54 protein-coding genes (1 of these 54 running past the window's edge) are annotated in these 56,966 nt (G+C 70.5%); 22 read left to right on the forward strand and 32 right to left on the reverse strand.

Annotated elements, in window-relative coordinates; genetic code table 11:
• Positions 1-424: hypothetical protein (locus tag RL72_RS20165; protein WP_169748255.1), on the forward strand; the 424-nt coding region annotated here is incomplete at its 5' end.
• 55 nt (positions 425-479) lie between these two features.
• On the opposite strand, the gene trmD is transcribed toward RL72_RS20165, so the two are convergent.
• From trmD to rpsP, 4 genes are read right to left on the reverse strand one after another with little or no spacing between them, the layout of a single operon-like run.
• Positions 480-1,181: a tRNA (guanosine(37)-N1)-methyltransferase TrmD gene (gene trmD / locus RL72_RS17550; protein WP_045252184.1), complete on the reverse strand. Its 702-nt coding sequence runs from the start codon at positions 1,179-1,181 to the stop codon at positions 480-482.
• The gene (rimM, locus tag RL72_RS17555) at positions 1,171-1,785 is read right to left on the reverse strand and encodes a ribosome maturation factor RimM (protein WP_045252185.1); all 615 of its coding nucleotides are present in this window, start codon (positions 1,783-1,785) and stop codon (positions 1,171-1,173) included. Before rimM ends, trmD begins: the two co-directional genes overlap by 11 nt.
• 2 nt (positions 1,786-1,787) lie before the next feature.
• Entirely contained in the window at positions 1,788-2,018 is a 231-nt protein-coding gene (locus RL72_RS17560) for an RNA-binding protein (RefSeq protein ID WP_045252186.1), read from the reverse strand.
• A 6-nt stretch (positions 2,019-2,024) separates the two neighbouring features.
• Positions 2,025-2,459 carry a 30S ribosomal protein S16 gene (gene rpsP, locus RL72_RS17565; RefSeq protein WP_045252187.1) on the reverse strand — a complete coding sequence of 145 codons (435 nt, stop codon included), beginning with the start codon at positions 2,457-2,459 and terminating at the stop codon, positions 2,025-2,027.
• A gap of 259 nt (positions 2,460-2,718) precedes the next feature.
• On the opposite strand from rpsP, the gene RL72_RS17570 reads away from it, so the two are divergent.
• Positions 2,719-3,858 (forward strand): glutamate--cysteine ligase, encoded by a 1,140-nt coding sequence (locus RL72_RS17570; protein ID WP_045252188.1) that lies wholly within the window; start codon positions 2,719-2,721, stop codon positions 3,856-3,858.
• 42 nt (positions 3,859-3,900) lie between these two features.
• Here RL72_RS17570 and RL72_RS17575 read toward each other — a convergent pair whose 3' ends face one another.
• Complete coding sequence (locus RL72_RS17575) at positions 3,901-4,863, reverse strand: sugar-binding transcriptional regulator (RefSeq protein WP_045252189.1); 963 nt, start codon at positions 4,861-4,863, stop codon at positions 3,901-3,903.
• Positions 4,864-4,971: 108 nt separating this feature from the next.
• On the opposite strand from RL72_RS17575, the gene RL72_RS17580 reads away from it, so the two are divergent.
• The 3 genes from RL72_RS17580 (at position 4,972) to glpK (ending at position 9,068) form a co-directional block, all read left to right on the forward strand.
• The gene (locus RL72_RS17580) at positions 4,972-6,681 is read left to right on the forward strand and encodes a glycerol-3-phosphate dehydrogenase/oxidase (protein ID WP_045252190.1); all 1,710 of its coding nucleotides are present in this window, start codon (positions 4,972-4,974) and stop codon (positions 6,679-6,681) included.
• Between the two features lie 87 nt (positions 6,682-6,768).
• Complete coding sequence (locus RL72_RS17585; protein ID WP_045252191.1) at positions 6,769-7,524, forward strand: MIP/aquaporin family protein; 756 nt, start codon at positions 6,769-6,771, stop codon at positions 7,522-7,524.
• A gap of 29 nt (positions 7,525-7,553) precedes the next feature.
• Positions 7,554-9,068 carry a glycerol kinase GlpK gene (gene glpK / locus RL72_RS17590; RefSeq protein ID WP_045252192.1) on the forward strand — a complete coding sequence of 505 codons (1,515 nt, stop codon included), beginning with the start codon at positions 7,554-7,556 and terminating at the stop codon, positions 9,066-9,068.
• Between the two features lie 73 nt (positions 9,069-9,141).
• Here the strand turns inward: glpK and RL72_RS17595 are convergent, their stop codons facing one another.
• Positions 9,142-11,262 carry an endo-beta-N-acetylglucosaminidase gene (locus tag RL72_RS17595; RefSeq protein WP_045252193.1) on the reverse strand — a complete coding sequence of 707 codons (2,121 nt, stop codon included), beginning with the start codon at positions 11,260-11,262 and terminating at the stop codon, positions 9,142-9,144.
• Between the two features lie 194 nt (positions 11,263-11,456).
• On the opposite strand from RL72_RS17595, the gene RL72_RS17600 reads away from it, so the two are divergent.
• Positions 11,457-11,858: a hypothetical protein gene (locus tag RL72_RS17600; RefSeq protein ID WP_045252194.1), complete on the forward strand. Its 402-nt coding sequence runs from the start codon at positions 11,457-11,459 to the stop codon at positions 11,856-11,858.
• A gap of 53 nt (positions 11,859-11,911) precedes the next feature.
• Here the strand turns inward: RL72_RS17600 and ffh are convergent, their stop codons facing one another.
• The gene (gene ffh, locus RL72_RS17605) at positions 11,912-13,462 is read right to left on the reverse strand and encodes a signal recognition particle protein (RefSeq protein WP_045252195.1); all 1,551 of its coding nucleotides are present in this window, start codon (positions 13,460-13,462) and stop codon (positions 11,912-11,914) included.
• Between the two features lie 46 nt (positions 13,463-13,508).
• Entirely contained in the window at positions 13,509-14,096 is a 588-nt protein-coding gene (locus RL72_RS17610) for a TetR/AcrR family transcriptional regulator (RefSeq protein WP_045252196.1), read from the reverse strand.
• 85 nt (positions 14,097-14,181) lie between these two features.
• On the opposite strand from RL72_RS17610, the gene lipB reads away from it, so the two are divergent.
• Positions 14,182-14,820 carry a lipoyl(octanoyl) transferase LipB gene (lipB, locus tag RL72_RS17615; RefSeq protein WP_045252197.1) on the forward strand — a complete coding sequence of 213 codons (639 nt, stop codon included), beginning with the start codon at positions 14,182-14,184 and terminating at the stop codon, positions 14,818-14,820.
• The gene (gene lipA, locus RL72_RS17620) at positions 14,817-15,806 is read left to right on the forward strand and encodes a lipoyl synthase (RefSeq protein ID WP_045252198.1); all 990 of its coding nucleotides are present in this window, start codon (positions 14,817-14,819) and stop codon (positions 15,804-15,806) included. Before lipB ends, lipA begins: the two co-directional genes overlap by 4 nt.
• Before the next feature lie 76 nt (positions 15,807-15,882).
• Here the strand turns inward: lipA and RL72_RS17625 are convergent, their stop codons facing one another.
• From RL72_RS17625 to smc, 3 genes are all read right to left on the reverse strand, one after another.
• Positions 15,883-16,383, reverse strand: coding sequence for a DUF2004 domain-containing protein (locus RL72_RS17625; RefSeq protein WP_045252199.1), 501 nt, complete (start codon positions 16,381-16,383; stop codon positions 15,883-15,885).
• 68 nt (positions 16,384-16,451) lie between these two features.
• The gene (gene ftsY, locus RL72_RS17630; protein ID WP_045252200.1) at positions 16,452-17,327 is read right to left on the reverse strand and encodes a signal recognition particle-docking protein FtsY; all 876 of its coding nucleotides are present in this window, start codon (positions 17,325-17,327) and stop codon (positions 16,452-16,454) included.
• A gap of 60 nt (positions 17,328-17,387) precedes the next feature.
• The gene (smc, locus tag RL72_RS17635) at positions 17,388-20,966 is read right to left on the reverse strand and encodes a chromosome segregation protein SMC (protein ID WP_045252201.1); all 3,579 of its coding nucleotides are present in this window, start codon (positions 20,964-20,966) and stop codon (positions 17,388-17,390) included.
• A 512-nt stretch (positions 20,967-21,478) separates the two neighbouring features.
• On the opposite strand from smc, the gene RL72_RS17640 reads away from it, so the two are divergent.
• The 5 genes from RL72_RS17640 (at position 21,479) to RL72_RS17660 (ending at position 25,625) form a co-directional block, all read left to right on the forward strand.
• Entirely contained in the window at positions 21,479-21,757 is a 279-nt protein-coding gene (locus RL72_RS17640) for a hypothetical protein (RefSeq protein WP_045252202.1), read from the forward strand.
• A complete protein-coding gene (locus RL72_RS17645; protein ID WP_082072492.1) occupies positions 21,757-22,878 on the forward strand; it encodes a GNAT family N-acetyltransferase in 1,122 nt (373 codons plus the stop codon). Before RL72_RS17640 ends, RL72_RS17645 begins: the two co-directional genes overlap by 1 nt.
• Before the next feature lie 149 nt (positions 22,879-23,027).
• Positions 23,028-23,723 carry an ABC transporter ATP-binding protein gene (locus RL72_RS17650; RefSeq protein WP_045252203.1) on the forward strand — a complete coding sequence of 232 codons (696 nt, stop codon included), beginning with the start codon at positions 23,028-23,030 and terminating at the stop codon, positions 23,721-23,723.
• Positions 23,720-25,036 carry an ABC transporter permease family protein gene (locus RL72_RS17655; RefSeq protein WP_052674493.1) on the forward strand — a complete coding sequence of 439 codons (1,317 nt, stop codon included), beginning with the start codon at positions 23,720-23,722 and terminating at the stop codon, positions 25,034-25,036. The genes RL72_RS17650 and RL72_RS17655 overlap by 4 nt, the downstream gene beginning before the upstream one ends.
• 127 nt (positions 25,037-25,163) lie before the next feature.
• Entirely contained in the window at positions 25,164-25,625 is a 462-nt protein-coding gene (locus RL72_RS17660) for a hypothetical protein (protein WP_045252204.1), read from the forward strand.
• Positions 25,626-25,647: 22 nt separating this feature from the next.
• On the opposite strand, the gene mutM is transcribed toward RL72_RS17660, so the two are convergent.
• The 7 genes from mutM to RL72_RS17695 all read right to left on the reverse strand — a co-directional run bounded on the left by mutM (position 25,648) and on the right by RL72_RS17695 (position 31,724).
• Complete coding sequence (gene mutM, locus RL72_RS17665; protein WP_045252205.1) at positions 25,648-26,556, reverse strand: bifunctional DNA-formamidopyrimidine glycosylase/DNA-(apurinic or apyrimidinic site) lyase; 909 nt, start codon at positions 26,554-26,556, stop codon at positions 25,648-25,650.
• Positions 26,549-27,262 carry a ribonuclease III gene (rnc, locus tag RL72_RS17670; protein ID WP_045252206.1) on the reverse strand — a complete coding sequence of 238 codons (714 nt, stop codon included), beginning with the start codon at positions 27,260-27,262 and terminating at the stop codon, positions 26,549-26,551. The genes mutM and rnc overlap by 8 nt, the downstream gene beginning before the upstream one ends.
• A 14-nt stretch (positions 27,263-27,276) precedes the next feature.
• Positions 27,277-27,486, reverse strand: a complete 210-nt coding sequence (gene rpmF, locus RL72_RS17675) for a 50S ribosomal protein L32 (RefSeq protein WP_045248451.1) — start codon at positions 27,484-27,486, stop codon at positions 27,277-27,279.
• A 32-nt stretch (positions 27,487-27,518) separates the two neighbouring features.
• A complete protein-coding gene (locus RL72_RS17680; RefSeq protein ID WP_045252429.1) occupies positions 27,519-27,986 on the reverse strand; it encodes a YceD family protein in 468 nt (155 codons plus the stop codon).
• Positions 27,987-28,132: 146 nt separating this feature from the next.
• Positions 28,133-28,630, reverse strand: coding sequence for a pantetheine-phosphate adenylyltransferase (gene coaD, locus RL72_RS17685; protein WP_045252207.1), 498 nt, complete (start codon positions 28,628-28,630; stop codon positions 28,133-28,135).
• 90 nt (positions 28,631-28,720) lie between these two features.
• A complete protein-coding gene (locus RL72_RS17690) occupies positions 28,721-30,895 on the reverse strand; it encodes an ATP-dependent DNA helicase RecG (protein ID WP_045252208.1) in 2,175 nt (724 codons plus the stop codon).
• A 58-nt stretch (positions 30,896-30,953) separates the two neighbouring features.
• A complete protein-coding gene (locus tag RL72_RS17695) occupies positions 30,954-31,724 on the reverse strand; it encodes an alpha/beta fold hydrolase (protein ID WP_082072509.1) in 771 nt (256 codons plus the stop codon).
• 80 nt (positions 31,725-31,804) lie between these two features.
• Between RL72_RS17695 and rsmD the strand changes: the two genes are divergently transcribed.
• Positions 31,805-32,395 carry a 16S rRNA (guanine(966)-N(2))-methyltransferase RsmD gene (gene rsmD / locus RL72_RS17700; protein ID WP_045252210.1) on the forward strand — a complete coding sequence of 197 codons (591 nt, stop codon included), beginning with the start codon at positions 31,805-31,807 and terminating at the stop codon, positions 32,393-32,395.
• Positions 32,396-32,448: 53 nt separating this feature from the next.
• Here the strand turns inward: rsmD and thiL are convergent, their stop codons facing one another.
• Complete coding sequence (gene thiL, locus RL72_RS17705) at positions 32,449-33,483, reverse strand: thiamine-phosphate kinase (protein WP_045252211.1); 1,035 nt, start codon at positions 33,481-33,483, stop codon at positions 32,449-32,451.
• Between the two features lie 23 nt (positions 33,484-33,506).
• On the opposite strand from thiL, the gene RL72_RS17710 reads away from it, so the two are divergent.
• Positions 33,507-34,031, forward strand: coding sequence for a hypothetical protein (locus RL72_RS17710; RefSeq protein WP_045252212.1), 525 nt, complete (start codon positions 33,507-33,509; stop codon positions 34,029-34,031).
• Positions 34,032-34,059: 28 nt separating this feature from the next.
• Here RL72_RS17710 and RL72_RS17715 read toward each other — a convergent pair whose 3' ends face one another.
• The 8 genes from RL72_RS17715 to leuC form a co-directional block, all read right to left on the reverse strand.
• Positions 34,060-34,623: a hypothetical protein gene (locus RL72_RS17715; RefSeq protein ID WP_052674494.1), complete on the reverse strand. Its 564-nt coding sequence runs from the start codon at positions 34,621-34,623 to the stop codon at positions 34,060-34,062.
• Positions 34,624-34,752: 129 nt separating this feature from the next.
• On the reverse strand, positions 34,753-35,676 hold the full coding sequence (locus tag RL72_RS17720; protein ID WP_045252213.1) for a LysR family transcriptional regulator: 924 nt from the start codon (positions 35,674-35,676) through the stop codon (positions 34,753-34,755).
• Between the two features lie 73 nt (positions 35,677-35,749).
• Positions 35,750-36,832 carry a D-alanine--D-alanine ligase family protein gene (locus RL72_RS17725; protein ID WP_045252214.1) on the reverse strand — a complete coding sequence of 361 codons (1,083 nt, stop codon included), beginning with the start codon at positions 36,830-36,832 and terminating at the stop codon, positions 35,750-35,752.
• Positions 36,738-37,889 (reverse strand): NAD(P)H-dependent glycerol-3-phosphate dehydrogenase, encoded by a 1,152-nt coding sequence (locus RL72_RS17730; RefSeq protein WP_045252215.1) that lies wholly within the window; start codon positions 37,887-37,889, stop codon positions 36,738-36,740. The genes RL72_RS17725 and RL72_RS17730 overlap by 95 nt, the downstream gene beginning before the upstream one ends.
• On the reverse strand, positions 37,879-38,631 hold the full coding sequence (locus tag RL72_RS17735) for a lysophospholipid acyltransferase family protein (protein WP_045252216.1): 753 nt from the start codon (positions 38,629-38,631) through the stop codon (positions 37,879-37,881). Before RL72_RS17735 ends, RL72_RS17730 begins: the two co-directional genes overlap by 11 nt.
• A gap of 2 nt (positions 38,632-38,633) precedes the next feature.
• Positions 38,634-39,992 (reverse strand): UDP-N-acetylglucosamine 1-carboxyvinyltransferase, encoded by a 1,359-nt coding sequence (gene murA / locus RL72_RS17740; protein WP_045252217.1) that lies wholly within the window; start codon positions 39,990-39,992, stop codon positions 38,634-38,636.
• Positions 39,993-40,067: 75 nt separating this feature from the next.
• Positions 40,068-40,700 carry a 3-isopropylmalate dehydratase small subunit gene (gene leuD / locus RL72_RS17745; RefSeq protein ID WP_045252218.1) on the reverse strand — a complete coding sequence of 211 codons (633 nt, stop codon included), beginning with the start codon at positions 40,698-40,700 and terminating at the stop codon, positions 40,068-40,070.
• Positions 40,701-40,702: 2 nt separating this feature from the next.
• Positions 40,703-42,142 carry a 3-isopropylmalate dehydratase large subunit gene (gene leuC / locus RL72_RS17750; RefSeq protein ID WP_045252219.1) on the reverse strand — a complete coding sequence of 480 codons (1,440 nt, stop codon included), beginning with the start codon at positions 42,140-42,142 and terminating at the stop codon, positions 40,703-40,705.
• A gap of 270 nt (positions 42,143-42,412) precedes the next feature.
• Here leuC and RL72_RS17755 point away from each other — a divergent pair, with 270 nt between their 5' ends.
• The 3 genes from RL72_RS17755 to RL72_RS17765 all read left to right on the forward strand — a co-directional run bounded on the left by RL72_RS17755 (position 42,413) and on the right by RL72_RS17765 (position 45,942).
• Positions 42,413-43,708, forward strand: a complete 1,296-nt coding sequence (locus RL72_RS17755) for an O-acetylhomoserine aminocarboxypropyltransferase/cysteine synthase family protein (RefSeq protein WP_045252220.1) — start codon at positions 42,413-42,415, stop codon at positions 43,706-43,708.
• Positions 43,705-45,018, forward strand: a complete 1,314-nt coding sequence (locus RL72_RS17760) for an LLM class flavin-dependent oxidoreductase (RefSeq protein WP_045252221.1) — start codon at positions 43,705-43,707, stop codon at positions 45,016-45,018. Before RL72_RS17755 ends, RL72_RS17760 begins: the two co-directional genes overlap by 4 nt.
• Before the next feature lie 69 nt (positions 45,019-45,087).
• Positions 45,088-45,942 carry a hypothetical protein gene (locus RL72_RS17765; RefSeq protein WP_045252222.1) on the forward strand — a complete coding sequence of 285 codons (855 nt, stop codon included), beginning with the start codon at positions 45,088-45,090 and terminating at the stop codon, positions 45,940-45,942.
• Between the two features lie 34 nt (positions 45,943-45,976).
• Here the strand turns inward: RL72_RS17765 and RL72_RS17770 are convergent, their stop codons facing one another.
• On the reverse strand, positions 45,977-46,978 hold the full coding sequence (locus RL72_RS17770) for a TerC/Alx family metal homeostasis membrane protein (protein ID WP_045252223.1): 1,002 nt from the start codon (positions 46,976-46,978) through the stop codon (positions 45,977-45,979).
• A gap of 103 nt (positions 46,979-47,081) precedes the next feature.
• Here RL72_RS17770 and RL72_RS17775 point away from each other — a divergent pair, with 103 nt between their 5' ends.
• Positions 47,082-48,740, forward strand: a complete 1,659-nt coding sequence (locus tag RL72_RS17775; protein ID WP_248700520.1) for an HNH endonuclease signature motif containing protein — start codon at positions 47,082-47,084, stop codon at positions 48,738-48,740.
• Positions 48,741-48,830: 90 nt separating this feature from the next.
• Here the strand turns inward: RL72_RS17775 and RL72_RS17780 are convergent, their stop codons facing one another.
• Positions 48,831-49,640 carry an isoprenyl transferase gene (locus RL72_RS17780; RefSeq protein ID WP_045252224.1) on the reverse strand — a complete coding sequence of 270 codons (810 nt, stop codon included), beginning with the start codon at positions 49,638-49,640 and terminating at the stop codon, positions 48,831-48,833.
• On the reverse strand, positions 49,637-50,365 hold the full coding sequence (gene recO, locus RL72_RS17785) for a DNA repair protein RecO (RefSeq protein ID WP_045252225.1): 729 nt from the start codon (positions 50,363-50,365) through the stop codon (positions 49,637-49,639). Before recO ends, RL72_RS17780 begins: the two co-directional genes overlap by 4 nt.
• Before the next feature lie 35 nt (positions 50,366-50,400).
• Here recO and RL72_RS17790 point away from each other — a divergent pair, with 35 nt between their 5' ends.
• Entirely contained in the window at positions 50,401-51,087 is a 687-nt protein-coding gene (locus RL72_RS17790; RefSeq protein WP_045252226.1) for a trimeric intracellular cation channel family protein, read from the forward strand.
• Positions 51,088-51,256: 169 nt separating this feature from the next.
• Here the strand turns inward: RL72_RS17790 and leuA are convergent, their stop codons facing one another.
• Positions 51,257-53,011 (reverse strand): 2-isopropylmalate synthase, encoded by a 1,755-nt coding sequence (leuA, locus tag RL72_RS17795; RefSeq protein WP_045252227.1) that lies wholly within the window; start codon positions 53,009-53,011, stop codon positions 51,257-51,259.
• A gap of 263 nt (positions 53,012-53,274) precedes the next feature.
• On the opposite strand from leuA, the gene thrC reads away from it, so the two are divergent.
• Both thrC and RL72_RS17805 read left to right on the forward strand, forming a co-directional pair.
• A complete protein-coding gene (thrC, locus tag RL72_RS17800; protein WP_045252432.1) occupies positions 53,275-54,696 on the forward strand; it encodes a threonine synthase in 1,422 nt (473 codons plus the stop codon).
• Between the two features lie 44 nt (positions 54,697-54,740).
• Entirely contained in the window at positions 54,741-56,528 is a 1,788-nt protein-coding gene (locus RL72_RS17805; RefSeq protein WP_045252228.1) for a DUF2207 family protein, read from the forward strand.
• Between the two features lie 16 nt (positions 56,529-56,544).
• Here RL72_RS17805 and RL72_RS17810 read toward each other — a convergent pair whose 3' ends face one another.
• Positions 56,545-56,966, reverse strand: the end of a protein-coding gene (locus tag RL72_RS17810; RefSeq protein WP_045252229.1) for an NADP-dependent oxidoreductase. The gene runs 520 nt beyond the window's last position; only the last 422 of its 942 coding nucleotides appear in the window; its start codon lies beyond the right edge, outside the window — the gene reads right to left on this strand; the stop codon is at positions 56,545-56,547.

The raw sequence follows: 56,966 nt of genomic DNA on the forward strand, positions 1-56,966 counted from the left end.
CGCGTACTCCGCACCCGCGGCCGCTCCGGCCGCTCCGCAGGGCTACGGACCCCCAGGGCCGTCGCAGCCCGAGCCCTCTCCGTACGGATCGGCACAGGCTCCCGGAGCCCCGCAAGCCCCCGCCCCCTACGCCGTGCCCGCGCCGGTGCCGGGGAAGGGACTCGCGATCGCGGGTCTCATCCTGGCGTTCCTGTTCCCGCTGCTCGGCTTGATCCTGAGCATCGTCGCCGCCGTCAAGCTGCGCAAGGCGCACGCCTCGGCGGGGCTCGCCATCGCCGGCATCATCATCGCGGCGGTGATCCTCATCGTCGAGATCGTCGCGATCGTCATCGGCGTGATGGTGTTCAGCAACATCGTCCAAATGTGCCTCGAGCTCGGCCCCGGCACCTGGCAGGTGAACGGGAGCACCTACACCTGCGGCTGAGCGCACAGACCGGGCCGGGTGCGCTGTGCGTGCCCGGCCTTCGTCGTCGGCGGGTTCAGTCCTCGCCGGCGAGCAGGTCGGGACGACGCCGCCGCGTGCGTTCGACCTGCTGCTCGCGCCGCCAGGCCGCGATCGCGCCGTGGTTGCCGCTGAGCAGGATCGGCGGCACCTCCCGGTCGCGCCATACGGAGGGCTTGGTATAGGAGGGGTACTCCAGCAGCCCGTCCTCGTGGGACTCCTCGACGAGGCTCTCCGGGTTGCCGACCACGCCGGGGATCAGTCGGCCGATCGCCTCGACCATCGCCATGACGGCGACCTCTCCCCCGTTGAGCACGTAGTCGCCGAGGCTGATCAGCCGCACCTCGCCGAGCTCGGCCGCCTCCTCGAAGACCCGTTCGTCGATGCCCTCATAGCGTCCGCAGCCGAAGATCAGGTGCTCCCGATCCGCGAGCTCGCGCGCCGTGGACTGGTGGAAGACCTCTCCAGCGGGCGAGGGGAAGATGATGGTGGGACGCGGGCCGCCGTCCGCTCCGGCAGCGAGCTGGTCCAGTGCGAGCCCCCAGGGCTCGGGCTTCATGACCATGCCGGCGCCGCCCCCGTACGGGGTGTCGTCGACCGTGCGGTGGCGGTCGTGCGTCCAGTCACGCAGGTCGTGGATCCGCAGATCGAGGATCCCGGTGCTCTGCGCCTTGCCGAGCAGCGACAGCGTCAGCCCGTCGAAGTACGACGGGAAGATCGAGACGACGTCAATCCGCACCGGGCGCGTCCTGGTCGGCGACGTCGACGGGACCGTCCTCGTCGGCGAGCTCCTCGAAGAGCCCCGGAGGAGGCGTGACGACGATCCGGCCTGCGGCGACGTCCACGGTCGGCACGATCGCGGACACGAAAGGCACCATGATCTCGGAGGTGGCGCCGCCGGTCGAGGTCCGGACGATCAGCAGGTCCTGCGCGGGCAGATGGTCGACGCGGACCACGCGCCCGACGACGACGTCGTCGCGCACGACGTCGAGTCCGGTGAGCTGATGGTCGTACCAGGCGTCGTCCTCGGGCTCCTCGGTGTCGTCCTGGTCGATCCAGAGGATCGCCTTGACGAGGCCCTCGGCCGCGGTACGGTCCTCGACGCCGTCGAAGAAGACGACGGAGCTGCCGTTCATCACGCGGTGCTCGCGGACCGTGATGGTCTTGCCGTGCCACGGAGATGCCTCGGGCACCTGCAACGTGAACTCGGCGCCGGGCCTGAACCGTCCGGCGGGATCATCGGTGTACAGCTCCAGCTTGAGGGCGCCCTTGAGCCCGTGCGCCTTGACGAGGCGCCCCACCCGCAGCTGGTTGCGGCCGGATGCGCGGTCGGAGACGGCCACGCTCAGTCGTCCGCGACGTCGACGCGCACGCGACGTCCGTCCGCGAGCGCGGTGATCAGCGTGCGCAGGGCCTTGGCGGTGCGGCCGCCGCGCCCGATCACGCGTCCTCGGTCGTCGGGGTGCACGTGCACCTCGAGGACCTCGCCGCGAGGCGACGAGGAGGCGGTGATGGTGACATCCTCCGGGTGATCGACGATCCCCGAGACGATGTGCTCGAGCGCGGCAGCCAGCACGACGGATTACTCCGCGTCGGTCGCAGCCTCGGCTGCGTCCTCGGCGGCGGCCTCAGCGGCAGCCTCCTCGACGGGGGCCTCCGCCTTCTTCTCGGCCTTGGGCTTGATGACGGACTTCTTGGCGGTGTCCGCCTGGAAGTCGGCCTTGGCCTCGGCGACCTTGAGGGTGGACTTCGCGTCCTTGTCGCCCTTGAAGATGCCCCAGTCGCCCGTGATCTTGAGGATGGCGGCGACCTGCTCGGTCGGCTGAGCGCCGACCGACAGCCAGTACTGCGCCCGCTCGGAGTCGACCTCGATGAACGAGGGCTCCTCGGTGGGGTGGTACTTGCCGATCTCCTCGATCACACGACCATCGCGCTTGGTGCGCGAGTCGGCGACGACGATGCGGTAGTACGGCGCGCGGATCTTGCCCAGGCGCTTGAGACGGATCTTGACAGCCACGATTCTCCTGAATGGTGTGGAAGGAAGACGAACTGATCACCAGAAGCGTGGGGTGCACACCCGGTGGAAGCTCTGCGGGTGGATCGCGGCCGGATAGAGGGTCGAGCGGCGATCCAGCTGTCCATTCTGCCAGATCCGGCCCGAACCCGCGAAACGACACCGCGTCGTGTCGATCATGTCGCGCGGCGACACGGAATGAGGGCCCCGGAGCCGGTCATGCGATCATTGGCCGACGATCTCCGTCCCGAATCGAGGTCACATGCCGATCGAGTTCACCTCCTCGCGACGCTCCACCGTGGGTCTGGAGTGGGAGCTCATGCTCGCCGATCCCGAATCCGGAGATCTCGTCGGCCGCGCGCCCGAGCTGCTGCGCGACCTGGAGCACGCCAGTGCCGACGAGCGGCACACGGTCACGGGCGAGCTGCTGACCAACACGATCGAGGTCACCAGCGGAGTCGGAGCCACCGTCGCGGACGCCGTGGGCGACATCGCCGCCGCGATCGCCGCGGTGCGCGCGGCGACGGATCCGGCCGGCATCGAGCTGCTCTCCGCAGGCAGTCACCCGTTCGCGCAGTGGTACGACCAGCAGGTGACGGACAAGACGCGCTACCACTCGCTCATCGAGAAGACGCAGTGGTGGGGTCGCAACATGATGATCTGGGGCATCCACGTGCACGTCGGCGTGGAGGACAGGGACAAGGTGCTCCCGATCGTCGGCGCGCTGACCGCCTATCTCCCCCATCTCCAGGCGCTCGCGGCCTCGAGCCCGTTCTGGGCCGGCGAGCGCACCGGCTACGCGTCGAATCGCGCTCTCGTCTTCCAGCAGCTCCCGACCGCCGGCCTCCCGTGGCCCCTCGCCGACTGGGCGGCCTATGAGTCGTACCTCGACGACATGGTGCGCACGGGCGTGATGACCGACGCCACCGAGGTGCGCTGGGACATCCGGCCCGCCCCGCGCTGGGGCACGATCGAGGTGCGCGCGTGCGACGGCATGTCCACCCTGCGCGAGCTGGCGGCCGTGGCGGCGCTCACCCAGGTGCTGGTGGAGTCGTTCTCCCGCGACCTCGACGAGGGGCGCGCGCTGCCGACGCTGAGTCCGTGGTTCCATCGCGAGAACAAGTGGCGCGCCGCCCGCTACGGACTCGACGCCGAGGTGATCGTGGCCCCCGACGGCACGCAGCGCTCCGTGCGCGCGCATCTGGCGGAGGAGCTCGAGCGTCTCGCCCCCGTCGCCGCAGACCTGCAGTGCTCCACGCAGTTCCGCGGTGTGGCCGACATCCTCGACGGAGGCGCCAGCTACGAGCGCCAGGTCTCGGTCGCCGACGCGACAGGCGGAGATCTGCACGAGGTCGTGGGTCACCTCATCCGCGAGTTCCGCTCCGGGCCCGAGACGCTCTGAGGGGCCCGCGCGACGCGCGCGGCGCCTCAGGAGTCCTCCGGGTCATCCCTCCACGAGCTGACGCGCGAGCCCCTCGTCCAGCACGACATCGGTGACGAGGCGCGCGCCGATCGCCGCACGCAGCGACGGCAGCTTCTGCGCACCCGCGACGACGCAGAACCTCCGCGCGACCCGCCGCAGGCGATCGAGCCCCGGTCCGGTCGCCCTGGCGTTCACCGCGATGTCCTTCCAGGTGCCGTCCGCGCGGAAGAACACCGTCGCCACGTCGCCGATCGCACGGTCCTCGCGCAGGCTCCGGTAGTCCTCCCTGCCGAGGTAGCCGCCGACGTACACGCGGCTGGGCACCTCGGCGCTGGGCGATCCGACGCTGAACACGGCGAGGTCCATCTTCGCCTGCAGGTCCAGCACGCGCAGGGTGCTGCGCTCCCGCCACATCGCCTCGCGGGTGCGGGGGTCGTCGAAGAACGCCGGCACGGGGAACTGCTGCACCTGCGCGCCGAACGCGGATCCGAAGCGCTGCAGGATCTCGCTCGAGTACTCCACACCGCTCGTGAGCGTGTTGCCCGCGCCGTTCAGCTGCACGATGGTCGTGCCGCGCGTCTCCTTCTGACCGAGCTCACGGCTGACCGCGCTGATGGTGGATCCCCACGCGAGTCCGACCACCATGTTCGAGTCGATGACCTGAGTCAGCAGACGGCCGGCGGTCAGCGCCACCCGCTCGAGGCGCTCCACCTCGGTGACGCTCTCCGGCATCGGCACGACGTGCGCGGTGACCTGCAGGCGATCGTGCAGCTGCTGCTCGAGCTCTCCCGCATGCTCGAGCGGCGAGTTGATCCGGATGTCGACGAGGCCCACCTCGCGGGCGTAGCTGAGCAGGCGCGAGACCGACGATCGCGAGGTCCCGAGCTCCTCGGCGATGACATCCATGGTCTTGTCCTGCAGGTAGTACAGGCGCGCCGCGGTGAGGGCCGCCGCCGCCTTGGACTGGCGCTTCCGTTCAGACATTTCCGGCCCTTCGCGTAGTGATCCGACCGATTCTTGCACATTCGTGCAGCTTGCTTGACCATAAGGGCGCCTGGGGGAAAGCTGTGAGAAATCGGGAAGGAGACGATGATGACCGACCACATCCACAACGCCGAGGAACGCCCCGAGGTGACCGAGGTCCGCGAGGCCGGACGCACCACGGTGCTGGTGATCGGCGGAGGGATCAACGGCATCTCCACCTTCCGGGATCTCGCCCTGCAGGGCGTCGACGTCGTGCTGGTCGAGCGCGGAGACTTCGCCTCCGGCGCCTCGTCGGCGTCGAGCCACATGATCCACGGCGGCATCCGCTACCTGGAGAACGGCGAGTTCCGCCTGGTCAAGGAGTCAGTCACCGAGCGCAACGGCCTGATCAAGATCGCGCCCCACTACGTCAAGCCGCTGCAGACCACCATCCCGATCTACTCGACGTTCTCGGGGATCCTCTCCGCGCCGCTGCGCTTCCTGACGCACAAGTCGGGCAAGCCGCAGGAGCGCGGTGCGTTCCTCATCAAGATGGGCCTCACCATCTACGACACCTTCTCCCGTGACGGCGGAACGGTGCCGCGGCACAAGTTCCTCGGACGCAAGAAGTCGCTCGCCGAGCTGCCCGCGATGGATCCGAAGATCAAGTACACGGCGACGTACTACGACGCGTCGATGCACGACCCGGAGCGCCTCGCCCTCGACGTCCTCCAGGACGGGCGCGCGGCCCACCCTGGCGCGCGGGCGCTCAACTACGTCGAGGCGATCGGCCACGACGGCGACGCCGTGCTGGTGCGCGACCGCGAGAGCGGCACCGAGTTCTCCATCGCCGCCGACGTCGTCGTGAACACGTCCGGCCCGTGGACCGACCTCACCAACGAGGCCATGGGCGAGCTGACGCGGTTCATGGGCGGGACCAAGGGGTCGCACATCGTGCTGGACAACCCGGAGCTGCTCGCCGCGACCCGCGGCCGCGAGATCTTCTTCGAGCACTCCGACGGGCGCATCGTGCTGATCTACCCGCTCAAGGGCAAGGTCATGGTCGGCACGACCGACATCGACGCGGATCCGCGCGAGGTGCCGCTGTGCACCGAGGAGGAGGTCGACTACTTCTTCGACCTCGTCCACCACGTCTTCCCGGCCATCGACGTGAACCGCGACCAGATCGTCTACCGCTTCAGCGGCATCCGTCCGCTCCCCCGCCACGAGGACACCGCCCCGGGCTTCGTCTCGCGCGACTACCGCGTCGAGGTGGACAACAGCCGCGCCGTCCCGCACCTCAGCCTGGTGGGCGGCAAGTGGACGACGTTCCGCGCCCTCGGCGAGTCGCTGTCGGACAAGATCCTGGAACTGCTCGGCCGCACCCGTGTCGTCTCGACGCTCGGCCGCGCGATCGGCGGCGGCAAGGGGTACCCCCAGGGCGACGCCGCCCGCGCCGCCTGGATCTCGCAGAACCTGCCCGGCGCCGGCGATCGCGCCGAGGCGCTGCTCAAGCGCTACGGCACCCGCGCCGCCGACGTGTGGCAGTACGTCGAGCAGGGTCCGGACGCGCCTCTGGCGGGCGGTCAGCTGTCCACCCGGGAGCTCGAGTGGATGGTGCAGAACGAGCTGATCGTGCGCCTCGAGGACGTCATCCTGCGCCGCACCAGCCTCGCGTTCACGGGCGACGTCACCGAGGACATCCTCGAAGAGGTCGCCGAGGCGCTGGCCCCGCTCAAGGGCTGGGACCGCGCGCGGACCGCCCGTGAGGTCGAGCTCACCCGCGATCTGCTCAACACCCGCCACGGATTGTCCCTCAGCGCCCGCACCCACGGGTAACGAGGTTCCCCCGCCGCCCTCATCGGCGTCCATCTCGAACACCGCATCGGCAGAGGGGCCGGTGCTCTGCGAAAGGTCAATGGAGACATGACTGAACCGAATCTCGGACTGTACTTCCTGTCCGAACTCGTCGGAACGGCGATGCTGCTGCTGCTCGGCTGCGGCGTCGTCGCGAACGTCGCCCTCGCCAAGAACAAGGGCAATGGCGGCGGATTCCTGATGGTCAACTGGGGATGGGGCCTGGCGGTCTTCGCCGGTGTGCTCGTCTCGGCGTGCTCGGGTGCGATCCTGAACCCGGCTGTCGGAATCGGCCTGCTGGTCGCCGGCAAGATCACCTTCACGATGTTCCTCGTCGCCACCGGGGCTGAGCTCCTCGGCGCCATCATCGGCGCCGTGCTGTGCTGGCTCGCGTACAAGCAGCACTTCGACGAGGAGCCCGACCCGGCCAACAAGCTCGGCGTCTTCTCGACCGGCCCGGCGATCCGCTCCTACGGCTGGAACCTCGTCACGGAGATCATCGGCACCTTCGTCCTCGTCTTCGTGATCTTCGCGTTCGCGGACTACGGCGACGTCAAGGTCGGCACGCCCGGGGGTCTCGGCCCGCTCACGGCGCTTCCGGTCGCCCTCCTCGTGGTCGCGATCGGCGCCTCCCTCGGTGGCCCGACCGGCTACGCGATCAACCCCGCCCGTGACCTCGGCCCGCGCATCGCGCACGCGATCCTGCCGATCAAGGGCAAGGGCTCGAGCGACTGGGCGTACTCCTGGGTGCCCGTCGTCGGCCCGCTCATCGGCGGTGTCCTCGCCGCGCTCCTCGCCCCGGTGCTGCTGCACCTCGTGAAGTAACCCGACCCTGATTCAAAGGAGAACAGCACATGGCTGACTACGTCATCGCCATCGACCAGGGCACGACCTCGAGCCGCGCCATCATCTTCGACCGCAAGGGCAGCATCATCGCCACCGGCCAGAAGGAGCACGAGCAGATCCTGCCGCAGGCCGGCTGGGTCGAGCACGACGCTTCGGAGATCTGGGCCAACGTCCAGGAGGTCATCGGTCTCGCCCTCACCCGCGCGCACCTGACCCGCCACGACATCGCGGCGGTCGGCATCACCAACCAGCGCGAGACCGCCGTGGTCTGGGACAAGACGACCGGCAAGCCGGTGTACAACGCCATCGTGTGGCAGGACACGCGCACGCAGCCCATCGTCGACCGCCTCGCGGCGGACGGCGGCGTCGAGCGGTTCAAGCCGGTCGTCGGTCTGCCCCTGGCGACCTACTTCTCGGGCACCAAGATCGCCTGGATCCTGGAGAACGTCGAGGGCGCGCGCGAGAAGGCCGAGGCGGGAGACCTGCTCTTCGGCACGACCGACTGCTGGGTCCTGTGGAACCTCACCGGCGGCGTGAACGGCGGCGTGCACGCGACGGACGTCACCAACGCCTCGCGGACCATGTTCATGGACCTCGAGACGCTGCAGTGGCGCGACGACATCCTCGAGGCGTTCGGCGTGCCGAAGTCGATGATGCCGTCGATCCGCTCCTCCTCCGAGGTGTACGGCGCGGCGGAGGACTCCTCGCTGCTGCGCGAGACCCCGATCGCCGGCATCCTCGGCGACCAGCAGGCGGCCACGTTCGGCCAGGCGGCGTTCAACACCGGCGAGAGCAAGAACACCTACGGCACGGGCTGCTTCCTGATCTTCAACACGGGCGAGGAGATCGTCCACTCGAAGAACGGTCTTCTCACCACCGTGGGCTACAAGCTCGGCGACGGTCCGACGCACTACGCGCTCGAGGGCTCCATCGCCGTCACGGGATCCCTGATCCAGTGGCTGCGCGACCAGCTCGGCATCATCGACTCGGCCCCGCAGGTCGAGGAGCTGGCCGACAAGGTCGAGGACAACGGCGGCGTGTACATCGTCCCGGCGTTCTCGGGCCTGTTCGCGCCGTACTGGCGTCCCGACGCCCGCGGCGCCATCGTCGGTCTGACGCGCTATGCGAACAAGAACCACATCGCCCGCGCGGCGCTCGAGGCCGTCGCCTTCCAGACGCGCGACGTGCTCGACGCGGTCAACGCCGACGCCGGCGTGGACCTCACCGAGCTCAAGGTCGACGGCGGCATGGTCGCGAACGACGCGCTCATGCAGTTCCAGGCCGACGTTCTCGGCGTGCCGGTCGTGCGCCCCGTGGTCGCCGAGACCACGGCGCTGGGAGCGGCCTACGCCGCCGGCCTCGCCGTCGGGTTCTGGACGGGTCTGGACGACCTGTCCGCGAACTGGCAGGAGGACCGCCGCTGGGAGCCGACCATGGACGCCTCGGAGCGCGATCGCCAGCTGCGCCTGTGGCACAAGGCCGTCACGAAGTCGATGGACTGGGTGGACGAGGACGTCAAGTAAGCACGCTCTCCGACAAGAGGCCCCAGGCCCCGCTCCGGCGGGACCTGGGGCCTCTCCCCTCTGATCCTCGGGTTCAGCCGCCGAGCGCGGCCTTCACGGGCGCGCTCCGCGAGCCGTCTGCACCGAACGCGACGAGCTGGAACCGCGTCCCGGCGGCGACGTCCACGGACTCGGCGAAGAACACGTCCCGGTGCACCCTGCCCAGCCAGTTCTGGCCGGATCCCGTCAGCTGGAACACGTCGTAGCCGGTCGCGTCGTCCTGCAGCGTCCAGGAGAATGTGAGGTGGCGGCGCGCCGATCCCGCATCGCCCGCATCCGCGACGGAGAACGCGGCGGGCTTCGCGGGCTTGGCAGGCTTCCCCGCGGCCCGCAGGACGATGCGCCCCAGCCGGCCGTCGCCGCTCGTGCGCAAGGAGATCCGCGCGATGCCGCGACCGCGCACGTCCAACTCCGCGCCCCACTGAGCCCACCCGGATCCGTCGTCCGCGGCGTTCAGCCGATGCCAGTCGATCTGCGCCGGCGCGTCCTTCCACGTGATGCCGAGCTCGACGGCCTGGACGCCCTGCGCGCGCAGGTCCGCGACCATCGACTTGGGGGTCGTCAGATCCGTCTTGAAGAGGTGGACGACACCGGATCCGCGCAGGGTCAGGCTGTGCCCGCTGCCGTACGACGCGGTCTCGTCGAGCGCGACGGCAAGACCGCCCTCCGTCCAGTACTGCCAGGTCAGGGAGCGGTCGGCGCACCCCATGTTGTCCCACCCCGAGCTGCGCACCTGAGCGCCCTCGAGCCAGAACCCCGAGCCGACCCCGATGTTGAAGTCGGTGGCGATCGGAAGCTCTCCGTACGGGGACCGCTCGGTGATCCAGTGCGCGATGCCGTCCCACTGCCGGTAGTTCAGCACATCGGTGCGGTACGGCGGCGTGCGCGGTTCGAGCCGGCCCGAGGAGTGCGGATCGCCCGTCGGCCCGGACCAGAACCGCTGCTCCAGATCCCGGTAGGTGCGACGGCCCTCGACCGTCGACGTCGTCCCGTCCCACGATGCGTCGAGCCAGATCTGCGAATCCACGAAGAGGGCGACCGAGGTGGGCGCCGCGCGTCCCGGGCCCGCGACCCGGCCGAAGTCCTCCTCCGGCCGGAAGCCGCCCTTCTGGTGCTCCACGCCGGCGAAGCCGACCACGTGCGGATCGCGCCCGGCCGCCTGCGCCGACGCGGCGCTCAGGCTGAGGTCCGGATCGGCCCCGCCGTCCTCCGCCTGCCACCAGTAGTTCATGAAGATCGAGTCGTAGATCGGCTCATCCGGCGTGCCGAGCCAGCGAAGATTGTTCTCGCTCAGCCGGTTCTCGTAGGTGACGACGCCGGTGTCGAAGTCCGCGGAGTCGTAGCCCTGCAGATAGAAGTCCGGATCGGTGCGCTTGATGTACCGCAGCAGATCCTGGAACTTCGCGATCTGCGCGGCGGTGACCGTCCCCTCCTGGTTGATGAAGAGACCGTCGAAGCCGAAGTACCTGCGGATCTCGATCATCTTGTCGCCGACCGGGAACGAGCCGTCCGCGTTCTGCACCAGGAAGGAGTCGAAGTCGACTGGACGGGGCCAGAACCAGCCCCCGATCGACCGCGCGCCGTTCTTGTGCGCCGCCTCGGTCCAGCCCGGGTTCGGGATGTCGATGACGCCGTAGGGACGCCCGGGCGCGCGCTGGCCGTCGACCATCTCGATCGGTGCCGATCCCTTGACCTGCCCGTGCCACGTGCCCCAGATGTCGATGTACGACCAGTACCGCTGCGTGTAGACCTGCGGCTCCAGGCCGATCGGCTGGTTGTGCCCCTCGTAGATGCTGCCCGCGTCGTCGATCGTCAACGTGGACAGCCGGGTCGCGGGATCCAGATCGGGATGCGCCTGGGTCGCCGCGAACGGCGCGATGCGCGTCGCCCGCGGGATCAGGCAGCGCAGGTGCGGCCCCCAGGGCGTCGCCGCGGGGTCGAAAGCGAGCAGGTCGTCGGCTGCCCATCCGAAGGTGTACGGTCCCGGCGGCGTCCCCCCGGAGGCCGGCACCGGGGCCGCTGCGGCCTCGGCCATCGGGCGCCCCATCGCGACACGGCTCGCGGCGGACGCGGGCGGGGCCGAGGCCCCGACGAGGAGCGCTCCGAGTCCGGCACCTCCCACGGTCAGGAATGTTCTGCGGCTGAATTCGGCCATGAATGCACCCTCCAAGGTTGCGCGACATTGCGTTCGACCCCCCGTGCCGACCGGCGATGCAGGGGCTTGCCGAGAGACTATAGCGTTTTAGTCAGCCTGAGCAACCGTCTCCTCGTCCGGGCACTCGAGAGGCGATAGAGTGGCGACCCACGATCTCGCCGCGCCGACGGCGGACGACGTCAGGGGGTACGCCGATGAGCACGCCGAGCTCCGACGAGGTGCACGCACTCGAACAGCTTCTGAGCGCGAACGTGTTCGACGTCTCGGCGCGGCTGTTCGTCGCGACGTTCGGGCCCGGCACGGCTTCGAAACCCGGCCGCGAGATGAGAGCGGTGCACGAGGCACTCGCCCAGCAGGCTGGCCTCCCGCGGATTGGCCTCCTCGGCCCGCGGGACGATCGCGCCCTCATGGTCGCCCTGGAGTGCGTGCTCCTCTGGGAGCGCTCGCTGCTGGCCGCGCGCGGCTGGTCGGGCGACCATGCGACGCCGACCGTCCGGCTGCTTCGCCGCGGCGAGAGCGTGCGCGCGAGCGCCGACCCCCTCACGGGGGCGAGGGCCGCCCTCGGCAACCTGGTGCTGCCTGGGACCCCGGGCTGACCCGCGGCGACGACGCGGCGCTCAGCCGCTCATCGGAGAGGGCTCGACCGACCTCAGTTCTTGCCGAAGAGCTTCTGGATCTCGGCCAAGTCGGCCTCGGAGGGCGCCTTCTGGCCGCCCAGGCCGAAGCCCGTGCCCGTCGGGGACGGGTTCGCGGCAAGACCGGCGTTCTCGGCGGCGCGCTTCGCGGGGTTGCCGGAGCGGGAGCCGGAGGACTTGCCCTTCTTCCCCCGCTTGGACGAGGCGCCCGGACGCCCCATGCCGGCCATGGGACCCATGCCGGGGATGTTGGGGGTTCCGCCGCGTGCCACCGTCTTCATCATCTTGGCCGCCTGCTCGAAGCGCTGCACGAGCTGGTTCACGTCGGTCACGGTCATCCCGGAACCGCGCGCGATGCGCAGGCGGCGCGAGCCGTTGAGGACCTTGGGGTTGCGTCGCTCGCCCGGCGTCATCGACCGGATGATGGCCTCGGTGCGGTCGATCTCGCGCTCGTCGAAGTCCTCGAGCTGCTGCTTCATCTGGCCCATGCCCGGGAGCATCCCGAGCATCTTCTTCATCGAGCCCATCTTCTTGAGCTGCTGCATCTGCTCGAGGAAGTCCTCGAGGGTGAAGGTCTCGGTGGCGAGCTTCTCCGCGACCTTGAGCGCCTCGGCCTCGTCGAACGCCTGCTGCGCCTGCTCGATCAGGGTGAGGATGTCGCCGAGGTCGAGGATCCGGCTCGCCATGCGGTCCGGGTGGAACGGCTCGAGGTCCTCGAGGCGCTCGCCGGTCGACGCGAACATGATGGGGCGCCCCGTGATCGACGCGACCGACAGCGCGGCACCGCCTCGGGCATCGCCGTCGAGCTTGGAGAGCACGACGCCGGTGAAGTCCACACCGTCCTGGAACGCTTTAGCGGTGTTGACCGCGTCCTGACCGATCATCGCGTCGATGACGAACAGGACCTCATCCGGATCCACGGCCTTGCGGATGTCGGCGGCCTGCTTCATCAGCTCGGCGTCGACGCCGAGCCGTCCCGCGGTGTCGATGATGACGATGTCGTGCTGCTGGCGGCGGGCGTGCTCGACGCCGTCGCGCGCGACGCGCACGGGATCGCCGACGCCGTTGCCCGGCTCCGGCGCGAAGATGGTGGCTCCGGCCTGCTCCGCGACGACGGTCAGCTGAGTGACGGCGTTGGGGCGCTGGAGGTCGGCGGCGACGAGCAGGGGCGTGTGCCCCTCCCCCTGCAGCTGCTTGGCGAGCTTCCCGGCGAAGGTGGTCTTTCCGGAGCCCTGCAGACCCGCGAGCATGATGACCGTCGGCGGGTTCTTCGCGAACTCCAGTCGGCGCTGCTCGCCGCCGAGGATGGCGATGAGCTCCTCGTTGACGATCTGCACGACCTGCTGCGCCGGGTTCAGCGCCTTGTTGACCTCGTCGCCCAGCGCACGCTCGCGCACCTTCGCTGTGAAGTCCTTGACGACCGGGAGCGCGACGTCGGCGTCGAGCAGCGCGCGGCGGATCTCGCGGACGGTGCCGTCGACGTCGGAAGCGGACAGCTTGCCCTTCGTGCGCAGATTGCGGAAGGTCTCGGTGAGCCGATCGGAGAGCGTGCCAAAAGTAGCCATGGTGGTGCAATTCTACGCGAGCCGATCCCCCGCCCGCGCAGGGCGCTCAGCCCCAGTGCAGGTCGGCGATCCGCGGCAGGGCGTGGCGCAGCTGCCCCAGCGGGGAGCCGTGCCCCGCGCCGCCCTCGGCCCACGCTCGCAGGGAGGACAGCACGACGACCGCGTAGGCGGCGCCCAGCACGTCGGCGCGGATGCGCTCGACGCCCGCGCCGCGCGCGGCGTCGGACAACGCGGCGGCGAGGCGACCCTGCCGCAGCGCGGACTCGCGCTGGAGCTCCTCCTCCAAGCCCATCGCCCGGGCGTTGCCGAAGGCGAGCGCGAGCGGATCGGGTTCCACCCCGTCGAGGATGGCGGAGAGCACGGCCTCGACCCGCTCCGGATCTGCGCCGGCCGACGGCTCGGCGAGGGCCGCGACCGCGCGATCGAGGCGCTCGTCGAAGCCCGACCACAGCACATTGCTCTTGGACGTGAAGTAGTTGAAGAAGCTCGAGCGGCTGACCCCTGCACGCTGTGCGATGTCGGCGATCGACGTTCCCTCGTAACCGGACTCGAGGAACAGCTCGCAGGCCGCCTCGGCGATGGTCGCGCGCGAGGAGACGCGGGGGCGGCCGACGCCGCGGGCGGGGGTGCTCACCCCGCCACCGTATCGCGCAGCGCACGGGTCGCGTTTCACCCCTATTATTGAACTGCATTCAACAACTCGATCAGAAGGATCGGTCATGCTCGACATCCAGACGGCGGGACTCGCTCCCGACTTCGTCCCCTACCTCGAGGGATGGGACCTGCAGCGACGGATCCATGCCGACGTCGTCGCGGGGACGCGCCCCGACACCCTGCTGCTCCTGGAGCACGAGGCCGTCTACACCGCGGGCAAGCGCACCGAGCCGCAGGAGCGGCCTCAGGACGGCACGCCCGTCGTCGACGTCGACCGCGGCGGCAAGATCACCTGGCACGGGCCCGGCCAGCTGGTCGGCTACCCGATCGTGCGCCTGCCCGAGCCCATGGACGTGGTCGCGCACGTGCGCCGGTTGGAGCGGCTGCTCATCGAGGTGCTGCATCCGCTGGGCGTCGAGGGCTATCAGGTCGACGGGCGCAGCGGCGTCTGGGTGCGCCGTCCGCTCAGCGAGGACAAGGTCGCGGCCATCGGCGTCCGCGTGCAGCAGGGCGTCACGATGCACGGCTTCGCGATCAACTGCGACAACACCCTCGCGGGGTTCCGCGGGATCATCCCGTGCGGCATCACGGACGCCGGCGTGACGACGGTGAGCGAGGTCGTCGGCCGCGAGATCTCCCCCGCCGACATCGTCGACGCCGTGTCCGCGGGGTTCGCCGCCGAGTACGCGGAGGTGGCCGCATGAGCGCCGCGCCCGAGGGACGCAAGCTTCTGCGTCTGGAGATCCGCAACGCCGAGACCCCCATCGAGCGCAAGCCCGAGTGGATCAAGACCAAGGCCAAGATGGGCCCCGAGTACAAGGCGCTGCATTCGCTCGTCAAGGACGAGGGCCTGCACACGGTGTGCCAGGAAGCCGGCTGCCCGAACATCTTCGAATGCTGGGAGGACAAGGAGGCCACCTTCCTGATCGGCGGCTCCCAGTGCACGCGGCGGTGCGACTTCTGCCAGATCGACACCGGCAAGCCCGCCGACTACGACACCGACGAGCCCCGCCGCGTGGCGGAGAGCGTGCAGCAGATGGGCCTGCGCTACGCGACGGTCACGAGCGTCGCCCGCGACGACCTCCCCGACACGGGCGCGTGGCTCAACGCGGAGACCGTCCGCAAGATCCACGAGCTCAACCCGACCACGGGCGTCGAGCTGCTCGCCAACGAGCACAACGCCGACCCCGCCTTCCTGGGCCAGATCTTCGACGCCCGTCCCGAGGTGTTCGCGCACAACGTCGAGACTGTTCCGCGCATCTTCAAGCGGATCCGCCCCGCGTTCCAGTACGAGCGCTCGCTCAACGTCATCACGCAGGGGCACGAGGCGGGACTCATCACCAAGTCCAACCTCATCCTCGGCATGGGCGAGGAGCCGGAGGAGGTCGTCCAGGCGCTGCAGGACCTGCACGACGCCGGCTGCGACATCATCACGATCACGCAGTACCTGCGGCCCACGCCACGGCACCTGCCGGTGTCCCGGTGGGTCAAGCCGGACGAGTTCGTCGCGTTCAAGCAGGAGGCCGAGCGGATCGGGTTCCTCGGAGTTCTCGCCGGCCCCCTCGTCCGCTCGTCCTATCGCGCCGGCCGGCTGTGGGCGCAGTCGATGATCTCGAAGGGTCGCGAGATCCCGCCGCACCTGGCGCACATCGCCGAGGGTGCGGATCTGGGCTTCGCCCAGGCCGTCTGAGACGCACGCCCGGGGCCGTCCGAGCGGTCCGCGCCTGAGGTCGCCGAGCGAGCCCAGGCGCGGACCCGAGCCCGCGTCAGTCGGCGCTCATGACCGACAGCACGGAGCCGTCGGACCCGAAGTTCACCAGCAGCACGTCGTCGTCGCCGTCGGCGTCGAGGGCGTACTCGAGCACGGCGAACGGCTCGCTGCCGCCGTGCTCATCGACGAGCAGCGTCATGCTCATCAGGCGGAGCGAGCGGATGATGTCGACGGCCGCATCGCCGCTGACGTCGACGAGATAGTCCGTCAGCTCGTCGCCGTACTCCTCCTGCTGCTGCAGGATGTACTCGGTGACCTCGCTCGTGCGGTCGTCCACCTCGGCGAGCATCCCGCGACGGGCCTTGTCGTCGATGGCCTCGAGTCCGGAGACGAAGGCGGCGGCGATGTCGAGCGACTCGGACGACACGTCGTCCTGGTCCGGCGCGGTCAGATCCACGGTCAGGGCGTGGTCGCCGAACTCGACCGTCTCGGACCAGAAGATCGATCCGTCCGGTCCCGAGGACAGCAGTCCGAAGAAGTCGTGTTCGATCGCCATAGGGCTATAAAACCAGCCTTGCGCGCGGGGCGGTAGTCCGCGCGGCGCGCGCCGGGAAACGGCTCGGATCAGGAGCCGACCAGGGCCTGCACGAAGACGTGCGGGGTGAAGCCGGTGAGGTCGTCGATGCCCTCTCCCTGCCCCAGGAGCTTGACCGGGATGCCGGTGCGCTCCTGCACGGCGAGCACGAATCCGCCCTTGGCGGAACCGTCGAGCTTGGTGAGCACGAGGCCGGTCACGCCGGCATGCTCGAGGAACGCCTCCGCCTGCATCACGCCGTTCTGCCCGGTCGTCGCGTCGAGCACCAGCAGCACCTCGCTGATCGGGGCCTGCTTCTCCACGACGCGGCGGATCTTGGACAGCTCGTCCATCAGGCCGCCCTTCGTGTGCAGCCGGCCGGCGGTGTCGATGATCGCGATCTCCGTGCCGTTGTTCTTCGCGTACTCGACCGTCTGGAACGCGACGGACGCCGGATCCTGGCCCTGCTGCTGCGGGCGGACGATCGCGGCCCCTGCCCGCTGCGCCCAGGTGCCCAGCTGCTCGACGGCGGCGGCGCGAAACGTGTCGGCCGCTCCGACGACGACGGATCGCTGATACCCGCGCAGGAACTTCGTGAACTTGCCGATCGTCGTCGTCTTGCCGACCCCGTTCACGCCCACCACGAGAACCACCGCCGGCCGCTCCGTGAGCTTCAGGGTGGTGTCGAACTTCGCGAAGTGCTCCTCGAGCGTCTCGCGGAGCATGCGCTGCAGATCCTTGGGGTCGGTCGTTCGATAGCGCTCCACTTTGGCGCGCAGCTCGTCGACGAGGCGCTCCGTGATGTCGGGCCCGAAGTCGGCCGTGAGCAGCGCGGTCTCGAGGTCGTCCCAGGTGTCGTCATCGATCGTGGGCTTGACGAACATGCCGCGCAGCGCGCGACCGAGGGACCAGGACTTCTCCGCCATGGCACCCAGCCTACGGGGCGGGCGCGAGCGGATCCGTCGTGTTCGCCGAGGGCGCGCGGGTCAGACCGCGGCGGCGGCGCGATCGCCGACGCGCTGGCCGACGACCGCCGAGACGCCGTCCTGGCGCATCGAGACGCCGTACAGGGCGTCCGCGATCTCCATCGTGCGCTTCTGATGCGTGATGACGAGCAGCTGCGAGCTGGCGCGGAGCTGCTCGAACACGGTGAGCAGGCGCCCGAGGTTCGCGTCGTCGAGCGCCGCCTCGACCTCGTCCAGGATGTAGAACGGGCTGGGGCGGGCCTTGAAGATCGCGACGAGGAGCGCGACGGCGGCCAGCGACCGCTCGCCGCCGGAGAGAAGCGACAGTCTCTCGATCTTCTTGCCCACGGGACGGACGGCGACCTCGATGCCGGTGTTCAGCAGGTCGTCGGGGTTCGTGAGCGAGATGCTGCCGGCGCCGCCCGGGAACAGCAGCGGGAACACCTCGCCGAACGCCTGGCGGGTGTCCTCGAACGCCGAGGCGAAGATCGTCTGCATCCGCTCGTCCAGCTCGGCGATGATCGTCAGGAGATCCTGCCGGGTCTTGGTCAGATCTGCCAGCTGCTCGGTGAGGAACGCATGCCGCTGCTCGAGAGCGGCGAACTCCTCCAGAGCGAGCGGATTCACGCGCCCGAGCTGTCCGAGCTTGCGCTCGGCCTCCTGAAGCCGCCGCTGCTGGATGCGGCGATCGTACGGGATCCCGGTCGGGACCGGGTCCTGCTCGACCGCGTCGTCCTCCGCCGCGTCCACGAGATCGGCGGGCTCGGCCGCGACCGCCAGGACGTCGCGGGGAACGAGCTGATCAGGTCCGTATTCGGCGATGAGGATGTCCTCGTCCAGGGCGAGCTCGGACTGCACCCGCTCGAGCAGGCTGGTCAGGTGCAGCTTCTTCTCGTGGATCTGCAGCTCGAGGCCGTGCACGCTCTCGGTGAGGCCTGTCAGACGCTCGCGGATCGACGCGTCCTGGCGGCGCAGCGCGCTCAGCTCCTCGTTCTGCGCGGAGCGGGCCGATTCGGCCGCGGCCAGCGCCAGCCGCGCCTCTGCGACGGAGCGGTCGAGGGAGTCGAGGATCCGGGGAAGCTCTGCGGCCACGCCCGACGCGGTCTCGCGCTGCGCGCGCCGGATCACGGCACGGCGGGCGGCCTCCGCCGCTGCCTCGCGCTCGCGCTCACGCTGTCGCTCCAGCGAGGAGACCCTGCTCTGGGCCGCACGGACCCGCTCGCGCAGGGTCTCGATACCCAGGCGCGCCTCGACCTCCGCCTCCCGGGCCGCTTCGAGGGCCTCCAGGAGCCCGTCGCGCGCCGAGGCGTCGAGCACCGGCCGGGGGGCCGCCTCGGCGTCGGCCAGGGCCTGCTTCGCAGCGTCGGCATTGCGCTCGGCATCCGCCACCGCGGACTGCGCCTGCGAGAGGCCGGTCTCGAGCCGGTCGCACTCGGCGATCGCCGACTCGTGCTGCACCGTCACGCGGTTCACCTGCTCGGTGTGCGCCGCGAGCGCGGCATCGTGCTCGCGCAGGGTGCGCAGTGCGTCCCTGGAGGTCCGCCGCGCGGTCTCCAGCTTCTCCGTCCCGTCTTCGCGTGCCTCGCGCAGGGAGTCGACGACGACGCGCACCTCGCTCAGGCGGTCGACGGCGGCGTCGCGCTCGGCGATGAGCTCGAGCCGCGACCGCTCGCCGCCCGAACCGGTGTGCAGGGTGTGCGCCGTGAGCACCTCGCCCGCCTTCGTGACCACGGTGAGCGGCACGCCGGCCGCCGCGGCCGCCGCGGCGTGCGCCGATCGCGCGGCCGTCAGGTCCTCCACGATCACCACGTGCGACAGGACGCCGAGGACTCCCGCCGGGGCCGTCACCACGTCCGTCGCGGGAGTGGCACCGGCGATCCGTGCGTCGGACACCGCGGTGGCCGCACCCTCCGCGATCACGATGTCGTAGGCGCCCGCCGTCACGTCGTCGGCGGCGAGCGCGAAAGCCGCCGCCACGTCGTCGACGAGTACGCCTTCGGCAAGAGGTCCGAGCACCGCCGCGATCGCGGCCTCGTACCCGGGCGTGACCTGCACGGCGTCGCCCACGAGCCCGCGCACGCCGGAGAGCCCCGCCGCCACGATCTCGGCCGCGCCGCCGGTCACGGCGATGGCACTGCCGAGCGCCGAAGCCTTGGCGGTGAGGGCTTCCGACTCGCGCTCCGCGGCGTGCAGCCGTTCGCGCAGCCCTTCGAGCTCGGTCTCGGCGGCGACGGCGCGGGCCTGCGCATGCTCGTACGCCTCCGCGTGCTCGGCGGCAGTGCCCTCGGGAGCCTCGCCCTCCTCGATCCGCTCACGGGCCTCGGCGGCTTCGCGCCGACGCTGATGCGCGGCCTCGAGCGCATTCTCCTGCCGCAGCACCGCGCCGCGCACCGCGGCCAGCGCCGATGCCGCCGCCTCGGCCTGACCGCGCAGGGTGGTCAGGCGCATGTCATGAGCCGACACGAGTGCGCTCTGCTCGGCGATGTCCACGTCGAGCGCGTCGAGCTCGGCACGCGCTTCGGCGACGGCGCGCGTCGCCTCCTGCGCCACGTCCTGCGCGCGCCCGATTCCGGACGAGATCTCCTCGACCTCGTCCTTCGCCTCGTCGATCGTCGCCTGCGTCACGGTCACGGCCGTCACCGCGGCGTCGTCCTCCTCGGATCCGAGCAGGGCGAGCCTCTGATTCGCGAGGGTGAACAGCCCTCGCATGCGCTCCTGCACCTGCTCGAGCCCGAACGCGATCCGACGGGCCTCGTCGACGGCGGCCGAGTTCTGCAGCGCCTCCAGGCGCGTGATGTCGGCGCGGATGCGGTCGGCTTGCTCGCTCAGCACCACGCGTTCGGCATGGCGCTCGTGCTCGTTGCGCGTGTGGTCGGCCAGCGCCGAGCGCAGCTGCACCACGTCGTCCGCGAAGATGCGCGCCTTCGCATCGCGCACCACTGCGGCGATGGTCTGCGCCTCGCGCGCGATCTCAGCCTGGCGGCCGAGCGGCTTCAACTGCCGGCGGATCTCGCCCGCCAGATCGCTGAGGCGCGTGAGATTGGTCTCCATCGCGTCGAGCTTGCGGAGGGTCTTCTCCTTGCGGCGCCGGTGCTTGAGGATCCCGGCCGCCTCCTCGATGAACCCTCGACGGTCCTCCGGGGATGCCTGGAGCACCGTGTCGAGCCGGCCCTGGCCGACGATGACGTGCATCTCCCGCCCCAGGCCGGAGTCGCTCAACAGCTCCTGGACGTCGAGGAGCCGGCAGCCCTCCCCGTTGATGGCGTACTCGCTCGACCCGTTGCGGAACAGGGTGCGGCTGATCGTCACCTCGGCGTACTCGATCGGCAGCGCGCCGTCGCTGTTGTCGATCGTCAGCTGCACCTCGGCGCGTCCGAGCGGGCCGCGCGTCGACGTGCCGGCGAAGATGACGTCCTCCATCTTGCCGCCGCGCAGGGTCTTGGCTCCCTGCTCCCCCATCACCCAGGCGAGCGCGTCGACGACATTGGATTTGCCGGATCCGTTCGGTCCGACGATGCAGGTGACGCCGGGCTCGAAGGCGAACGTGGTCGGCTGCGCGAAGGACTTGAACCCTTTGAGGGTCAGGCTCTTCAGATGCATGGGCACGCTCGGTGGTCGGCGGAGTTCACGGCGTCTACGCTATCGCGACCGTCTCGCGCGGCGGTGCGGGAAACGCCCGAGGTCCAGGGATTTCTGAGTGTCGGCTTGACGCTTCCTGTGAACCTCCGCTAGCGTGACAAACCCGAGCCGAGAAAGGAGGTTGCCGACATGATGAGCACTCGCACCGCATTCACCCCATTCCGTGGGATCGATGCGTCTTCGGCGACTTCCGCCGGCCTCCGCGCGCGTCACGCCGCGTAGCAGGCGCATCCTCCCTCGCCCCGGCCTCCGGCCGGCCTGACGCTTCGTGCGTCTGCGATCCGATCCGCGAACCGCGCGTCGATCACTGATCGCCCTCCCGATCCGGGGCGCCGTGTCCCTGGATCCTGCCGGTCCGCACACCGTGTGCCGGATCCGTCTCCCCCTCCGTGACACGTCGCGGCGTCCTACCGGACGATCCTCGGCGTGGCGCGAAACCGCCTTTCCGGCACGACCAACGAAAGCGAATCACCGTGAACACCGCATTGCACGCTTCGCCTCCCACCGAGTCGAAGCAGCGCGCTCAGAACGAGCGCGACCTGTCCATCCAGCTCCCCCGCGAGGAGGAGCTCCGCAACCTGTCGCTCGCCCAGCGGCTGGCCCTGCGCGTCGCCCTGCATCTCATCGTGCGGACGCGGCACACCGCGCAGGACCGTGCCGAGGACGCGCACCGGAACGCAGAGCGCATCCGCGTGCTCCAGCAGTACGAGGCCGCCCGGCTGGCCGGCGCCGCCTCCCGGCAGGTGCTCTGATGACGACCGCTCAGAACGAGACCCCGTTCGTCATCGACCTTCCCTCCGGCGCGACCCTGCATCCGCTCGTGCTCCCCGCACGGGCGGATGCAGGTCGCGACGGGGCTCTCCTCGCCTACGCGGATGTCCGCAACCGCTGCCTCGAGGAGGCGTCGGGACGCGACGACGACGCCTTCTCCGCGGAGGAGCTGCTGCCGCTGCTCACCTCGGACAGCCACACCACCCGCCGCCAATGGCGCATCCTCCACGGAGAGCGCACGGTCGGCGTGGTCGTCTTCACCGTGCTGCACGATGACGGCGGCGCGACCGCGGTGAGCGTGATCAGCGTGCTGAAGCAGGCGCAGGGCCGGGGCATCGGCACCGCGGTCGCGGCTCACCTGGAGCACCTCGCCCGCACCGAGGGCGTGCGCACGCTCCAGGTCTGGACCGAGCACGTGCCCACGGAGGATCCCGTGCTGGTGCCGCCCACCGGATTCGGGAGCATCCCGCGCGATCACACCTCGAGGTTCCTGCTCGCTCAGGGCTGGACGCTCGAGCAGGTCGACCGGGTCAGCGAATACCGCTGGAGCACGGGCGACGACCAGATGCCGGCCCTCCGCGCGCAGTACGAGACCGCGCAGGCCGCCGCGACCGGTTACCGCGTCGTGCAGTGGCTGCTCCCGACTCCGGACGAACGCCTCGCGGGCTACGCGTGGATGAAGTCGCGCATGTCCACGGACGCTCCGGACGCGGACATGGGCTCCCCCGAGGAGACCTGGGACGCGGACCGCGTCCGCGAGCAGGACGAGCGCTGGCTCGACATGGGATACACGGTCCAGGTGACCGCGGCGGAGCACATCGCCACCGGCGAGCTCTGCGCGTACAACGAGCTCTCGCTGAAGGGCGCGGACGACTCGGTCACCGAGCAGAACGACACCCTGGTGCTCGCCGAGCACCGCGGTCATCGACTCGGCCTGCTCGTGAAGACCGCCGGCCTGCTGAGCTGGCACGAAGGCCACCCTCGCTCCACGCGGGTGATCACGTACAACGCCGAGGAGAACCGTCCCATGCTCTCCATCAACGAGCAGATCGGCTTCGTGCCGATCGGCTACGGCGGCGCGTGGAAGAAGGCGCTGGCGTGACGTCCGTGTCAGCGCCGCTCCGCCTGCTCGCGCTCGCGAAGGGGCATTCTCCGCTCTGAGCGTGCGGTCATCCTGAAGGATGACCGCACGCTCAGGATCTCCGCCTCCAGGCCGACGATCCCGAGATCGCGCCCGGCGAGGCTGGAAGCATGAGCAACACGGTCATCCACGCACACGGCCTGATCAAGGCCTTCGGTCCCACCCGCGCCCTCGCCGGCATCGACCTGGACATCGCCGTCGGCGAATCGGTCGCCATCATGGGCGCATCCGGATCCGGGAAGACGACACTGCTCCATGTGCTCGCCGGGATCACCCGGCCCGACGCCGGACAGGTCGTCTACACGCCGCCGTCCGGTGGTCCCGTCGACGTCAGCGCGCTCGGTGAGTCCGCCCGCTCCCGGCTCCGCCGCGAGTCGTTCGGCTTCGTGTTCCAGCAGGGCCTGCTGATGCCGGAGCTCACCGCGGTCGAGAACGTCGCACTCGCCGCGATGATCACCGGTGTCTCGCGCGCGGAGGCGACCCGGCGCGCCGCCGGCTGGCTCGCCGCCCTCGGCCTGCAGGGCATGGAGGATCGTCGCATCGGCGAGTTGTCCGGCGGGCAGGCGCAGAGGGTGGCGATCGCCCGGTCCCAGGTCACCGGCGCGGGCGTGGTGTTCGCCGACGAGCCGACCGGCGCCCTCGACTCGGTGACCTCGTCCGAGGTGATGGACGCCCTCCTGTGGTCCACCACCGGTCAGGGCCGCACGCTGGTCGTCGTCACGCACGATCCCCAGGTAGCCTCCCGCTGCTCCCGTGTCATCGCCGTCCGCGACGGCCGCGTGCAGAACTCGGCGGTCGCCGCGTGAACGCCGCCACCCTCCGGCTGCTTCTGCGTCTCGCACCGGGCTCGGCGGGGGTGGTCGTGATCCCCGCCGTCGCCTTCGCGATCGTGTCCGCCCTCGTGCTCACCGTCGTGGGTGGCGCACAGGCGTTCTGGGCATGGGACGACGAGTACGCGACGATCTATCAGGTGCTCGCCGCCGTGGCCCTCGTCCTGCTCGTGCTGCCGCTGGCGTCGCTCGGCGGCGCGGCGGCGCGACTGTCGGCCCGCCGCCGCGACGAGCGGCTCTCGACGCTCCGGCTGCTGGGCGTCAGCGGATTCGGCGTCGGTGTGATCGCGGTCGTCGAGGCCACCCTCGTCGCCGCGGCCGGCGTGATCGCCGGCGTCGTGCTCTCGATCGGGATCGCGCCGCTCGTGGGGCTCATCCCCTTCCGCGGCGCGCCGCTGGGCGCCGCCGTGATGCTGCCTCCGCTGACGACCGCGGCGATCGCTCTCGGCACCGTGCTGCTCGCGACGGTCAGCGCCGTCGTCGGTCTGCGGCGGGTGGTGATCTCGCCGCTCGGCGTGCGCACCAGGACCACGCCCCGCACGCCGCACTGGGTGCGGGCCGTCGTGGCGGTCGCCGCGATCGCGGCCGGGTTCATCGCGGGCAACGTGGTCCCCGGCATCGGGGGCACCATCGCGATCATCACGGGTCTCGCCGCGATCTTCGCGGTCGGGCTCCTCGTCCTGAACCTCATCGGCCCCTGGGTCCTGACGGTGGGGGCGCGGATGCAGCTGCGCCGCGCGAAGACCCCCGCGCGCCTGCTCGCCGCGCGCATCGTGCTGGACGACGCCAAGGGCGCCTGGCGCCAGGTGAGCGGCGTCGCGATGTCGAGCTTCATGGCCGTGTTCGCCGGCACCGGCGTGGCCCTGATGAACGTGCTCGGCAGCGAGAACGCACGGACCGACGACCTCGCTCTCGTCGCCGACATGCGGACGGGTCTGATCATCACGCTGGTGGCGTCGTTCCTCATGGTCGCGTGCTCCGTGGCGGTGACCCAGGCGTCCGACATCCTCGACCAGCGCGACCTGCACCGGAGCCTGCACTACCTCGGCGTCCCCGCCGACACGGTGGATGCCGCGCGACGCCGTGCGGTGATGTCGCCGCTGCTGGTGACGTCGCTCGGGGCGGCGCTGTGCGCGGCCGTGCTGATCTTCCCGCTCCTCGGGATCGCGCTGATCACCGCGCCGGTCTCGCTCCTCACGATCGCCGCCGTGCTCGCCGCCGGCGTGGCCCTCGTCTGGATCGCGACGCGGTTGACCCGTCCGATCCTGCTGCGCGCCTTCGCCGGCTGATCCCCGGGGTGCGGTCGCGGCCGTCGTCGTCATCCCGACGGCCGCGACCGACGTCGCAGCGTCACCGCACGGCACAGCTGGGAGAGAATGAGCAGGACCATCGCCGCCCGTACCGAGGAGCCCCTGCATGAGCACCATCGTCGACTTCGTCACCGTCTCGACCGCCGGGCTCGAGTCCTCCCCCGTCGCCGAGGCGCTGGCCGGACTGCGCGCGAACGAGGCCCGCTACATCACCAACAAGTACGGAACGCCGTTCACCGTCAGCACGCCCGACGAGGATCCCGAGACGCTCCGCTGGGTGACCGGGATCCTGCACGACGAGCGCAGCATCGACATCGAGAGCCCGGCGCTGGAGATCAGCGGCTTCGAAGCAGACGGGATCCGGTTCGGCTACGTGTTCTACGCCTCCGGACTCGCCGTCAACGTCATGTACACGCTCGCGGAGGGCGGCAAGCGCGCCGTCGGCTTCAAGCTCTCGCTCGGCATGGACGTCCCGGCCGAGCTGTCGGCCTTCAAGTTCGCGCGGCAGCGCTCGAAGCTCGCCGGCGAGATCCGCGGCTCCTATTTCGTCATCAAGGGAGAGCACTGACAGGGAGGGCCTTGTCGGCCGCTCAGCCTCGTCGTCGCTGGCACCGAGGGCAGTAGTGGCTGGATCGGTTCATGAACGACTCGCGGCGGATCGGGCCGCCGCACCGTGCACAGAGCTCGCCCTCCCGCCCGTAGGCGTTCAGCGAGTGCGCGAAGTAGCCGGCCTGGCCGTTGACGTTCACGTACTGCGCGTCGAAGCTGGTGCCGCCCTCCGCGAGAGCCTTCTCGAGCACCGCCCGCACCTCGGCGAGCAGCCGGTTCACGGCCACGGTCGACAGCGCCGACGCCGGTGTCTCGGGGTGGATCCGCGCCGCCCAGAGCGACTCGTCCGCGTAGATGTTGCCGACGCCGCTGATCACGCCCTGATCCAGCAGCACGCGCTTGATCGCGCTCGATCGGGTGCGCAGTGCCGCGCGGAACGCGCGATCCTGGAACTCATCGTCCATGGGATCCCGCGCGATGTGCGCGACCTGCGAGGGGATCAACGGCTCCACGCTCCCCCAGCCCGCTGCGCGCCCGTCCCCCGTGGGCACGAGCGCGTCGACGGCGAGCGAGCCGAACGTCCGCTGATCGGCGAAGACGACCGCGAGCTCACCGTGCTGCGGATGCTCCACGTACAGCCGGATCCGCTCGTGCCGCTCCGCCGCCGCGTCGGGCCGGCGCAGCAGCAGCTGACCAGACATCCCGAGGTGCCCCACGATCGCCGAACGCGCCTCGCCACCCGTCGCGGCGAGCGGCATCCAGAGGAACTTGCCGCGCCGGGCGACCGTCGCGACCTCGGCTCCTTCGGTGCGCGCGACGAAGTCGGCGGCGCCGGCGGAGTGCCTGGTCAGCGCGCGCTCGTCGTGCACCGCGACGGACAGGATGCGCGCGCCGGTCATCGCCGGCGCGAGCCCCGCCCGGACCACCTCGACCTCGGGGAGTTCAGGCACGGTCGCTGAGCAGCTGCCAGGCGGCCAGGGCGGCGGCCATCTCGGCGGTCTTCTTGCTGGTGCCCGTGCCCGTCGCCGAGAGCTCGCCCGCGGTCACCGTGGCCGTGAAGCGCCGATCGTGGTCAGGGCCGGTCGACGCCACAGCGTAGGCCGGAGCGCTGAGGCCCTGGCGCGCCGAGAGCTCCTGCAGCGCGGTCTTCGGATCCATGGCGGCGCCGTAGCGCTCGGGATCCGCGAGCAGCGGTTCGATGAGGCGCAGCACGAGCGAGGTCGCCTGCTCCGGCCCCGCCGACAGGTAGGTGGCGCCGAAGACCGCCTCCATCGTGTCCGCGAGGATCGAGTCCTTGTCGCGTCCGCCCGTGCGCTCCTCGCCGTTGCCGAGGAGGATGTGCGCGCCGAGGCCGATGCCGCGGGCGACCTCCGCGAGGGCGACCGTCGACACCACGCTGGCGCGACGCTTCGCCAGCGATCCCTCGTCGAGATCGGGCAGCGTCGTGTAGAGCATGACCGTCACGGCCTGGCCGAGTACCGAGTCGCCGAGGAACTCCAGGCGCTCGTTGTGCGGGATGCCGCCGTTCTCGTACGCGTACGAGCGATGCGTGAGCGCACGCTGAAGCAGCTCGGGGTCGATGTCGACTCCGAGCTGCTCAGAAAGGGGGCGCTGCTCCCGGGACCCGCCGGCGGGCGGGACGGGGACTTCTGCCATGATCGACGGATCGATCAGATGTCGGCGACCTTGCGGCCCTTGTACTCGAGGAACAGCTCGGTGCCCTGCGAGTCGGTGACGACCTTCGCCTGGTGCGGGCGGCTGTAGACGACCTTGCCGTTCTCGATGGTCTTGACGAGGGCAGGAGCCTCCGCCTTCCACTGCGCGCGACGCGAGCGGGTGTTGGAACGGGAGACCTTGCGCTTCGGGGGGTTACCGGCCATGGTTGCTTACCTTCTGTGTTCTGGGCGCGCAGCTATTCCGCTGCGTTTCCTTGGTCTGTGATCTGCTGGAGCGCGGCCCACCGAGGATCGACGGGAGCGACCTGCTCTTTCCCGGCGCTTTCGGTCAGCCGCTCACCGGTCTCGGGGTCGAGACCAGGGCAATCCGGCTGACACACCGGCTGAAACGGGAGCGACAGTACGACCGCGTCCCTGACCAGAGTTTCAAGATCCACGTGGTCGTCTTGAACCTCGAAGTCGTTCGCTTCCTCTCCAGGGTACGCGAAAAGCTCCTGAAACTCGACTTCGACAGGCGCGTCGATCGGATTGAGGCATCGTCCGCACTCTCCCCGGTACGTGGAATCGGCCTCTCCGGTCACGAGGATGCCCTCGTGCACGGACTCCAGGCGCACATCGAGGTCGAGCTCTTCGCCCTGCACGACGGAGACGAGGCCCTCGCCCCACTGCTCCGAGAGACGGATCGTCAGACGGTGCTCTCGCATCTCGCCGGGTCGCCGAACGATGTCGTGCACAGGCAGCACGAACGGTCCATTGCGTCGGGTTTTCACCGGTCCACTCTATCGGCTGCACCTGTACGAGGGCCGGGCGGGTCGGTCCGCGCGCCGAGCCTGCGCGGCGTGCTGCGCGCTCAGATCCCGCGGGCGCCCGTGTCCAGGAACCGGGAGACGGCGGGCGGCACGAACGGCGACACGTCACCGCCGAGCGCCGCGACCTGGCGCACGAGAGAGCTGGAGACGAGGGCGTGCGCCGGATCCGGCAGCAGGAACACCGTCTCGATGTCGGCGAGGTGACGGTTCACGATCGCCATGGGCGACTCGTACGCCACGTCGACCTGCGAGCGGATGCCCTTGACCAGCACGCCGGCGTTCACGTCCCGCGCGTAGTCCACGAGCAGTCCCATGCTCCAGGATCCGACGATCACGGTGCCTGCGACACCGGCCTCCGCGATCGACTCCTCGAGGAGGGTCAGACGCTGGGCCACGGGCAGCATGGCCTGCTTGTCAGGGTTGTGCACGACGAGCACGTGGAGCTCATCGTAGAGCGCGGCGGCGCGTCGGATGACGTCCAGATGCCCGAGGGTGGGCGGGTCGAAGGAACCGGGGACGACGGCGATCCGAGCGCTCACTTCGTCTCCTCACGTCGCTCAGTGCATCGCATGCGCCTCAGCCTAGCGGCGCGATCCTCTGCAGACGCCGAGTCGGCCGGCCCCGAGTGCTCAGTTCTTGGCGAGCGCCGCACGATCCTCGATGCTCAGGCGCTGCGCCATCGCCTCGCGGAGGCCCTCATGCCGCTCGAGCGCGGGATCCGCCTCGATGACGTCCTCGGCGATGGCCCTGGCCTGCGCGATGAGATCCGCGTCCTTGATGACGCGCAGGAGCTTCAGCGACGACTTCGCGCCGGACTGCCGGGCCCCGAGCACGTCTCCCTCGCCGCGCAGATCGAGGTCGACCTCGGCGAGCACGAACCCGTCGAGGGTCGCGGCGACCGCGTCGACCCGATCGCGCGCAGGAGTGCCCTGCTCCGCCTCGGTGACCAGCAGGCACAGACCGGGCACCCCTCCGCGGCCGATGCGCCCGCGCAGCTGGTGCAGCTGCGAGACCCCGAACCTGTCGGCCTCGAGGACGATCATGGTCGAGGCATTGGGCACGTCCACGCCGACCTCGATCACCGTCGTCGCCACGAGCAGGTCGATCTCGCCGCGGGCGAAGGACTGCATGATCGCATCCTTCTCCTCCGCCGCCATCCGGCCGTGGAGCCCGGCGACGCGCAGCGAGCCCAGCTTCGGGTGCGTGGCGAGCGCGGCCAGCAGCTGGACCACGCCCCACTTGGGTCCCCGGCTCTCCTCCTCGTCCTCGAACCGCTCCTGGTCGGCCTCCTCGGCCCCGTTGTCGGTATCGATCGCGGCGCACACGGCGAAGACCTGGCGTCCCTTCGCGATCTCCTCCGCCGCGCGCTCCCACACCCGGGCGAACCACCCGGGATGATCGGCGAGCGGAGCCACGAAGGTCTCGATGCCCGCCCGGCCGCTCGGCATCGTGCGGATCACCGAGGTGTCGAGGTCGCCGAACACGGTCATCGCGACGGTGCGCGGGATCGGCGTGGCCGTGAGGACGAGCGCGTGCGGGCTCGTGCCCTTGGCCCGCAGCGCCTCGCGCTGCTCGACGCCGAAGCGATGCTGCTCATCGACGACCACCAGGCCCAGATCGGCGAACGTGGTCTTCTCGCCGAGGAGGGCGTGCGTGCCGACCACGATGAGCGCCTGCCCTGCCGCGACCCGGAGTGCCGCCTTGCGCCGTTCCGGCGCCGACATCTGGCCGGTGAGCAGGGTCGGCATCACGAGCGGCGCGAGCGCGGGGCCGAGCATCCTGGTGATCGAGCGCAGATGCTGTGCGGCGAGCACCTCGGTCGGCGCGATGAGCGCCGCCTGCCCGCCGGACTCCGCGACCTGCAGCATCGCCCGCAGCGCCACCAGCGTCTTTCCGGATCCGACCTCGCCCTGCACCAGCCGGTTCATCGGCGCCCCGCCGATGAGATCCGCCGCGATCGTCTCTCCCACCGACCGCTGGTCCTCGGTGAGCTCGAAAGGCAGCGAGGCGTCGAAGCGCTCCAGCAGGCCGCCCGGCCGCGCCGGACGGGCCGTGGCGTCGAGCATCCGCACCAGGTAGCGCTGCTGCACGAGCGCGGTCTGCAGCGTCAGCGCCTCCTGCATGCGCAGGGTGCGGATGGCGGGCGCGATCTCGTCCTTGGTGCTCGGCCGGTGCACGCGTTCGAGCGCCGTGCGCGCGTCGAGCAGCCCCTCCTCCCGGCGCACCTCGTCGGGAAGCGGTTCGGCGACCGGGCCGAGCTCATCCAGCACCGTGCCGATCATCTTCTCGATCTGCCAGGTGGTGAGGCTCGCGGTGGCCGGATAGATCGGCAGCGGCGTGGAGACCAGGACGTCGGCCTGGGTGCGCGCGCGCAACTCGTCGTCGAACATCTCGTACTGCGGGTGCGCGAACTGGGTGACCCCGCGGTAGTCGCCGACCTTGCCGGTGAACACGCCGCGCCGGCCGACGCGCAGCTCCTTCTCACGCCACTCCAGCTGTCCCCGGTACTTGGCGAAGAACGTGAGGACCATCCGGCCCACGCCATCGCCGATGTCGACGGTCATCATCGCGCCGCGGCGGTTCTTCATGTCGCGCACGCTCACCGACATGACCTCGGCGACGATCGTGACGGTCTCGCCCTTCGGCAGATCCAGGATCGGGGTGAGCTCTCCGCGGTTGGCGTACCGGCGCGGGTAATGCGTCAGCAGATCGCCGGCCGTGACCATGCCGAACGCCTTCTGCAGCGCTTTCGCGTTGCCGTCGCCGACCGCGACGGCGAGCGGCGAGTCGAGGCGGAGCGGCATGCTCAGAGTCTACGGCGGAGGGCGGACGCCGCTCCCCCGCGCTGCCGGCGGAGCCGGGTCAGTCCTCCTGGAGGAACTCCAGGGCGGCCTCCCGGAACGCCTTCGCCCCCGGCGCGTTGAAGTGATGCCGGCCGGGGATCTCGAAGAACCGCCCCTGCGGCGTCGCCTCCGCGAGTCGCACGGAGCCGGCGATCACCGAGTCCTCGGAGCCGGTGGCGAAGAGCACCGGCTGCGTCGGCGCGGTGGCCGGATCCGGATCCATCGAATCCGACTCGCGCATCCCCTGAGCGAGCGCGATCAGCGCGCTGAGGTCGTTGCCCGGCACCCGCTCCGTGAGGGCGATGTAGTTCTGCGTGACCCGGTCCGTGACCGGCGTGCCGTCATCGATGAAGCGGCGGACCTGGTCCAGATCCAGCCGGCCGAGCGGGATCCCGTCCGGCACGCCGCCGAGGACGGCTCGCGGGATGCGGTCGCCGAGATCGCGCAGCACCTGCCACCCCACGCGTGCGCCCAGCGAATAGCCGACGTAGAACGCGTCGTCGACGAGGTAGGTGTCGAGCACCTGTTCGACATCCGCCGCGAGCGTGCGCACGTTGTAGCCGGCCGCCTCGTGCGGCTTCTCGCTCGCCCCGTGCCCGCGCTGATCGACGCCGAGCACGCCGTAGCCGGCCTGCTGCAGCATGCGGATCCACCCGGTGAGCACCCAGTTGTCGCGCGTGCTGGAGGCGAAGCCGTGCACGATCAGCACCACGGGACCTTCGAGATCGCCCCAGACGTAGGTGGCGATCGCGACGCCCTCCCCCGCCTCGATGAACTGGGGCTGCGGCATACGGGTCAGATCGGCGAGGCTCTCGGGCACGCTCCTATCCTGCTCCCTTCCCCGCCCTCCGCGGCGCATAGGGTGAACGGATGACGAGAATCATCGCGGGCGCCGCGGGCGGGACCCGGCTCGACGTCCCCGGTCAGGGCACGCGCCCGACGAGCGATCGGGTGCGCGAGTCGCTCTTCGGCGCCCTCGAGTCGATGGACGCGATCGGCAACGCGCGCGTCCTCGACCTGTACGCCGGATCCGGCGCGCTGGGCCTGGAAGCGCTCAGCCGTGGCGCACGCAGCGCCGTGCTCGTGGAGCGCGGACGTCCTGCCGCCGCCGTGATCCGCCGCAACGTCGCCGCGGTGCGGAAAGCCCTCGCGACGTCGACGGACAGCGATGCAGGCGCTCGGGAGCCGACGGTCGTCGAGAGCGCCGTGCACGCCTACCTCACTCGCGCGACCGGCCCCTTCGACCTGGTGTTCACCGATCCGCCGTACGACCTGTCCGACGCCGACATGACGGCCGACCTCGTCGCGGTCGCGCCGCTGCTCTCCTCGGACGCCGTCGTGGTCATCGAGCGGGCACGTCGGGCGACCCCTCCGGACCTGGGCGCCGCGGGCCTCTCGCTGATCCGCGAGCGCTCCTACGGCGACACGGCGCTGTGGTGGGCGGAGCCGTCCACCCGGTGAGGCGGCTGTGTTGCGCAGAGGCCCGCTGACCGTGCGCACCCGGGCCGTCCCGCTCAGTCGCTGACGTCGGCGCCCGCGTCACGGTACGGATCCCAGCCGAGGGCGCCCACCGGTTCGCCGTCGTACAGCACCGCGGCCCCGTCCTGCCGCGGCACGACCGATCCGATGCGTCGGAATCCCGGCGGCAGCGCTCCCGCGGGGAACGTGGCCAGCAGCGCGTGGTCCTCGCCGCCTGCCAGCGCGCGCCGCGGGTGTGCGCCGAGGGCCGACTGCTCGAGGGCGATCGTCACTCCGGACGCGTCCGCCATGCGCCCGGCATCCAGTGCCAGTCCGTCGGACACGTCCATCATCGCGGTCGCGCCGGCCAGTGCCGCGACCGGTCCGAGACCGATCGGAGGCACGGGCCGCAGCTGCGCCGCGATCGCATCCGCCTCGCCCTCGCCGAGCACGGCGGGATCGACCGCCACCGCCGCCCCCGCGGGATGGAAGCGTCCGAACAGCACGGAGAGCCCGTGCGCCGCGTGCCCCATCTCGCCCGCGATCGCGACGTCCTCTCCCACGCGCGCGCCCGCGCGGGTCACCGCAGCCCGCCCCTCGAGGTCGCCGAGGGCCGTTACGGCGATCATCAGCGTCGCCGACGCCGTCAAGTCGCCTCCCACCACCGCGCATCCGGGCGCGAGGGCCTCGCAGGCGTCGCGGAGGCCGTCGGCCACCGCCGCGACGAACGACAGCCGCCGGTCCTTCGGCACGGCAAGGGCGACGAGCAGCGCCGTGGGGCGGGCCCCCATCGCCGCGATGTCGGCCAGGTTGACCGCCGCCGCCTTCCAGCCCAGGTCGTAGCCGCTCGACCAGGCCGCCCGGAAGTCCGGCCCCTCGACCAGGGTGTCGGTGGTCGCGACCACGGATCCGGAGGGAGCTGCCACCACGGCGGCGTCGTCGCCGGGGCCGAGCAGCGCGTCGCGGCCCTCCGGCGTCCGCGCGAGGATCGTCCGGAGCACGCGCCCCTCACTCACCTCGCCGACCGTCGGATCCTCGGATCCCACGACGTCCGTGGCTCCGACGGGTCCTGGAGCTGAAAGATCCACCATGACGTCAACGGTAGCCTGGAGGGATGCCCCGTCGTCTCGCCGTCGTCCCCGTCCTCGTGCTCGCGGCCGGACTGCTGGCCGGATGCAGCTCGACCGTGCATCTCGATGCGGCGGACGACGCGAACGACCCGCGCTGCGCGGACGTCACGGTGCGCCTGAAGAACGTGCCGTCGATCGATGGGCACGACCGGCGCTGGACCGACGCCCAGGCGACGGCGGCGTGGGGCGATCCCTCGGTGGTGCTGCTCACGTGCGGCCTGCCCGAGGCGGAGCCCACCAGCACCCTCCAGTGCATCTCGCTGCAGGGGATCGACTGGCTCGTCGACGACTCGAAGAGCCCGTACCTGACGCTGACGACCTACGGCCGCAAGCCCGCCGTGCAGCTCTACATCAACAGCAAGCCGGACGAGCCGAACAAGGGCGTGAGCGCCAACGACGTCATCGGCAACAAGAGCCTGGCCGCGGCGATCGCGACCATCCCGGCCACCCACGCGTGCACCGAGCGGCCCGGCGCCGAGAGCACGCCTGCGCCGAGCCCGGCCGGCTGACCGTCGATCGCACGGCCACGCCGGAGGCTCAGGCCGCGCCCGAGTGCACGGTCGCGTCGATACGCTCCTGATCCGCCGATGTATCGCCCCACGGCCTCTGCAACGCGATCTCCGCGAGCGCCGGGATCCAGACGAGGCTGCCGAGCTGGATCGTCAGCCAGGCGCCGTGCGGCGTCCCGACACCGACGAGGAGGGCCGCGCCGACCGGCACCCCGATCAGCAGGATCAGCGAGGGGATGCCCGCCAGCAGCCGCACCCACCGTCTGCTCCGTCGGGAGAACAGGAACCCGGCTCCGACGAACGCGCCCAGCAGCGGCAGCGTCGCGGGGTCCGCGACCATCGCGAACGGCGCCAGGGCCAGCCATGCAGCGCCCCGCCGCCGGCCCGCGATCCGCCGGGCGAACGCCCACCCGAAGAGGACTCCCATGGCCGTCCCGGGGATCAGGATGAACCCGAAGGTGCCGAGCCAGTGGAACTCCGAATCGGGGCCGGCCAGCTGCGCCATCATGCCGCGCATCGACGCGGCCCAGGCCAGGCCGGCGATCGCGCCCGCCCCGATCGCCGGCAGGACCTGCCGAAACGAGGATGACATCGCCACTCCTTCCCGCCCGGGGACGCCGCACCGCGCGTCACCGGGCCTCGCTCACGGTCTACCAGGAGAGCCCGCCACGAGGAGGACCGTTTCCGGGAAGGAAACGGTCCTCCTCGCGATCTGGAACGCTCAGGGCCAAGCGGGTTCCGCCGCACGCGTGATCGTCTCCGTGAAGTCGGAGAACAGCCGCACCATCGCCAGGAGCTCGGGCCGTACATCCTCCGCACGGTGATGCATCTGGTATCCGCAGGCGGGCACGCCATCGAGCTCCACCCGGCGCAGCGCCGGCGGCAGCGCTCCCGCCAGCGCCGCCGGGATGACCGTGATCCCCCGTCCGGTGAGCAGCTGACCCGCGACGTCGGAGGTGCGCGATGCCGGCAGCCGGACCAGGACGGCGTCGGCGAGCGGCCGGACATCGGCCAGGACGAACGGATCCATGTAGCTCGCCGGCAGCTCGGGCGAGTACAGCAACGGCTGCCGGGCGAACTCGGCGACCGGGACACTGCGCCGGCGTGCGAACGGGTGCCCCGCGGGAACCAGCCCGACTCGCCGCAGCTCCCCGAGACGCGTCGACACGATGCCCTCGGTCTCCGAGACGCCGAACGTGAGCACCGCATCCACCCGTCCCGCGACGAGGTCGGGATCGAGCCGGTCGAACAGTGTCGGCACGAGGACGACCCCGACGCCGGGGTGGGCGTGCGACAGGGCCAGCTCGAGGGTGGCCAGCGCCGCGGGCAGGAGCGGTGCCACCGCGTCCACCCCGGCGGGGACGGCCACGCGGAGCCTCTCCGCGGGCTCCGCGGCGACCGCGAGCTGAGCGGTCTGCACCGCTTCCAGCACACGCGGCGCGAACTGCAGGAATCGGCGACCGGCCGGGGTGAGCCCCAACACGCCCCCGGAGTCCCGCTCGAGGAGAGGGATCCCGAGCTCCGCCTCCAGCCGCTGCACACGCTTGGTCACGGCGGAGACCGACACGCCCAGCTCGGCCGCGGCGTGGCCGAAATGGCCGTGCCGGACGACCGCGAGGAAGGCGGTCAGCGTGACGATGTCCACCGCATCCTCCCTCGGCGCCGGTGTCGCAGAGCGCCAGGATGCTCCTTCGCGGGCGAACGCGCAAGGCGTCGGGTCAGCGGCGCAGGCCCGCCTCGATGAGCTCGGTGATGAGGTCGCGGTAGCTGAGCCCGGAGGCGATCCAGCACTTGGGGAACATCGAGATCGGCGTGAACCCCGGCATCGTGTTCAGCTCGTTCACCACGAGGGAGCCGTCCGCCTGCAGGAACATGTCCACGCGGGCGAGCCCGCGCCCGTCCACCGCCTCGAACGCACGGACGCCCGCGTCCTGGATCGCGGCGATCTCCTCGGCCGAGAGCTCGGCCGGGCACACCACGTCCACCCCGTCGCCGCCGAGGTACTTGCCCTCGAAGTCGTAGAAGCCGCGGGAGGTCAGCACGATCTCCCCCGGCACCGAGGCCCGCGGGCCGTCCGCGCCCTCGAGGATGGCGACCTCGATCTCGCGCCCGACCACGCCCGTCTCCACGAGCACCCTGTCGTCCTCGGCGAGGGCGATCCGCATGGCCTCGTCGAGCTCGGCGGGATCCGTGACCTTGGAGACGCCGACGCTCGAGCCGGCACGGGCAGGCTTGACGAACAGCGGCAGGCCGAGCTCGGCGACCGCCGCCCGCACGCCGTCGGGGTCCTGCGACCACTGGCGCGCCCGCACCGTGATCCACGGCGCCACCGCGATCCCGGCCGCCTGCAGGGCGATCTTCATGAAGTGCTTGTCCATGCACAGCGCGGAGTCCAGCACGCCGCCGCCGGCGTACGGCACCTCGAGGGTGTCGAAGTACCCCTGCAGCGTGCCGTCCTCGCCGTGCGGGCCGTGCAGCAGCGGCAGCACCACGTCGATCGGGCCGAGGTCCTCCCCCGTGCCGTCGGCGCGCGTCACGCGCAGCGTGCGGACGCCACCCGGCTCCGGCCACTGGATCCGCGTGCCGTTGTCGACCACCTCCGGCAGATGCGCGGCGTCGAGCGGGAACTTGTCCGGCTCGTCGTCCTCGAGCACGAACGCGCCCTCGCGGGTGATCCCGACGGGGATGACGGCGTAGCGCTCCCGGTCAAGGGCGCGCAGCACCCCTCCCGCCGTGGCGGAGCTGATCGAATGCTCGCTGGAGCGCCCGCCGAAGAGCACCACCACCGTCTGCTTGTCCATTGCCCGTCCCTTCCCCCTGAGGGGTGTCGTCGTCGGTGGTCAGATGGGGGGCGATGTCGCGCGGATCCATGGCGCCGTCCAGCACCATCTTGACCTGCTCGACGATCGGCATCTCCACGCCGGCGGCGCGGGCCAGCTGCAGGATCGGCGCGACGGAGGCGAGCCCCTCGGCCGTCTGCTGCATCTGCTTGACCACGTCCTGGAAGCTGTACCCCTGGCCGAGCAGGCGCCCGGCCGTGTTGTTGCGACTGAGCGGCGACTGGCACGTCGCGATCAGATCGCCGAGCCCGGCGAGCCCCTGCAGGGTGCCCGGCTGGGCGCCGTTCGCCACGGCGAAGTCGGTCATCTCGACCAGGCCACGGGTGATGATCGACGCCTTCGTGTTCTCGCCGTAGCCGACGCCGTCGACGATGCCGATGGCGACGGCGATCAGGTTCTTCAGCACACCGCCGAACTCGGTCCCGATCACGTCGGTGTTCACGAAGCTGCGGAAGTAGCGGTTGCGCGCCGTGCGGGCCACGATGTCCGCGGTCTCCTGGCTGTTGGAGGCGATGACCGCGGCAGTCGGCTGCTCGCGGGCGATCTCGAGTGCGAGGTTGGGCCCGCTCGCGACGGCGATCCGGTCGGGATCGCAGCCGAGCTCCTGCTCGATGACCTGGCTCATCCGCAGCCCGGTGCGCTTCTCGACGCCCTTCATCAGGCTGACCACGGGCACGTCCGAGTTCTGCAGCAGCGGACGCAGCGCCTTGAGGTTCTCCCGCAGGGTCTGGCTCGGCACCGACAGATACACCTGCTCGGCACCGCGGATCGCCTCGTCCAGGTGGTGCGTGGCGGTCATCGTGCGCGGCAGGTTGATCCCGGAGAGGTACTGCGAATTGCGCTTCGCCTCCGCGATCTCGTGCGCCAGCTCCTGCCGTCGGGCCCACATCGTCACCTGCGCGCCGCCGTCGGCGAGGATCTTGCCGAAGGTGGTCCCCCAGCTGCCCGCGCCGATCACCGTGACACGGGGACCGAGGGGAATCGTGGCGGTGCGCGGGGCCGCGTTCCTAGGAGTCAAGGCGTCCCGTCTCCTTCTGACCGTGCTCGGCGGGATTCCACCGCTGCGCAGGCGCCTTCTCGCCGCGCACCTCTTCGAGAAGCGCGGTGATCGCCGTCATGAGCCGGTCGGTGGCCTCGACGAGCGCGGCGTTCTCGCCCGCCCGGTCGTACAGGTCCGAGATGTCGACGGGATCGCCGATCACGACGTCGATCCTCTTGCGCGGCGGCCAGAGGCTCAGGCCCTTCTGGTAGCGGCCCATGATGTTCTGGGTGCCCCACTGCGCCATCGGGATGAGCGGGATGCGCCCCGCGAGGGCGAGGCGCACGGCGCCCGACTTGCCGCGCATCGGCCACAGGTCGGGGTCGCGCGTGAGCGTGCCCTCGGGGTACACGATCACGCCGCGGCCGTGCTCGACGAGCTCCTTGGACTGGGCGATCGTCTGCTTGGCCGCCGCGACCGATGTCGCGCGTGCCACCGGGATCATCCCGGTGCCGCGCAGGGCCCAGCCCAGCACCGGCACCCGGAACAGGCTCTCCTTGGCCATGAAGCGCGGCGCACGACCCAGCCGCCACACGGCGACCGCGACGATCAGCGGATCGAACTCCGAGTAGTGGTTGGGTGCCAGCACGTAGGCGCCGGAGCGCGGCAGCTTCTCACCCCCGCGGAACCGGATCTTCGCCAGGAACGACACGAACGGCACCACGAAGACCGCCAGGAACCAGAACAGGCTCGGGCGGGTCTTCTCGGCGGTCGCGCGCATCCTCAGCCGATCACGTCGAAGTCGGCGCCCAGCGCGGTGAGCTTGTCGAGGAACTTCTCGTAGCCGCGGCTGAGGATGTCGACACCGGAGACCTTCGACTCGCCGGTCGCGGTGAGCGCCGCGATGACGTGGCTGTAGCCGCCGCGGAGGTCCGGCACCACGATGTCGGCGCCGTGCAGCGGCGTCGGGCCCGTGATGACGGCCGCCTGCTCCAGATCGCGACGGGCCACACGACGCGGACCGTCCTGCAGGCCGTGCGGGTGCACGACGATGTCGGCCCCCATCTTCACGAGAGCCTGGGTGAAGCCCATCCGGTTCTCGTAGACCGTCTCGTGCACGACCGAGCGCCCGTGGGCCTGCGTGAGGGCGACCACGAGTGGCTGCTGCCAGTCGGTCATGAAGCCGGGGTGCACGTCGGTCTCGACGATCACCGGCTTGAGCTCGCCGTCGCGGCGGAACAGGATCCCGTCCTCGCGCACGTCGAACCAGCCGCCCGCCTTGCGGAACACGTTGAGGAACGTCAGCATCTCCTGCTGCTTCGCACCGCCGACGAAGATCTCGCCGTCGGTCGCCAGCGCGGCGCAGGCCCAGGAGGCGGCCTCGTTGCGGTCGAAGATCGAACGATGGTCGTAGCCGCGCAGCGTGGAGACGCCCTCGATGAGGATGACGCGGTTCGGCTCGTAGGAGATGATCGCGCCCATCTTCTGCAGCACGGCGATCAGATCCATGATCTCGGGCTCGATGGCCGCGTTGCGCAGCTCGGTCTGCCCCTGGGCGCGCACCGCCGTGAGGAGCACCTGCTCGGTCGCCCCCACGCTCGGGTACGGGAGGTGGATGTTGGCGCCCTTCAGCCCGTTCGGAGCCGACAGGCGGATGCCGCTGGGCAGCTTCTCGACGACCGCGCCGAACTTGCGCAGCGCGTCGAGGTGGAAGTCGATGGGGCGGTCGCCGATGCGGCAGCCGCCGAGGTCGGGGATGAACGCCTGGCCCAGGCGGTGCAGCAGCGGGCCGCAGAACAGGATCGGGATCCGGGAGGCCCCCGCGTGCGCGTCGATCTCCTCGAAGTGCGCCGACTCCACGTCGCTCGGGTCGAACACCAGGGCGCCGGGCTCGTCGCCCTCGGTGACCCGCACGCCGTGCACCTCGAGCAGCGAGCGCACCACGGCGACGTCGCTGAGGTCGGGGACGTCGCGGAGCGTGCTCGCGGTCTCACCGAGAAGGGTCGCGACCATCGCCTTGGTCGCGAGGTTCTTCGCCCCCTTCACGTCCACGCGGCCGTGCAGTGGACGCCCGCCGCGGATTGCCAGGACATCGCCCGAAGGCTTCGAAGCGAGCGTGGTCTCGTGCAGCGGTGTCGTCATTCAGGGCCTCTTCTTGTGGAACGGGCGCGGCCGGAGCCGCCGGGCGGTTGCCCTGGGCTCACGGCCGCGTCCGGTTCAGAGAACAGGAAGCGTACGCGGCCGCCACGACTCGCGGCGGGCCTCGAACTGCGCGATCTTGTCTTCGTTGCGCAGCGTGAGCCCGATGTCATCGAGCCCTTCGAGGAGCCGCCATCTAGTGTAATCGTCGATCCCGATGGAGGTCTGGAAGACGGGCTGGTCCGTCGCCTGTCCCGAGCGTGTCGAAGGGCCGATCGTGGCGGTGCGCGCCTCGAGGTCGACCGTGATCTCGCGGCCGGGATCCTCGTCGATCAGCGCCCAGATCCGCTCGACGTCGGCCTCGTCGACGGTGGCCGCGAGCAGGCCCTGCTTGCCCGAATTGCCGCGGAAGATGTCGGCGAAGCGCGGGCTCAGCACCACCTTGAAGCCGAAGTCGCGCAGCGCCCAGACGGCGTGCTCACGGCTGGATCCGGTGCCGAAGTCGGGGCCGGCGACGAGCACCGACGCACCCTGGAACGGCGCCTGGTTGAGCACGAAGTCGGGGTCCTGCCGCCAGGCGTGGAAGAGCGCGTCCTCGAATCCGGTCTTGGTGACGCGCTTGAGGAACACCGCAGGGATGATCTGGTCGGTGTCGACATTCGAGCGCTTGAGCGGAGCGGCGACTCCGGTGTGCGTGGTGAACTTCTCCATGATCAGGCCTCCTGCCCGTTCTCGACGAGGTCGCTCGGACTCGAGAGCGTGCCGCGCACGGCGGTCGCCGCGGCGACGAGCGGCGACACCAGGTGGGTGCGCCCTCCCTTGCCCTGCCGACCCTCGAAGTTGCGGTTCGAGGTCGAGGCGCAGCGCTCCCCCGGCGCGAGCTGGTCGGGGTTCATCCCCAGGCACATCGAGCAGCCGGCGAACCGCCACTCCGCGCCGAAGTCGGTGAAGACCTTGTCCAGGCCCTCCGCCTCGGCCTCGAGACGTACGCGGGCCGAGCCGGGAACGACCATGACGCGCACACCCTCGGCCTTCTTCTTGCCCTTGATGACCGACGCGAAGGCGCGCAGATCCTCGATCCGGCTGTTGGTGCACGAGCCCATGAACACGGCGTCGACCTTCACGTCCTTCAGGGGCGTGCCGGGCGTGAGGTCCATGTACTCCAGGGCCCGCTCGGCGGCACTGCGCTCGTTCGGGTCGGCGATCTCCGCCGGATCCGGCACCGACGACGACAGCGAGCTGCCCTGGCCGGGGTTGGTGCCCCAGGTGACGAAGGGCTCCAGAGCATCGGCGTCGATGAAGACCTCGGCGTCGAAGACCGCGCCCTCGTCGGTGGGGAGCGTGCGCCAGTACGCGACCGCATCCTCCCAGTCCTGACCCTGCGGCGCGTGCGGCTTGCCCTGGACGTACGCGAACGTCGTCTCGTCCGGGGCGACCATGCCGGCGCGGGCGCCGGCCTCGATCGACATGTTGCAGATCGTCATGCGGCCCTCCATGCTGAGGGCCCTGATCGCGCTGCCGCGGTACTCGAGCACATAGCCCTGGCCGCCGCCGGTGCCGATCTTGGCGATCACGGCCAGGATGATGTCCTTCGCCGTGACCCCGGGGCGCAGGGTCCCCTCGACGTTGATCGCCATGGTCTTGAAGGGCTTGAGCGGCAGGGTCTGCGTCGCCATGACGTGCTCGACCTCGCTGGTGCCGATCCCGAAGGCCATCGCGCCGAACGCGCCGTGCGTGGACGTGTGCGAATCGCCGCACACCACCGTGATGCCCGGCATCGTCAGTCCCAGCTGGGGTCCGACGACATGCACGATCCCCTGCTCCGCATCGCCCAGCGAATGCAGCCGCACGCCGAACTCCTCGGCGTTGCGGCGCAACGTCTCGATCTGGGTGCGGCTGGTCAGGTCGGCGATGGGCTTGTCGATCGCGAGGGTCGGAGTGTTGTGATCCTCCGTGGCGATGGTCAGGTCGAGCCGGCGCAGCGGCCTCCCCTCGGCGCGCAGACCGTCGAACGCCTGCGGGCTGGTGACCTCGTGCACGAGGTGCAGATCGATGTAGATGAGATCGGGTTCGCCGTTCTCGCCCTTCACCACAAGGTGGTCGTCCCAGACCTTCTCGGCCAGGGTGCGGGGTCGGGGGGCTGCGTCGTTCATGTGCTGCTTCTCCAGAGGGTCAAGGTGCGGCCCACGCGAGACACCGCGGCGAGAGAGGCCTAGATCGAGGTCTCGCCGCGGCCGCTAAGGAGAAGCACCGCCTGCATGCGGACGAGTTTACCCCCGGCCAGGGTGGGTGTTTCCCACCCACCCTGGGCCCGTGCGGGACGCCGGATCCCGCGTCCGGATGACGCCGGATTACCCCCGCCGTCCGCCGCGGCGACCCGCCGTGGCACGCTGAACGTCCACGATCCGCTCGAGAGGTGCCGCATGTCCGTCGAGACCGCCCGTTTCGCCACCACGGCGGTGCACGCCGCCCGGAATCACGCGCCCGCGGCGTCGCGCGCGACGCCCGTCTACCTCACCGCGGGATTCGAGTTCGAGGACTTCGACCACGCGGCGGACCACTTCGGGAGCGGAGACGGCTTCGGCTACAGCCGCACCGGCAACCCGACGGTGCGCGCGGTGGAGCGGCAGCTGGCCGCGCTCGAAGGCGGCGCCGACGCCCTGCTGCTGGCCAGCGGGCAGGCCGCCGTCGCGACCGCTCTGCTCTCGGTCGCGGGCGCCGGTGATCACATCGTGGCCTCTGAGCACATCTACGAAGGCAGCCGCGGCCTGCTCGTCGACAACCTCGCACGGCTCGGGATCGAGACCACCTTCGTCGACGACATCGCGGATCCGGAGGCGTGGAGATCCGCCCTCCGTCCCTCCACGCGCGCACTGTTCGCCGAGTCGATCGCCAACGCCCGCAACGACGTGCTGGACGTGTCCGCGATCGCGGCGGTCGCGGACGCCGCGGCGATCCCGCTGATCGTCGACAACACGCTCGCGACTCCGTACCTGCTCCGTCCGCTCGAGCGCGGGGCGTCGATCGTCGTGCACTCCGCCTCGAAGTTCCTCGCCGGTCACGGATCGGTGCTGGGCGGCGTCATCGTCGACGACGGCCGGTTCGACGCGGCGAAGGCCGGTCACAACGCGGCGCACCTCGTGCTCCCCGGGCGGGGCGGCGCTCCCAGCGTCGCCGCACGGCACGGAGGGCTCGCGCGGATCGCCTACGCGAGGGCGTCGGTCGCGCCGCGGTTCGGCGCCACGCCGTCGCCGCTGAACGCGTTCCTGATCGGTCAGGGCGCAGAGACCCTCGGACTGCGCGTGGAACGGCAGTCCCGCAACGCCCTCGCGGTGGCGCGCTGGCTCGCCGAGCACGACGCCGTGGAGAGCGTCGACCACGTGGGCCTCCCCTCGCACCCCGACCACGACACGGCGGTCCGCTACCTGCACGGCGGGTACGGATCCGTCTTCACCGTCACCCTGCGCGGCGGACTCCCTGCCGCGAAGTCGTTCGTGGAGGGGGTGCGGGTCTTCACCCACATGACGCACATCGGCGACGTGCGCTCGCTCGTGCTGCACCCCGCGTCCACGAGCCACGTGCTCCGCACGGCTGAGGAACGCGAGCGCCTCGGCATCCGGCCCGGCACGGTGCGCCTGTCGATCGGGATTGAGGACATCGACGATCTCATCGAGGATCTCGCCCAGGTTCTGCAGCCGGCACGGGAGGTCGTCCGATGACCACGCAGCAGCACTTCGGCTGGTTCCTGGCCCGCGGCTTCGGGCCGCAGGGCTGGGGCTACCCCTCCCTGGACTGGGACTACGACTGGACCCGGCCCGAGATCTACCAGGAGGCTGCTCGCACGCTCGAGCAGGCCGGGTTCGACCTCGTCATCATCGAGGACGCCCCCTCGCTCGGATCGGCCGAGACCATCGATCTGCGGGTGCGCCACGCCTTCGGCGGGCCGAAGCACGATCCGCTTCTGCTCGCGCCGTATCTGTTCCAGGCGACGACCCACCTCGGCGTCGTCCCGACCGTCAACCCGGCGGCGTACCTGCCGTACACCGCCGCACGCCAGTTCGCGACCCTTCAGCACCTGAGCGGTCACCGGCTCGGCCTCAACGTCGTGACCGACACCGGCAGCGCGCGTCACTTCTCCGACGCCGCGCAGCTCGGGCACGATGAGGCGTACGACCGGGCCGAGGAATGGCTCGCAGGCGTCCGCGCGCTCTGGCGCAGCTGGGAGCCGGATGCGCTCGTCGCCGATCGCGACACCGACGTCTACGCCGACGGCTCTCGGATGAACGCGGTGCGCCATCGCGGCCAGTACTTCGCGTTCGACGGTCCGCTGAACGCCCTCCCGTTCCCGAACGGCGAACCGGCGATCGTCTCCCCCGGCGGCTCCGGACGTGGGCTCGGCTTCGCGGGCGCGAACTCCGACGTGCAGCTCGCCCTCGCGCCGCTGCACGAGGAATCCGTGCGCGCCTACCGGGCCAAGATCCACGATGCCGCGATCGCGGCAGGTCGTCGTCCGTCCGACATCAAGATCCTGTTCGCCATCCAGCCGGTCATCACGTCCTCGGCCGAAGAGGCCGACCGCGTCGTCGCCGCCTCGGCGCATCCCGACGACGCGGCCCTCGTCCAGATCGCGCGCAAGCAGTCGAGCGACCTGGAGACCGATCTCACCGCGCTGGACCTCGACCGGCCGCTCGATCCTGCGGTCTTCGGCCCGCACGTCTCGCGGGGCAGCATCCAGCGGCTGATCGGCGACCGGGGCGAGGACGCGCCGCTGCGCGCCCACCTCACCGCGCTGGCGCGCGCCGGCCGCATCGCCGATCGAAGCGGATTCGTCGGAACCGCCGAGGAGTTCGCGGATCTCATCGAAGAACTGGGCGAGTGGGGCAACGACGGCGTGCTGCTGTGGGGCGACTTCCACCCGGTGACCCTGCACCGCACGCTCGACGAGCTCGTACCGGTGCTGCGCCGCCGCGGGATCCTGCGCCGCGAGTACGCCGACGGAGGCCTGCAGGCGAACCTGCGCGCGTTCTGATCGGGACGCATCCTGGGCGGACGGATCGGAGGGCTATCATGCCGACGAGCCTCGGCATAGTATGCCGATATGTTGCACAGGAACCTCCGCCGGCGAAGCCTGGCGCTGCTCGCCGTCTCGCTCTGCGCACTCGGATTCGCGTCGGCTCCTGCCGCCTCCGCGGAGATCCGCCCCGTCCCTGATGCCTACGGATACGACTACAGTCCCGGCGAGCCGACGATCTGGGCGGCCGTCGGCGGCACTGCGGGCGCGTATTTCGACAGAGCCTGCACGGGAGGCTACGCGATCGCAGGGGATTCGGGGTTCTTCCTCACCACGGCCGACATCTGCAGCCCCTGGCCGATCTCGTTGCCGGTCCGAGGAGATGCCGGCTACTACGCGGACGGCTTCTACCGCCGCTCCGATGATCCGGTCGTCCTGTTGCAGATGCGGGATGGCAACGACGCCCACCAGATCCTGGCGGACCCGACCACGGGGTCATATCCAGGCAACGGCCAGATCGTGGGGTGGACTCCCAGCGATCAGCAGCCGGTCGGTCTGCTGATCGGCAAGATGGGGATCGACACCGGGTGGACCGAAGGACAGATCCTCGGCACGGCGGACGGCATGCACGGCGAGCAGCTCCTGTGCACCGACGCATCCGCGTCGTACGGCGATGTCGGGGGTCCGGTGTGGCGCATGGACGAGAACGGCCTCCGTGCCCTCGGTACGGTGGCAGGCATCACCGCCGACGGCGGCGCGTGCTACCGCCCGATCCAGGAGACCCTCTACCGCTACGGCGCCTCGCTGCCGTCGTACGGCCCCGACCAGGGCCGCCCCGGCCCCGGCACTTTCGCGCCCGGAATGGTCGCCTACGACGGCGCCGTCAACGTGCGCAGCGGAGGCCGCTCCATCGACAAGGGCGACGAATGGCGTCTCGGCTGAGTGCGCCGCGGGGCTGATCCGCTCCGGTCGACCGCTACTCCGCGAGCGCGCGCTCCTGGCGCTTCTCGCGGCCGGAGGCGATGAGGCTCGCTCCGGTCGCGCCCAGCATCGCGACGACGATCACGGTGAGCGACAGCCAGATCGGCACGTCCGGCGCCCACTCGATGGGCTTGCCACCGTTGATGAACGGGACGGTGTTCTCGTGCATCGCGTGCAGCACGAGCTTGACGCCGATGAAGGCGAGGATCACGGCGATGCCGTAGTGCAGGTAGCGGAGCCGGTCGAGCAGGTCGCCGAGGAGGAAGTAGAGCTGGCGCAAGCCCATCAGGGCGAAGATGTTGGCGGTGAACACGAGGAAGCTGTTCTGCGTGATGCTGAAGATCGCCGGGATGGAGTCGATCGCGAACATCAGATCCGTCACGCCGATCGTGACGAAGACGATGATCATCGGCGTCCACACGCGCTTGCCGTCGACGACGGTGCGCAGCTTCGGGCCGTCGAACTCATCGCTGACCGGGACGAGGCGGCGCACGAGACGGACGGCGAAGCCCTCCTTCGCGGCGGTCTCGTCCTCCTGCTCCTTCTCCGGCATCGCCTGACGGATCGCCGTCCAGATGAGGAAGGCGCCGAAGAGGTAGAAGACCGGCGCGAAGTTCTCGATGATCGTGACGCCGAGCAGGATGAAGACGCCGCGCAGCACCAGGGCGATGATGATGCCGACCATCAGCACCTCCTGCTGCAGCTTCCGAGGCACGGAGAACTGCGCCATGATCAGCACGAACACGAAGAGGTTGTCGATCGAGAGGCTGTACTCGAGCGCCCATCCGGTGAGGAACTCGCCCGCGTGCCTGCCGCCGGCCACGGCGAGCAGGAGGCCGGCGAATCCGAGGGCGAGCGCGACGTAGAAGACGACCCAGAGGGTGGACTCCTTGGTCGAGGGGATGTGCGGGCGCCACCGCACGATCAGCAGATCGCCGATCAGGATCAGCAGCAGGACGGCGAGCGAGACGATTTCGAACCAGACGGGAACGTCCACGAGGGCCTTTCGAGGGGGTCGGTCAACGGCCGAAAGTCTCTTCCCCGCCCGATGGCGGTCACGCGCCCGGAGGCCCGGCGGCGGGCCTCGTGATGACGATCGCGTGAAGTCGGAATACTCCCCTTCGCGGGGACAGTCTACCGGACGCGAGCAGACGATTCGTCGTTCCCTTCCGGCACTTCGGCACCGATCGCCCTCCACATCGGAACGGTCGAAGCAGCTTTCCACAGAACAGAACAGCCTTCTGATCAGGGATTCAAATGTCGGTGGCCCGATGGAGAATCGACTCATGACGACGTTGGAAGCGATCGCGGCTCAGATCCCGACCCTGGCAGGGCGGATCTCGGCCGGCGCGACCACGTCCGACGTGCAGGCGATCATCGCGGGCCTCGGGGATGCGGACGCGGTCGCGACGTGCCGCGCGGCGGTCGAGATCGGTCGTCTCGCCGAGCAGATCCAACTGCTCTGCGCCGGACTGATCGCACGCCGCTCCGGAAGGACGGCAGGGCACGCAGGTCTGGCACAGTCACGAGGGCATCGATCCGCGGCGTCGCTGATCCAGGAGCTCTCCGGCACCACCAAGGGCGAGGCTGCACGCAAGGTGCGCGTGGGACAGGCGCTCCTCGAAGACGAGGAACATCCCGAAAGCGGCACGGGGATCGCCGACGCGACCGCCTCCGGTGCACCGGACCAGTCGCCGCCGGCCCTCTCGTCCTCGCGCGAATGGCGCGAGACGCTTCGGACGGGGCTGCGGACGGGGGTACTGACCTCGGTGCAGTTCGACGCGATCCGCCGCGGACTCGGCGACCCGCCGCAGGGAGCCGCGGAAGCCTGGGCGACGGCCGCGGCACAGTTGATCGACGAGGCATCCCATCGCACGGTGGAAGAGCTGAGGGCGGCGGCGCGCACCCTCCGTGACCTGCTCGACCCGGAGGGTGCCGGGGCCCGCTTCGCCGCCCGGTACGAGCGCCGTTCATTTCGGACCTGGTTCGACGATGAGGGCGTGCGACATGCGTCCGCCGTGTTCGATGACGAGGGCGGAGCCTTCCTCGAGACGATCCTCGCGGCTGCGCTCCGTCCACGCCGGGGCGGTCCGCGCTTCGTCGACGAGGACGAGAATGCGCGGGCTGAACGTCTTGCGGCCGATCCTCGCACGAACCAACAGCTCTCGTACGACCTGTTGCTGGATCTGGTCCGCGCCGGCGCGCTCGCCGAACCGGCGTCCGTCTTCGGCACCCGGCAGGCCGGACTGCGGCTGGTGCAGGCCGTTGACCGGCACGGCGTCCCCGCCCCGATCGCACTCACAGAAGACGGTCTGACGACACTCCCGGCGGCAGTAGCCGAGCGGCGGGTCTGCGAAAGCGGCGCCGTGCCGGTGACAGTAGACGTGAGCGGCAACCCACTCGATGTCGGTCGTGAGTCCCGACTGTACACACCTCGACAGCGCATCGGCTTGGCCGTTCGCGACGGCGGTTGTCGGTGGCCCGGATGCGACCGGCCCGCGTCATACTGCGAAGCGCATCACATCGACGAATGGGCGCGCGACGACGGGCGCACCGACGTCGACCGAGGGATCCTGCTCTGCCGGTTCCACCACATGCAACTCCACCATCGCGGATGGCGGATCACGCGCGCCGGAACGGACGAGTTCGTACTGCACGACCCGGGTGGCGGACAGACCATGCTCCGTCCCCGGCTTGCCGTTCGCTACGCCTGGGGCGACATCGATCCGCCCCCGAGACGGTTCGCTCCCGCTGCCTGACCCCTTGTCGCGAGCAGCACCGCGCCTCCAGTTCGCGTGAAACGCCGGCTCAGCGACCGGACACGCCTACGCGGCGACAGGCCCGACGGATCAGGTCTCGTCGAGCGCGTCGGGCGTGTCGACGGCGCCGCCGAAGCGCCGGTCACGGGACAGGTAGATGCCGATCGCGCGCCACAGCTCCTCGCGGGAGAAGTCGGGCCACAGCGTGTCGAGGAAAACCATCTCGGCGTACGCCGACTGCCAGAGCAGGAAGTTCGAGGTGCGCTGCTCCCCCGAGCTCCGCAGGAAGAGGTCCACGTCGGGCATGTCCGGGATGTAGAGGTGCCGGCGGATCGCCTTCTCCGTGATGGCGCCGGGACGCATCCGGCCGGCCTTGACGTCCTCGGCGATCGCGCGCATCGCGTCGACGAGCTCCACCCGGCCCCCGTAGTTGATGCACATCGTGAGGGTGAGAACGTCATTCCCGCGGGTGAGCTCGGCGGCGTATTCGAGCTCCTTGATGACCGAGCCCCACAGCCGCGGCTTGCGACCCGCCCACCGGATCCGCACACCCCACTCGTTCAGCTGGTCGCGGCGTCGATGCAGCACGTCGCGGTTGTACCCCATGAGGAAGCGAACCTCCTCCGGCGAACGCGCCCAGTTCTCGGTCGAGAAGGCGTACACGCTGAGGTGCTTGACCCCCGCCTGGATCGCCCCGGCGACGACGTCGAGCAGCACCTCCTCGCCCGCCTTGTGCCCTTCGATCCGGTTCAGGCCGCGGCGGTTGGCCCACCGCCCGTTGCCGTCCATCACGATCGCGACGTGGTTCGGCACCGCCCGGAACACCGGAGGCTGCACGCCCGTCCAGTCCAGCGGGCGATACGGGACGGCGTCCTTGTGGGTGTACGGCTTCGGGCTCACCGGCTTCCTTCCACGAGCGAGAGCGAGCGGATCCCCCGCTCGAGGTGCCACTGGGCGTAGGCGGCGATGACACCCGACGCCGCCGCCGTGTCGCGGTCGGGGGCGGAGTCGACGCGCTCCCAGTCCCCCGCGATCAGCGCACGCAGCACCTCGAAAGCCGAGGCGGGCAGCCGCGGGCTCCCGACCGGGGCGCAATCGTCGCAGACGATGCCGCCCATCTGGGCGACGAACACGGTGTGCGATCCCGGCCTGGCGCAGCGTGCGCAGTCGGTGAACGACGGCGCCCACCCGGACAGGGCCATCACGCGCAGAAGGTACGAGTCGAGGATGCTGCGAGCGGCATGCTCGCCCCGCGCGAGGGCGCGGAGTCCGCCGACGAGCAGCAGATACTGCTCCGGCGTCGCCTCGGCGTCGTTGAGACGGTCGGCGGTCTCCACCATCGCGTTCGCCGCCGTGTAGCGGTCGTAGTGCAGGGCGATGTCGGCGCCGTAGGAGCCCAGCGACTCCGCCTGCTGCACGATGTCGAGGGAGCGCCCCTGGTACAGCTGCACGTCCGCCACCATGAACGGCTCGAGGCGCGAGCCGAACTTCGACGACGTGCGGCGCACACCCTTCGCCACGGCACGGACCTTGCCGTGCGCGCGGGACAGCATCGTGACGATCCGATCCGCCTCGCCGAGCTTGTGGGTGCGCAGGATCACCGCTTCGTCTCGGTAGGTGGGCATTCCTCGATCATCCCACTCCCAGGGACAATAGAGCTGTGACCGAACCGACCTTCACCATCCCGCTGTGGGCCGATCTTCTGGGCGTGGGCCTGGGCGGCGTGCAGGGGGCGATGTTCGCGAGCGGGTTCCGCGGTGAGCGCCGCCTGGACCTGCTCGGCGTCGCCATCATCGGGATCATGATCGGCATGGGCGGCGGCCTCATCCGCGACATCCTGCTCGGCCAGCCGCCCGCGTCCCTGCACAGCAACTGGTACCTGCTCACGGCCGCCGGAGCCGCACTGGTCGGCATGCTCCTGGCAGGGCTGTTCCAGCGCCTCAACGCCGTGGTCGTCGGCCTCGACGCCGTCGTGATCGGCATGTTCGGCGCCTTCGGCACGAGCAAGGCGATCGCGTTCGGCCTCCCGGAGGTGCCGGCCGTCTTCATCGGCGTGTGCGCTGCGGCCGGCGGCGGCGTGCTCCGCGACATGCTCATGGGCCTGCCCGTGTCGATCATGCACGTCGGATCGCTGTACGCCGTCGCCGCCGGCGCCGGCTGCGCGTTCATCGTGGTCTCGCATGGGATGGGACTGGGCATCGTGCCCGCGGCGATCATCGGCATCGTCGTGACCGCCGTCATCCGGGTGCTCGCCGTCGTCTTCGACCTGTCCCTCCCCGAGCAGCGCGCCCTGTACCGCCGTCGGGTGGCGGCGGAGACCGGGATGATCCCGATCATCCGCCCCTGAGGCCGGGGCGAGCGCGCGGCCGGCAGGCGCACGGTCGGCACACGCCTGCGCCCCGGGCCACGGCAGGATCTGCCGGGCGCCGGGGCGCAGGTGCAGTCACGCGGACGGTTGCGCCGCGGACGAGCCCTCCGCACACGGGGTGTCGGTGCGGAGACGTTCGGTGGGAGGGTCAGGCCTCCACGAGCTCGGCCTGGCGCGCGCGGATGGAGCGGTTCACGCAGGACACGATCGCCTTGAGCGACGCCGTGGAGATGTCTCCGTCGATGCCGACCCCCCAGAGCCGCTGGTCGCCGACCTGCAGTTCGACGTACGCCGCCGCCTGGGCGTCGCCGCCGGTCGAGAGCGTGTGCTCGACGTAGTCGTAGAGCGAGATCTCGAAGCCGCGCTCGCGCAGCACCTCGATGAAGGCCGCGACCGGTCCGTTCCCGCGCCCCTCGGCCTCGACGCGCTCCTCGTCGTCGCGGAGCACGACGTCGAGCGTGACCTCGCCGGACATGTCGCTGTGGGTGCGCGTGCCGAGCAGCTCGAAGCGGCCCCACTTCGCGTCGTCCACGGACGCCGGCAGATACTCGTCGGTGAAGATGTCCCAGATCTGCTCGCTGGTGACCTCACCGCCCTCGGCGTCGGTCTTGGCCTGCACGACGCCGGAGAACTCGATCTGGAGCTTGCGCGGCAGGTCGAGCGCGTGATCGGTCTTCAGCAGATACGCCACGCCGCCCTTGCCGGACTGCGAATTGACCCGGATCACGGCCTCGTACGACCGGCCCAGATCCTTGGGGTCCACCGGCAGGTAGGGCACGCCCCACTCGATGTCGTCGACGCTCACGCCCTGCGCCTCGGCCTTCGCGGCCATCGCCTCGAAGCCCTTCTTGATGGCGTCCTGGTGGGATCCGCTGAAGGCTGTGAAGACCAGGTCGCCCGCCCAGGGGCTGCGCTCCGGCACCGGCAGCTGGTTGCAGTACTCGACCGTGCGCTTGACCTGATCGATGTCGCTGAAGTCGATCTGCGGGTCGATCCCCTGCGTGAACAGGTTGATGCCCAGCGCGACGAGATCCACGTTCCCGGTGCGCTCGCCGTTGCCGAAGAGGCAGCCCTCGATGCGGTCGGCGCCGGCCATGTAGCCGAGCTCGGCGGCGGCGACCGCGGTGCCGCGGTCGTTGTGCGGGTGCAGCGAGAGGATCACGTTCTCACGGTGGTTGAGGTGACGGCTCATCCACTCGATCGAGTCGGCGTAGACGTTCGGCGTCGCCATCTCGACGGTCGCGGGCAGGTTGATGATGACCTTGCGGCCCGGAGTGGGCTCGAGGATCTCCAGCACCTCGTTGCAGACCTCGACGGCGTACTCCAGCTCGGTGCCCGTGTAGCTCTCCGGGGAGTACTCGTAGTAGACCTCGGTGTCGGGGATGCGCTTCTCGAACTCACGGCACAGGCGTGCGCCTTCGAGGGCGATCTGCTTCACGCCCTCGCGGTCGGAGCGGAACACCACCTCGCGCTGCAGCACGCTCGTCGAGTTGTAGAAGTGCACGATGGCCTGCTTCGCGCCGGCGATCGCCTCGTAGGTGCGCTCGATCAGGTGCTCGCGGCACTGCGTCAGGACCTGGATCGTGACGTCATCGGGGATCAGGTCCTCGTCGATGAGCTGACGCACGAAGTCGAAGTCGGTCTGGCTCGCCGACGGGAAGCCGACCTCGATCTCCTTGTAGCCCATGCTCACGAGCAGCTCGAACATCACGCGCTTGCGCTCGGGCGACATCGGGTCGATGAGGGCCTGGTTGCCGTCGCGCAGGTCGACCGCGCACCAGCGCGGCGCCTCGGTGATCCGGGCAGAGGGCCAGGTGCGGTCCGGCAGATCGACGACGATCTGCTCGTGGAACGGCCGGTACTTGTGGACCGGCATCGTCGTGGGGCGCTGGTTGTTCTTCATGAGGGTGCTCTTCTCGTCGCTTCAGGTGTGGGAGCGGGCCAACACGAACACCGCGACGAGTGGGGCCCTCAGATACGGGACTCGTCGCGGCAGCTAAGAAGGAGCAGACCGCCTGCGCGCATGCGCCCATGCTAGCACGGCGCGTCGGACTCCTCGCCGCCGCGTCACGCGGCCGAGAAGCGGACCGGAACCTGCGAGAATCGTGGGACGCGGATCCGCGTCGTGCACGCCGATCCGAGACCCCGACTTCCGAGGAGCAGCTCGTGCAGTACATCTCCACCCGCGGCGGCGGCGACCCGAAGACCTACAGCGAGGCCCTGCTGGAGGGACTCGCCGTCGACGGCGGCCTGCTCGTGCCCGAACAGCTGCCGACGGTGGATGCGGCGACGCTCGAGTCCTGGCGCGACCTCGGCTACGCGGACCTGGCCACCGAGGTGCTGGGGCTGTTCGCCACCGACATCCCGCGCGACGACCTCGCCGCCCTGTGCGCGGCCGCGTACTCCCCCGACACCTTCGCCGCGCCCGTGCCGCTCACGCCGATCGGCGGCGGGATCACGCTCGTCGGGCTCTCCGAGGGACCGACGCTCGCGTTCAAGGACATGGCGATGCAGTTCCTCGGACAGGCCCTCGAGTACGCGCTCGAGTGCACCGGCGGCGTGCTGAACATCGTCGGCGCGACGTCGGGCGACACCGGATCCGCAGCCGAGCACGCGCTCCGCGGCAAGGAACGGATCAGCGTCTTCATGCTGTCGCCGCAGGGCCGGATGAGCGCCTTCCAGCGCGCGCAGATGTACTCCCTGCAGGACGCGAACGTGCACAACATCGCGGTCGAGGGCGTGTTCGACGACTGCCAGAACCTGGTGAAGGATCTCGCCGGCGACCTCGACTTCAAGCGCGCGCAGCACCTCGGCGCCGTCAACTCGATCAACCTCGCACGCATCACCGCGCAGGTCGTCTACTACTTCTGGGCCTGGCTGCGCGCCACCGATTCGCTCGCCCCGGCGGAGCGCGAGGGCTTCGAGGTCTCGTTCGCCGTGCCGTCCGGCAACTTCGGCAACATCCTCTCCGGGTTCTTCGCCCGCGGCATGGGGCTGCCGATCCGCCGCCTCGTGCTCGCCGCGAACGAGAACAATGTGCTCGACGAGTTCTTCCGCACCGGTGTGTACCGCCCGCGCAGCGCGGCGCAGACGCTCGCGACCTCGAGCCCCTCGATGGACATCTCCAAGGCGTCGAACCTGGAGCGCTTCATCTTCGAGCTGGTGGGACGCGAGCCGCAGCGCGTGGTCGCGGCCTGGGACCAGCTCACCCTCGCCGGCGCCTTCGACTTCGCCGCGGATCTGCCGCGCTTCGCCGACGAGTTCGGGATCGTGAGCGGCACCAGCACCCATGACGACCGCCTCTCGACCATCCGTGCCGTGTACGAGCAGAGCGGCACCGTGATCGACCCGCACACCGCCGACGGGGTGAAGGTCGCCCGCGAGTTCCTCGAGGACGGCGTCCCCATGCTCGTGCTGGAGACCGCGAAGCCCGAGAAGTTCGGCGAGACCATCACGGAGGCGCTCGGCATCGAGCTCCCCCTCTCCGACGAGCTGAAGGCGCTGCTCGCCGCGCCGCAGCGCGTCACCGAGATCCCCAACGACGAGAGCGCGCTGCGCACGATCATCGAGACGAGCGCACTGCACTGAACGCGCAGACGCGCCGGATCGCGGGCGGCGGATAGTCTGGCCGCATGACGGCTCGACCGCGCGCCCGCCTGCTCGCCCTGCTCGGCGCTCTCGCACTCGTTCTGGCCCCGCTGCTCGCGGCCCCCGCCGCGCACGCCGACACGAACGACTTCTCGTACGCGTCCTGGGACGCGCAGTACCGGCTCGGGCGCGACGCGGACGGACGAGCCGCCCTCGAGGTGACCGAGACGCTCGTGGCCGACTTCCCGGAGTTCGATCAGAACCACGGCATCCTCCGCGGCCTCCCCACCTGGTACGACGGCGCCCCGCTCCGGCTGCACATCGTCTCCATCACCGACGGCGCGGGCAAGGCGCTGCCGTACGACGACAGCGAGACCGACAACGGGATCCGTCAGCTCAAGATCGGCGATCCGGACGTCTTCGCGCACGGCCGCACGACGTACGTCATCCGGTACACGATGCGCGACGTCGTGCACCGCCCCACGGACCGGCCGATCGACGAGTGGTACTGGAACCTGCTGCCGCTGAGCTCGCAGCAGCCGATCGCGCACTTCTCCGCCGCGCTCTCCTTCGCTCCCGAGGTGGGCGCGGCCATGATCGCAGAGCCGTCCTGTTACGCCGGCCCCCCTGGTTCCACGACACCGTGCCCGCTCTCCCCCGCCGCGGGAGGCGGATTCGCGGTGTCCCAGGATGACGTCCCCGCCGGCTCCGGCGTCACGGTCTCGTTCCCGATGAAGGCGGGCACGTTCGCGCAGGCCCCCGCCCGGGAGCCGGATCCGATGACGGACGTGGCGCCGTATCCTCTCGCGGGTCTCGCCGCGCTGCTGGCCATCGGCGGCCCGTTCCTCGGGATCGGCCTGCTGCGCCGGAAGGGCCGCCGCAGCGGCCGCGGCATCGTGGTCGCGCAGTACGACGTCCCCGACGGGCTTCCCCCCGTGCTCGCCGCGGAGGTCGAGGGCCGGAAGAGCGCAGCAGACTCTGCCGAGATCGTGCACCTCGCGGTGCGCAAGGCGATCCGCATCTCGGACGGCGCGAGCAAACCCGTGCTCGAACTGGTCGACCCGTCGATCGCCCCCGACGCGCTCGACGCGGAGGCGCTCGGGGCGCTGTTCCCGGGATCCCCGGTCGGGACGACCCTGCATCTCGAGGTGCCGGACGACGCCCTGGTGACGAGGCTCAAGGCGCTCTCCGGATCCGCGCACGTGGCGGCGTTCGACCGCGGCCTGCTCACCCGGCGGCGTTCAGTGCTCGCCGTGGTCCTGAGCGCGATCGGACTCGCGGCGGGCCTCGGCGCTGTCGCACTCGCCGTCCCCGGCATGGTGGTCGGACGACCGGCCGCGATCGCGACGTTCGTCGTCGGCATCGTCGCGTCTGTGGTCGCGCTCGTCGCGGTGCTCGTCTCCCTGCCGCGCCGCACCGTGCTCACACCGCACGGCGCCGAGACCCGCGAGTACCTGCTCGGCGTGCAGGAGTACATCCGGCTGGCGGAAGCTGACCGGATCCGGATGCTGCAGTCGTACCGGGGCGCCGAACGACGGGCTGACGGTCGCGCCGACGTCATCGTGCTGTACGAGCGGCTGCTGCCGTACGCGATGCTGTTCGGGCTCGAACGCGAATGGGGTCAGGTGCTCGCCGTGCAGTACGAGCGCGACCACATCACGCCCGGCTGGTACTACGGATACACCGGGGCGAGCTTCGCGAACTCGCTCAGCGGCATGAACAGCTCCCTCAGCCCCACCCCCACGCCCAGCGCGTCGTCGAGCTCCAGCGGATCCTTCGGCGGAGGCTTCTCCGGGGGCGGCGGTGGCGGCGGCTCCTCGGGCGGGTGGTGACGCCCCGAGGGCGTCTCTAGGGGATCAGCGCGAGCTTTCCGCCGGGATGCTCCCGGGCGAGGAAACGCGTCGCCTCCCGCGCGTCGGTCAGCGGATACGTGCGCGAGAGCGGCACCGTCAGCAGTCCCTCGTCGGCGAGGCGGACGAGCTCGCCGCGGATCCCGTCGCGGAGCGCGGCGCTCGCCGGCTGGGAGCCGGCGATGCTGAGGAACCCGTGCTCCGCCGCACGGCCGGGAGCGGCGATCGTGACGATGCGGCTGCGGTCCGCCACGAGGGCGAGGGAGACGTCCACCGCCTCGTCGGTGCCGACGGCGTCGAGCGCGGCCCGGACGGGGAGGTCGAGCGCGCGCACCCGCTCAGCGAGTCCAGCGCCGTATGCCACGGGGATGCCCCCGAAGCGTCGCACCCGCTCGCTCCCCGCCTCGCTCGTCGTGCCGA

Source organism: Microbacterium azadirachtae, assembly GCF_000956545.1.
GTDB classification, from domain to species: Bacteria; Actinomycetota; Actinomycetes; order Actinomycetales; family Microbacteriaceae; genus Microbacterium; species Microbacterium azadirachtae.

Coding starts and splice junctions, on each gene's coding strand:
- RL72_RS17570 (WP_045252188.1), top strand. CDS start 2,719: ATGCCGATCGAGTTCACCTCCTCGCGACGCTCCACCGTGGGTCTGGAG.
- RL72_RS17575 (WP_045252189.1), bottom strand. CDS start 4,863: ATGTCTGAACGGAAGCGCCAGTCCAAGGCGGCGGCGGCCCTCACCGCG.
- RL72_RS17580 (WP_045252190.1), top strand. CDS start 4,972: ATGACCGACCACATCCACAACGCCGAGGAACGCCCCGAGGTGACCGAG.
- RL72_RS17585 (WP_045252191.1), top strand. CDS start 6,769: ATGACTGAACCGAATCTCGGACTGTACTTCCTGTCCGAACTCGTCGGA.
- glpK (WP_045252192.1), top strand. CDS start 7,554: ATGGCTGACTACGTCATCGCCATCGACCAGGGCACGACCTCGAGCCGC.
- RL72_RS17595 (WP_045252193.1), bottom strand. CDS start 11,262: ATGGCCGAATTCAGCCGCAGAACATTCCTGACCGTGGGAGGTGCCGGA.
- RL72_RS17600 (WP_045252194.1), top strand. CDS start 11,457: ATGAGCACGCCGAGCTCCGACGAGGTGCACGCACTCGAACAGCTTCTG.
- ffh (WP_045252195.1), bottom strand. CDS start 13,462: ATGGCTACTTTTGGCACGCTCTCCGATCGGCTCACCGAGACCTTCCGC.
- lipB (WP_045252197.1), top strand. CDS start 14,182: ATGCTCGACATCCAGACGGCGGGACTCGCTCCCGACTTCGTCCCCTAC.
- lipA (WP_045252198.1), top strand. CDS start 14,817: ATGAGCGCCGCGCCCGAGGGACGCAAGCTTCTGCGTCTGGAGATCCGC.
- RL72_RS17625 (WP_045252199.1), bottom strand. CDS start 16,383: ATGGCGATCGAACACGACTTCTTCGGACTGCTGTCCTCGGGACCGGAC.
- ftsY (WP_045252200.1), bottom strand. CDS start 17,327: ATGGCGGAGAAGTCCTGGTCCCTCGGTCGCGCGCTGCGCGGCATGTTC.
- smc (WP_045252201.1), bottom strand. CDS start 20,966: ATGCATCTGAAGAGCCTGACCCTCAAAGGGTTCAAGTCCTTCGCGCAG.
- RL72_RS17645 (WP_082072492.1), top strand. CDS start 21,757: ATGACGACCGCTCAGAACGAGACCCCGTTCGTCATCGACCTTCCCTCC.
- RL72_RS17650 (WP_045252203.1), top strand. CDS start 23,028: ATGAGCAACACGGTCATCCACGCACACGGCCTGATCAAGGCCTTCGGT.
- RL72_RS17660 (WP_045252204.1), top strand. CDS start 25,164: ATGAGCACCATCGTCGACTTCGTCACCGTCTCGACCGCCGGGCTCGAG.
- rnc (WP_045252206.1), bottom strand. CDS start 27,262: ATGGCAGAAGTCCCCGTCCCGCCCGCCGGCGGGTCCCGGGAGCAGCGC.
- rpmF (WP_045248451.1), bottom strand. CDS start 27,486: ATGGCCGGTAACCCCCCGAAGCGCAAGGTCTCCCGTTCCAACACCCGC.
- RL72_RS17680 (WP_045252429.1), bottom strand. CDS start 27,986: ATGCGAGAGCACCGTCTGACGATCCGTCTCTCGGAGCAGTGGGGCGAG.
- RL72_RS17690 (WP_045252208.1), bottom strand. CDS start 30,895: ATGCCGCTCCGCCTCGACTCGCCGCTCGCCGTCGCGGTCGGCGACGGC.
- RL72_RS17695 (WP_082072509.1), bottom strand. CDS start 31,724: ATGCCGCAGCCCCAGTTCATCGAGGCGGGGGAGGGCGTCGCGATCGCC.
- rsmD (WP_045252210.1), top strand. CDS start 31,805: ATGACGAGAATCATCGCGGGCGCCGCGGGCGGGACCCGGCTCGACGTC.
- thiL (WP_045252211.1), bottom strand. CDS start 33,483: ATGGTGGATCTTTCAGCTCCAGGACCCGTCGGAGCCACGGACGTCGTG.
- RL72_RS17710 (WP_045252212.1), top strand. CDS start 33,507: ATGCCCCGTCGTCTCGCCGTCGTCCCCGTCCTCGTGCTCGCGGCCGGA.
- RL72_RS17715 (WP_052674494.1), bottom strand. CDS start 34,623: ATGTCATCCTCGTTTCGGCAGGTCCTGCCGGCGATCGGGGCGGGCGCG.
- RL72_RS17725 (WP_045252214.1), bottom strand. CDS start 36,832: ATGGACAAGCAGACGGTGGTGGTGCTCTTCGGCGGGCGCTCCAGCGAG.
- RL72_RS17735 (WP_045252216.1), bottom strand. CDS start 38,631: ATGCGCGCGACCGCCGAGAAGACCCGCCCGAGCCTGTTCTGGTTCCTG.
- murA (WP_045252217.1), bottom strand. CDS start 39,992: ATGACGACACCGCTGCACGAGACCACGCTCGCTTCGAAGCCTTCGGGC.
- leuD (WP_045252218.1), bottom strand. CDS start 40,700: ATGGAGAAGTTCACCACGCACACCGGAGTCGCCGCTCCGCTCAAGCGC.
- leuC (WP_045252219.1), bottom strand. CDS start 42,142: ATGAACGACGCAGCCCCCCGACCCCGCACCCTGGCCGAGAAGGTCTGG.
- RL72_RS17755 (WP_045252220.1), top strand. CDS start 42,413: ATGTCCGTCGAGACCGCCCGTTTCGCCACCACGGCGGTGCACGCCGCC.
- RL72_RS17760 (WP_045252221.1), top strand. CDS start 43,705: ATGACCACGCAGCAGCACTTCGGCTGGTTCCTGGCCCGCGGCTTCGGG.
- RL72_RS17765 (WP_045252222.1), top strand. CDS start 45,088: ATGTTGCACAGGAACCTCCGCCGGCGAAGCCTGGCGCTGCTCGCCGTC.
- recO (WP_045252225.1), bottom strand. CDS start 50,365: ATGCCCACCTACCGAGACGAAGCGGTGATCCTGCGCACCCACAAGCTC.
- leuA (WP_045252227.1), bottom strand. CDS start 53,011: ATGAAGAACAACCAGCGCCCCACGACGATGCCGGTCCACAAGTACCGG.
- RL72_RS17805 (WP_045252228.1), top strand. CDS start 54,741: ATGACGGCTCGACCGCGCGCCCGCCTGCTCGCCCTGCTCGGCGCTCTC.